This is a genomic window from Paenibacillus sp. sgz302190, from assembly GCF_059820445.1.
In genome coordinates this window covers 1-57,671 of record NZ_JBZYAO010000021.1, presented here as the reverse complement: position 1 = coordinate 57,671, position 57,671 = coordinate 1, and the positions used below count along the sequence as shown (strand labels likewise).

Annotated in this window: 54 protein-coding genes and 2 CRISPR repeat arrays; of the genes, 44 read left to right on the top strand and 10 right to left on the bottom strand. The window is 53.6% G+C overall.

Translation table 11 applies throughout. The features are described 5' to 3' along the window. Positions 1 to 502: 502 nt before the first annotated feature. A complete protein-coding gene (locus tag AC6RNO_RS22100; RefSeq protein WP_497106777.1) occupies positions 503 to 682 on the bottom strand; it encodes a putative holin-like toxin in 180 nt (59 codons plus the stop codon). Between the two features lie 409 nt (positions 683 to 1,091). Here AC6RNO_RS22100 and AC6RNO_RS22095 point away from each other — a divergent pair, with 409 nt between their 5' ends. The 5 genes from AC6RNO_RS22095 (at position 1,092) to AC6RNO_RS22075 (ending at position 8,645) form a co-directional block, all read left to right on the top strand. After that, the gene (locus AC6RNO_RS22095) at positions 1,092 to 1,490 is read left to right on the top strand and encodes a hypothetical protein (RefSeq protein WP_497106776.1); all 399 of its coding nucleotides are present in this window, start codon (positions 1,092 to 1,094) and stop codon (positions 1,488 to 1,490) included. A gap of 468 nt (positions 1,491 to 1,958) precedes the next feature. Continuing rightward, positions 1,959 to 2,723: a CRISPR direct-repeat array (repeat unit 30 nt). Between the two features lie 409 nt (positions 2,724 to 3,132). Further along, positions 3,133 to 3,835: direct repeats of the CRISPR family, unit length 30 nt; unit sequence GTTTGTATCGTACCTATAAGGAATTGAAAC. Positions 3,836 to 4,118: 283 nt separating this feature from the next. After that, complete coding sequence (locus AC6RNO_RS22090; protein ID WP_497106775.1) at positions 4,119 to 5,780, top strand: hypothetical protein; 1,662 nt, start codon at positions 4,119 to 4,121, stop codon at positions 5,778 to 5,780. 33 nt (positions 5,781 to 5,813) lie between these two features. Beyond that, positions 5,814 to 6,773: an acetylxylan esterase gene (locus tag AC6RNO_RS22085; protein ID WP_497106774.1), complete on the top strand. Its 960-nt coding sequence runs from the start codon at positions 5,814 to 5,816 to the stop codon at positions 6,771 to 6,773. An 18-nt stretch (positions 6,774 to 6,791) separates the two neighbouring features. Next, positions 6,792 to 7,745 (top strand): acetylxylan esterase, encoded by a 954-nt coding sequence (locus AC6RNO_RS22080; protein WP_497106773.1) that lies wholly within the window; start codon positions 6,792 to 6,794, stop codon positions 7,743 to 7,745. Positions 7,746 to 7,886: 141 nt separating this feature from the next. Beyond that, a complete protein-coding gene (locus tag AC6RNO_RS22075; protein WP_497106772.1) occupies positions 7,887 to 8,645 on the top strand; it encodes a hypothetical protein in 759 nt (252 codons plus the stop codon). Between the two features lie 969 nt (positions 8,646 to 9,614). Here the strand turns inward: AC6RNO_RS22075 and AC6RNO_RS22070 are convergent. After that, positions 9,615 to 10,292 (bottom strand): DUF1232 domain-containing protein, encoded by a 678-nt coding sequence (locus tag AC6RNO_RS22070; RefSeq protein ID WP_474683324.1) that lies wholly within the window; start codon positions 10,290 to 10,292, stop codon positions 9,615 to 9,617. Positions 10,293 to 10,415: 123 nt separating this feature from the next. Between AC6RNO_RS22070 and ytaF the strand changes: the two genes are divergently transcribed. From ytaF to AC6RNO_RS22040, 6 genes are all read left to right on the top strand, one after another. After that, entirely contained in the window at positions 10,416 to 11,057 is a 642-nt protein-coding gene (gene ytaF, locus AC6RNO_RS22065) for a sporulation membrane protein YtaF (protein ID WP_474683325.1), read from the top strand. A gap of 232 nt (positions 11,058 to 11,289) precedes the next feature. Beyond that, positions 11,290 to 11,997, top strand: a complete 708-nt coding sequence (locus AC6RNO_RS22060) for a response regulator transcription factor (RefSeq protein ID WP_474683326.1) — start codon at positions 11,290 to 11,292, stop codon at positions 11,995 to 11,997. Between the two features lie 4 nt (positions 11,998 to 12,001). After that, positions 12,002 to 13,384 (top strand): ATP-binding protein, encoded by a 1,383-nt coding sequence (locus tag AC6RNO_RS22055; protein ID WP_497106771.1) that lies wholly within the window; start codon positions 12,002 to 12,004, stop codon positions 13,382 to 13,384. A 90-nt stretch (positions 13,385 to 13,474) separates the two neighbouring features. Further along, positions 13,475 to 14,029: a hypothetical protein gene (locus AC6RNO_RS22050; RefSeq protein WP_474683328.1), complete on the top strand. Its 555-nt coding sequence runs from the start codon at positions 13,475 to 13,477 to the stop codon at positions 14,027 to 14,029. Positions 14,030 to 14,060: 31 nt separating this feature from the next. Further along, positions 14,061 to 15,200 (top strand): putative lipid II flippase FtsW, encoded by a 1,140-nt coding sequence (gene ftsW / locus AC6RNO_RS22045; RefSeq protein WP_497106770.1) that lies wholly within the window; start codon positions 14,061 to 14,063, stop codon positions 15,198 to 15,200. Between the two features lie 23 nt (positions 15,201 to 15,223). After that, positions 15,224 to 16,045 (top strand): undecaprenyl-diphosphate phosphatase, encoded by an 822-nt coding sequence (locus AC6RNO_RS22040; RefSeq protein WP_474683330.1) that lies wholly within the window; start codon positions 15,224 to 15,226, stop codon positions 16,043 to 16,045. A 92-nt stretch (positions 16,046 to 16,137) separates the two neighbouring features. On the opposite strand, the gene AC6RNO_RS22035 is transcribed toward AC6RNO_RS22040, so the two are convergent. After that, positions 16,138 to 17,148, bottom strand: a complete 1,011-nt coding sequence (locus AC6RNO_RS22035) for a substrate-binding domain-containing protein (RefSeq protein WP_497106769.1) — start codon at positions 17,146 to 17,148, stop codon at positions 16,138 to 16,140. A gap of 123 nt (positions 17,149 to 17,271) precedes the next feature. Here AC6RNO_RS22035 and fucU point away from each other — a divergent pair, with 123 nt between their 5' ends. The 5 genes from fucU to AC6RNO_RS22010 all read left to right on the top strand — a co-directional run bounded on the left by fucU (position 17,272) and on the right by AC6RNO_RS22010 (position 22,878). Next, positions 17,272 to 17,697 (top strand): L-fucose mutarotase, encoded by a 426-nt coding sequence (gene fucU / locus AC6RNO_RS22030; RefSeq protein WP_497106768.1) that lies wholly within the window; start codon positions 17,272 to 17,274, stop codon positions 17,695 to 17,697. Between the two features lie 36 nt (positions 17,698 to 17,733). Beyond that, entirely contained in the window at positions 17,734 to 19,530 is a 1,797-nt protein-coding gene (locus tag AC6RNO_RS22025) for an L-fucose isomerase (RefSeq protein WP_497106767.1), read from the top strand. A gap of 14 nt (positions 19,531 to 19,544) precedes the next feature. Next, positions 19,545 to 21,047, top strand: coding sequence for an FGGY-family carbohydrate kinase (locus AC6RNO_RS22020; protein WP_497106766.1), 1,503 nt, complete (start codon positions 19,545 to 19,547; stop codon positions 21,045 to 21,047). Between the two features lie 6 nt (positions 21,048 to 21,053). Continuing rightward, the gene (locus AC6RNO_RS22015) at positions 21,054 to 21,713 is read left to right on the top strand and encodes a class II aldolase/adducin family protein (protein WP_474683335.1); all 660 of its coding nucleotides are present in this window, start codon (positions 21,054 to 21,056) and stop codon (positions 21,711 to 21,713) included. Between the two features lie 310 nt (positions 21,714 to 22,023). After that, complete coding sequence (locus AC6RNO_RS22010; protein WP_497106765.1) at positions 22,024 to 22,878, top strand: stalk domain-containing protein; 855 nt, start codon at positions 22,024 to 22,026, stop codon at positions 22,876 to 22,878. A gap of 309 nt (positions 22,879 to 23,187) precedes the next feature. Here AC6RNO_RS22010 and AC6RNO_RS22005 read toward each other — a convergent pair whose 3' ends face one another. Next, complete coding sequence (locus AC6RNO_RS22005; RefSeq protein WP_497106764.1) at positions 23,188 to 24,075, bottom strand: helix-turn-helix domain-containing protein; 888 nt, start codon at positions 24,073 to 24,075, stop codon at positions 23,188 to 23,190. A gap of 134 nt (positions 24,076 to 24,209) precedes the next feature. On the opposite strand from AC6RNO_RS22005, the gene AC6RNO_RS22000 reads away from it, so the two are divergent. Next, on the top strand, positions 24,210 to 24,797 hold the full coding sequence (locus AC6RNO_RS22000) for an ABC transporter permease subunit (protein WP_497106763.1): 588 nt from the start codon (positions 24,210 to 24,212) through the stop codon (positions 24,795 to 24,797). Positions 24,798 to 25,015: 218 nt separating this feature from the next. On the opposite strand, the gene AC6RNO_RS21995 is transcribed toward AC6RNO_RS22000, so the two are convergent. Next, on the bottom strand, positions 25,016 to 25,498 hold the full coding sequence (locus tag AC6RNO_RS21995; RefSeq protein ID WP_497106762.1) for a hypothetical protein: 483 nt from the start codon (positions 25,496 to 25,498) through the stop codon (positions 25,016 to 25,018). Between the two features lie 813 nt (positions 25,499 to 26,311). Here AC6RNO_RS21995 and AC6RNO_RS21990 point away from each other — a divergent pair. The 21 genes from AC6RNO_RS21990 to AC6RNO_RS21890 all read left to right on the top strand — a co-directional run bounded on the left by AC6RNO_RS21990 (position 26,312) and on the right by AC6RNO_RS21890 (position 46,819). Next, a complete protein-coding gene (locus tag AC6RNO_RS21990) occupies positions 26,312 to 27,640 on the top strand; it encodes a DRTGG domain-containing protein (protein WP_488437223.1) in 1,329 nt (442 codons plus the stop codon). Positions 27,641 to 27,904: 264 nt separating this feature from the next. Then, complete coding sequence (locus AC6RNO_RS21985) at positions 27,905 to 28,198, top strand: HPr family phosphocarrier protein (RefSeq protein WP_488437224.1); 294 nt, start codon at positions 27,905 to 27,907, stop codon at positions 28,196 to 28,198. Between the two features lie 31 nt (positions 28,199 to 28,229). Continuing rightward, entirely contained in the window at positions 28,230 to 29,123 is an 894-nt protein-coding gene (locus AC6RNO_RS21980) for a LysR family transcriptional regulator (protein ID WP_474683342.1), read from the top strand. Between the two features lie 47 nt (positions 29,124 to 29,170). Beyond that, the gene (locus tag AC6RNO_RS21975; RefSeq protein WP_488437225.1) at positions 29,171 to 30,505 is read left to right on the top strand and encodes an LLM class flavin-dependent oxidoreductase; all 1,335 of its coding nucleotides are present in this window, start codon (positions 29,171 to 29,173) and stop codon (positions 30,503 to 30,505) included. A gap of 48 nt (positions 30,506 to 30,553) precedes the next feature. After that, a complete protein-coding gene (locus AC6RNO_RS21970; RefSeq protein ID WP_497106761.1) occupies positions 30,554 to 32,209 on the top strand; it encodes an ABC transporter substrate-binding protein in 1,656 nt (551 codons plus the stop codon). A gap of 21 nt (positions 32,210 to 32,230) precedes the next feature. Further along, positions 32,231 to 33,157 (top strand): ABC transporter permease subunit, encoded by a 927-nt coding sequence (locus AC6RNO_RS21965; RefSeq protein WP_497106760.1) that lies wholly within the window; start codon positions 32,231 to 32,233, stop codon positions 33,155 to 33,157. Positions 33,158 to 33,209: 52 nt separating this feature from the next. Beyond that, positions 33,210 to 34,103 carry an ABC transporter permease subunit gene (locus tag AC6RNO_RS21960; protein WP_497106759.1) on the top strand — a complete coding sequence of 298 codons (894 nt, stop codon included), beginning with the start codon at positions 33,210 to 33,212 and terminating at the stop codon, positions 34,101 to 34,103. Positions 34,104 to 34,119: 16 nt separating this feature from the next. After that, positions 34,120 to 36,153 carry a dipeptide ABC transporter ATP-binding protein gene (locus tag AC6RNO_RS21955; protein ID WP_497106758.1) on the top strand — a complete coding sequence of 678 codons (2,034 nt, stop codon included), beginning with the start codon at positions 34,120 to 34,122 and terminating at the stop codon, positions 36,151 to 36,153. A 117-nt stretch (positions 36,154 to 36,270) separates the two neighbouring features. Beyond that, positions 36,271 to 37,140, top strand: coding sequence for a transporter substrate-binding domain-containing protein (locus tag AC6RNO_RS21950; protein ID WP_474683348.1), 870 nt, complete (start codon positions 36,271 to 36,273; stop codon positions 37,138 to 37,140). Beyond that, a complete protein-coding gene (locus AC6RNO_RS21945; RefSeq protein WP_497106757.1) occupies positions 37,141 to 37,839 on the top strand; it encodes an ABC transporter permease subunit in 699 nt (232 codons plus the stop codon). 10 nt (positions 37,840 to 37,849) lie between these two features. Further along, a complete protein-coding gene (locus AC6RNO_RS21940; protein WP_497106823.1) occupies positions 37,850 to 38,560 on the top strand; it encodes an ABC transporter permease subunit in 711 nt (236 codons plus the stop codon). Then, a complete protein-coding gene (gene solA, locus AC6RNO_RS21935) occupies positions 38,557 to 39,708 on the top strand; it encodes an N-methyl-L-tryptophan oxidase (protein ID WP_497106756.1) in 1,152 nt (383 codons plus the stop codon). The genes AC6RNO_RS21940 and solA overlap by 4 nt, the downstream gene beginning before the upstream one ends. A 7-nt stretch (positions 39,709 to 39,715) precedes the next feature. Further along, positions 39,716 to 40,501, top strand: a complete 786-nt coding sequence (locus AC6RNO_RS21930; RefSeq protein WP_497106755.1) for an ATP-binding cassette domain-containing protein — start codon at positions 39,716 to 39,718, stop codon at positions 40,499 to 40,501. Beyond that, a complete protein-coding gene (locus AC6RNO_RS21925) occupies positions 40,498 to 41,166 on the top strand; it encodes a methionine ABC transporter permease (protein ID WP_488437233.1) in 669 nt (222 codons plus the stop codon). Before AC6RNO_RS21930 ends, AC6RNO_RS21925 begins: the two co-directional genes overlap by 4 nt. Before the next feature lie 31 nt (positions 41,167 to 41,197). Further along, positions 41,198 to 42,091: a MetQ/NlpA family ABC transporter substrate-binding protein gene (locus AC6RNO_RS21920; RefSeq protein ID WP_474683353.1), complete on the top strand. Its 894-nt coding sequence runs from the start codon at positions 41,198 to 41,200 to the stop codon at positions 42,089 to 42,091. A gap of 21 nt (positions 42,092 to 42,112) precedes the next feature. After that, positions 42,113 to 43,450 (top strand): NtaA/DmoA family FMN-dependent monooxygenase, encoded by a 1,338-nt coding sequence (locus AC6RNO_RS21915; RefSeq protein ID WP_497106754.1) that lies wholly within the window; start codon positions 42,113 to 42,115, stop codon positions 43,448 to 43,450. Positions 43,451 to 43,455: 5 nt separating this feature from the next. Further along, a complete protein-coding gene (locus tag AC6RNO_RS21910; protein ID WP_474683355.1) occupies positions 43,456 to 43,674 on the top strand; it encodes a hypothetical protein in 219 nt (72 codons plus the stop codon). Positions 43,675 to 44,107: 433 nt separating this feature from the next. Next, positions 44,108 to 44,449: an ArsR/SmtB family transcription factor gene (locus AC6RNO_RS21905; protein ID WP_474683356.1), complete on the top strand. Its 342-nt coding sequence runs from the start codon at positions 44,108 to 44,110 to the stop codon at positions 44,447 to 44,449. After that, positions 44,427 to 45,065: an aquaporin gene (locus tag AC6RNO_RS21900; RefSeq protein ID WP_497106753.1), complete on the top strand. Its 639-nt coding sequence runs from the start codon at positions 44,427 to 44,429 to the stop codon at positions 45,063 to 45,065. Before AC6RNO_RS21905 ends, AC6RNO_RS21900 begins: the two co-directional genes overlap by 23 nt. A 13-nt stretch (positions 45,066 to 45,078) precedes the next feature. Beyond that, a complete protein-coding gene (gene arsC / locus AC6RNO_RS21895) occupies positions 45,079 to 45,501 on the top strand; it encodes an arsenate reductase (thioredoxin) (RefSeq protein WP_497106752.1) in 423 nt (140 codons plus the stop codon). A 157-nt stretch (positions 45,502 to 45,658) separates the two neighbouring features. Next, on the top strand, positions 45,659 to 46,819 hold the full coding sequence (locus tag AC6RNO_RS21890) for a DUF2264 domain-containing protein (RefSeq protein WP_497106751.1): 1,161 nt from the start codon (positions 45,659 to 45,661) through the stop codon (positions 46,817 to 46,819). Between the two features lie 222 nt (positions 46,820 to 47,041). On the opposite strand, the gene AC6RNO_RS21885 is transcribed toward AC6RNO_RS21890, so the two are convergent. Genes AC6RNO_RS21885 through kduI form a run of 4 tightly spaced genes read right to left on the bottom strand, consistent with a single transcriptional unit; the run spans position 47,042 to position 50,282 of the window. Further along, positions 47,042 to 47,881, bottom strand: coding sequence for a TIM barrel protein (locus AC6RNO_RS21885; RefSeq protein WP_497106750.1), 840 nt, complete (start codon positions 47,879 to 47,881; stop codon positions 47,042 to 47,044). Beyond that, positions 47,882 to 48,634, bottom strand: a complete 753-nt coding sequence (gene kduD / locus AC6RNO_RS21880; RefSeq protein ID WP_497106749.1) for a 2-dehydro-3-deoxy-D-gluconate 5-dehydrogenase KduD — start codon at positions 48,632 to 48,634, stop codon at positions 47,882 to 47,884. Positions 48,635 to 48,658: 24 nt separating this feature from the next. Beyond that, entirely contained in the window at positions 48,659 to 49,414 is a 756-nt protein-coding gene (locus AC6RNO_RS21875) for a DeoR family transcriptional regulator (RefSeq protein WP_497106748.1), read from the bottom strand. 34 nt (positions 49,415 to 49,448) lie between these two features. Continuing rightward, positions 49,449 to 50,282 (bottom strand): 5-dehydro-4-deoxy-D-glucuronate isomerase, encoded by an 834-nt coding sequence (gene kduI / locus AC6RNO_RS21870; protein ID WP_474683462.1) that lies wholly within the window; start codon positions 50,280 to 50,282, stop codon positions 49,449 to 49,451. Positions 50,283 to 50,531: 249 nt separating this feature from the next. Here kduI and AC6RNO_RS21865 point away from each other — a divergent pair, with 249 nt between their 5' ends. Beyond that, on the top strand, positions 50,532 to 50,699 hold the full coding sequence (locus AC6RNO_RS21865; RefSeq protein WP_474683363.1) for a hypothetical protein: 168 nt from the start codon (positions 50,532 to 50,534) through the stop codon (positions 50,697 to 50,699). A gap of 73 nt (positions 50,700 to 50,772) precedes the next feature. On the opposite strand, the gene AC6RNO_RS21860 is transcribed toward AC6RNO_RS21865, so the two are convergent. Then, positions 50,773 to 51,120 carry a YkgJ family cysteine cluster protein gene (locus AC6RNO_RS21860; protein WP_488437241.1) on the bottom strand — a complete coding sequence of 116 codons (348 nt, stop codon included), beginning with the start codon at positions 51,118 to 51,120 and terminating at the stop codon, positions 50,773 to 50,775. Positions 51,121 to 51,392: 272 nt separating this feature from the next. Here AC6RNO_RS21860 and AC6RNO_RS21855 point away from each other — a divergent pair, with 272 nt between their 5' ends. The 5 genes from AC6RNO_RS21855 to AC6RNO_RS21835 form a co-directional block, all read left to right on the top strand. Then, positions 51,393 to 52,601 (top strand): acetylornithine/succinylornithine family transaminase, encoded by a 1,209-nt coding sequence (locus AC6RNO_RS21855; RefSeq protein WP_497106747.1) that lies wholly within the window; start codon positions 51,393 to 51,395, stop codon positions 52,599 to 52,601. A gap of 235 nt (positions 52,602 to 52,836) precedes the next feature. Then, positions 52,837 to 53,733 (top strand): TIM barrel protein, encoded by an 897-nt coding sequence (locus tag AC6RNO_RS21850; RefSeq protein ID WP_497106746.1) that lies wholly within the window; start codon positions 52,837 to 52,839, stop codon positions 53,731 to 53,733. After that, positions 53,730 to 54,644, top strand: a complete 915-nt coding sequence (locus tag AC6RNO_RS21845) for a helix-turn-helix domain-containing protein (RefSeq protein WP_497106822.1) — start codon at positions 53,730 to 53,732, stop codon at positions 54,642 to 54,644. Before AC6RNO_RS21850 ends, AC6RNO_RS21845 begins: the two co-directional genes overlap by 4 nt. 108 nt (positions 54,645 to 54,752) lie before the next feature. Then, on the top strand, positions 54,753 to 56,258 hold the full coding sequence (locus AC6RNO_RS21840; RefSeq protein ID WP_497106745.1) for an alpha-galactosidase: 1,506 nt from the start codon (positions 54,753 to 54,755) through the stop codon (positions 56,256 to 56,258). A gap of 812 nt (positions 56,259 to 57,070) precedes the next feature. After that, positions 57,071 to 57,671 (top strand): transposase (locus tag AC6RNO_RS21835; RefSeq protein ID WP_497106744.1); only part of this gene is annotated, 601 nt, incomplete at its 3' end.

Sequence of the window (57,671 nt, the reverse complement as noted above, 5' to 3'; positions counted from 1 at the left end):
CCCAATAACATTTTACAGTAATTGTAAATGGAAGTGAATGAATAAATTTAAATGGAATTTGGCTCAAAACTGAATCAGCGCTTATCTAAAGTTTCCCTGGTGGATTTTTCCTGTAATTTGGGGACAAAATGGGGACACAATTCACTCGGGTTACGAACAGGAAAAACCTTGAAATTCAAGGGTTGGTGATTCATTCGGATTGTATAGGGACATGTTTCAATTTATGAGAAGTTGAAACCTTTCAATGCTACTTTCATACGTCACAAAATGTATTTCGTTTGTATCGTACCTATAAGGAATTGAAATTCCGGAACTTTAAAGGGAAGACCACCCGCCGCGATCCAATTTGTATTTATATCGGATATTCTGTTCGGGAAAATTTCCGAGCTTTTTAAAGTAAATTACGTACACGTAAACAATCACGTATGTATTTTGAACACCAAACAATGAATTGCGCGTATAAACTAATCATGTTATTATAAAAATAAATAAGGACGGTCCGCTAAACCGTCCTCGTGTACAAACTTGGGTGGATTCCCTCCTGAGTAAATAACCTACAGGCAGTAACCCACTTAGGCGCCAACCTTAAAAGTGGGTTACTTTCGTTTATCGATGTAGTCAGTAGCGCCAGAATGAAGCTTCCGAACGCAAACATGATCATGATCGCTTGGAAAGTTTCCATGGCATCCCCTCCTTCCTGGAGGAAAGCCGCACCCAAGGTTGAGTTGTACACTAATAATAGTTTAACTGGATTGGAATTTTCTTTCAATTGCTAAATTGTGAAAGCAGTAGCGGGGCTTGTAATATGATAGAGATAACCTACACCTTTTTTGTCGTCGACCTGCAATAGCGCAAAAAAGCCGGGGGATCGACGACAAACATGTTTTGTGGGTTAATATCGTACCTATGAGGAATTGAAATTTAAACTGTTTCCCGCTGCCGAAGCCAACCTGCTCCGGTTTGTATCTTACCTGAATTGAAACACACCTGTAGGCTACGATCATCTTTGCCTGGGAATCACGGTTTATATTGTACCTATAAGGAATTAATCGATATTGTTTGGTGTTCTTGGCAATAATGGAGGAATAAACGTGAACAGAAAAAAATGGGTCGTTGTATCTGCTAGTGCAGCATTGGGATTGGCGTTATTTGCTATTGTAAATAATACGTTTGCTTCGTCAGAAGTGTCCGCTAATAAGTATGAACTAATGTCAACATCAACTCACGATAGTGAAAAAATAAAAGAGGTTGGAATAACTTTCAAAGAGGCAACAGTCAAGCCTAAGCAAGATGCCAGTCAAGCGGTTAGTTCCGCAAAAGAGTATGCACCAGGATATGTAAAAGAAGCAAAGAAAATTGAAGTTGAATACCATTTAATTACTAATCCTGATTTCAAACTTTTTACTCAAGGAGCTACTGAAAGCAACCCCAAGTTAGAGAAAGACAGTTATTTATTGGATACACCTTGTTATGTTGTGACTTTTAAATGAATCAGTAAGCCAGCCAAATCTTACAAAAAAGATCAAACTCCCAAAACTTTCAATGAGTATAGCGTTGTAGTCGATGCAAATACAAATCAGGTATTGTATGGTTTTTCTTATAGGTAATTAGTTTGTAGTGGGCGTAACAGTGAAGTTGGAAGTGTTCGTCAAAGACTTGCTAGAACTGGCCAAGTTGAAATCTGAAAATGGTATCACCGTGCTTGCTCAAAAGCATCGATGAATAAGGGCACCTTATGGGCTTGGAAAAAACCGGGGTTAGTAATATGATAGAGGTAGCCAAAGTATTTTTGTGTCGTCGACCTGCAATAGCGCAAAAAAGCCGGGGGATCGACGACAAATATGTCTTATGGAAATCCAATGTTTATAAGGGTTTTAGGTCTTAGGGTAATGAGGCCAGCCGAATTAACTTTGTAGTGAGGCATTGCAAAAAGTGGCTGTATTGCTGGATTTTTGTGGGTTTATATCGTACCTATGAGGAATTGAAATAATGAGTTGATACCCAAATGACCATATGTTTGTTGGGTTTATATCGTACCTATGAGGAATTGAAATCTCCCAGGTGGTGTTGCCCGTTTACTAGGATCATTTGTGTTTATATCGTACCTATGAGGAATTGAAATTTATTTAAGCAGCACAGGATTTCGACCAATCGAAAACTGTTTATATCGTACCTATGAGGAATTGAAATTTGGTGGCGTTCATGAACTTCGGCAAATCGATCGCCAGGTTTATATCGTGCCTATGAGGAATTGAAATTCATACTGCACGCGGTACTCGCTGGCGTCGGTCTCGGTTTATATCGTACCTATGAGGAATTGAAATTATCGAGTCATAATTGACTCAGACTCTTTCAATTGGGTTTATATCGTACCTATGAGGAATTGAAATATTGCACGACAGATGGCTGCAGGGGCGAACATCGCGAGTTTATATCGTACCTATGAGGAATTGAAATTTTGCAATCCGTTTCCGTTGACGGCTATGGAGCCGGTTTATATCGTACCTATGAGGAATTGAAATTAGAGAATACGAAATGCATCATGTGCCATTGCTTTCAGTTTATATCGTACCTATGAGGAATTGAAATCCGGTTTGACGAGCAGTTTTCCTTCTGCATTGTTGCTGTTTATATCGTACCTATGAGGAATTGAAATTTCTGCATCTGTCCAGCAGCTGCGGCTATAAGGAGTGGTCTGTATTGTACTTACGAGGAATTAAAACACACTTTGTACAATCTTGTTGTGCAGGCTATTTTTACAAATGGGAGAGTATTCGACTTTCCATCGTCAAGTGAAACATGGATCTTCACGAAAGCCAAATAGCTAGGAAACACGGGGTGGTGCGAAGTTTTATTGCTATTAGTAAATTTTGCTGCCAGACGGTAGCAAAGCTTCATTGAAAGGTTCCGCACATGGTATTGGAAAAAAAGTGGGACTAGTAATATGATAGTGGTAACTAGAGTATTTTTTGTCGTCGACCTGCAATAGCGTAATAAAGCCGGGGGATCGACGACAAACATGTTTTGTGGAGATCCAGTATTTATAAGGGATTTGCGGCTTGGGTCGTGAAACCATGGGAATTAATTTTGTGATATGGTTTTGTAAAAATGGCTGTATTGCTGGGTTTTTTGGGTTTGTATCGTACCTATAAGGAATTGAAACTACGGATCAATATCGAATGCAGAGTATGAACGAACCAGGTTTGTATCGTACCTATAAGGAATTGAAACGTTATTCTTCCGTTTTTGCTTTCGTTTGCTTGGAACACGTTTGTATCGTACCTATAAGGAATTGAAACTGGGATGAGCTGGACGAAAACGGAAAAGGGCTTTTGGTTTGTATCGTACCTATAAGGAATTGAAACTTGCTCAAAACGTTCAATTGCTGTTCATTTTGATTGGGTTTGTATCGTACCTATAAGGAATTGAAACTCTCAACGTAAAGTTAGGGACCAACTATAAGCATAAGTTTGTATCGTACCTATAAGGAATTGAAACGAAGCTTTGGAAGCAGCGCAGGAGGCTCTTGATGCTTCGTTTGTATCGTACCTATAAGGAATTGAAACAGCGGAGGGGCTATGTGGTGGAGCCTACACCGAAAACAGTTTGTATCGTACCTATAAGGAATTGAAACTCTTGAATCAGGACTAGGCGGCCATAGCGACGTTGCCAGTTTGTATCGTACCTATAAGGAATTGAAACAATCCTTCTTAATGACGTACTCAGCAGCTTTTGTTCTGTTTGTATCGTACCTATAAGGAATTGAAACTGGGCACTGAAACGCCGGATCGAGCAAGCATACCGTGTTTATATCGTACCTATGAGGAATTGAAACTACGGATTGATCCTTTCAGCAAAATCCTTGGTGTGTTTTATGTCATACCTATAAGGAATTTGAAACATTACGTCTTTCTCGTGTGAGTATTCTCGTTTCTATCTTACCTATAAGGAAACAATCCCCAAAAAACAGCCCTGCGGCCCGCCACGTATTTTGCTCATTGACGCTCGTTTTATTTCCGGATAAGATGAATTTAAACGTTTCAACGAGGCTCAAGGCGAATAGTGGGGCCTTTTTATTTTGGTTGTTTGACCTTTTTTTATGGAACGAAGGAGTGACGATGATGTCGTATTATGAGCAGCGAAGAAAAGAGTTTATAAGCCGAGTGGCGAAAAAAGCATACGAGCTCCCTGTTTTGGACAGCGGGTTGTGGTTTCATCGTGACGTCCGCGACAATTTTTATTATGCTTCGTATTTGTTTGCGGCGGCTGTGGATGCGGGAGTTCCGGCTGTTTTTGAGCGGGATGCCGCGAAGGCGAAGGCGGGCCGCGTTTTGTTGGAGGTTCTGCAGCTGCAGGACCGGGATCCGCTCAGCGAGACTTACGGGCACTGGCCGCTCAATCTCGATCCCGTTCCCCGGGAAGCGGGAATGAATTCTCTTCCGGTCGAGCTGATGGGCAGTTTGCTCGTTTATTTTTACAAACGGTACGGCCCGGAGCTGCCGCAAGCTTTGCGGACCCAATTGGAGCAGACTTTGGAGCATGTTTACCGCAGTCATTTTTACCGGAAGCCGCTTGAGCATTATCATCATCATGAGGCGAAGTATACGGCGGCGAAGCTTATTTTTGGCCAGTTGTACGGGGATCGGGAGCTGCTTGAGGATGGTTTCCGCAGTTTGCAGGCGACTTTGGAGCGCATTACGGGCATGGGGATGTCTGAGTACGGCTGTCTTCCCTGGTTTTGGCATTGGGTGCAGGCGTTTACATGTGCGTGGGAGCTAGCCGAAGACGCTGAGATCAAAAAGCAGCTGGCAGCTATGCTCGATTATTTATGGCATGTCCGGTCGCTCTATTACTTGCGGGGGGCCTGGGTCGGGCCGCATTCCCGGGGGCTCGCTCACGATATTCCGCAGGACCGGAACGTGCTGATGGATTATGTGCAGTTTGGGGATTTTGAGCTTCCGGAGGATATGCCGCGGACGGAGTATGCGGGATTTCTTTTTTACGAGGCGCCTTCGCAGGCCCGCAGTACAGCTTTGCAGCGCGGCAATCCGGTTGAAGTGAAGCAAATCGTTCCCCGTCCGGCGGCAGTTGGCGGAAATCCGCTGCACAGTTACGTGTACATAACGGAATATTACGCGGTGGGCGGCATGTGGGAACGGGCCGAGGAGTTCGATAATGAACAGCACCGCTGGGATGCCGCGTTTCCTTTGCAGGCTGTGGAAGGTGTCAACCGCGCCTATTTTTTCCTTGCGGGCGACGCCGATTCTGAGGAAAGCTTGCGGCACCAAAGCGGGCATACGGAAGTGCTGTTTCATCAAAATACAGCGGCCGTCCTGTACACCATCCCCGATGGCCAAACCGGTCAAGTTATTGGCTGTTTGCCAAAAGGAGAATGGCTCCAGGCGGCGAATTCGTTATATGGATTGTGCGGAAATGTATACCTGGCCGTGCATATCCGGCAGTCCTTCGACAGAATCGAGTTGGCGGACCGCTGGACGGTCACAAGTTCGGCCGGAGCGAACGGGGTCGTGCTGGAGTGTGTGGACGCAGTCGAAGCCAAAAGCCTGGGCATTATGGATGTGACTCATTTTGCTGAAGCGGCGGGCAGGAACAAGCCGGATTTTGCTCATGCCGGGCTGGATGGTGCGTTTGCCGGCAATTCGGTCACGTACGTGACGATGAGGGGAGACCGTCTGGAGCTTGCGGTCGGCGCCGATTCGCAAATAACGAGACGGGTCAACGGGGTATTTGTAAATTTTACGGATTATACGGTTATGTGAAGTTGAACAACGATCCAGGAAAAGGGGAAGAATATGCCAGTTTTCGATCTACCTGTAGAAAAACTTTTCACCTATGAAGGACGCAATCCGCGGCCTGACGATTTCGATGCTTACTGGGACAGGGCGATTGCCGAAATGAAAGCGGTTGATCCGCAGGTTGAATTGCGCCCCAGCGAGTTTCAAACTCCTTTTGCAGATTGTTTCGAATTGTACTTCACGGGTGTAAGAGGGGCGCGGGTTCATGCCAAATATATTCGGCCCAAGTTTGCGGAGTCCCCGCATCCGGCTATTTTGCAATTCCACGGATATTGGGGCTCTTCAGGCGATTGGACGGAAAAGCTGGCGTACGCTGCGCTCGGGTTCTCCGTATTCGCTTTGGACTGCCGCGGACAGGGCGGTATTTCGGAGGATGCGGGCGGCGTGAAGGGCACGACGATCAGCGGGCATATTATCCGTGGAATTGACGATTCGCCTGACGATATGCTGTTCCGTCATATTTTTCTTGATACGGCGCAGCTCGCCGGAATCGCGATGGGGATGCCGGAGGTCGATCCGGATCGCGTAGGCGCCAGAGGCGGTTCGCAGGGCGGCGCGCTTACGATCGCTTGTGCGGCGCTGGAGCCCCGCATTAAGCGGCTGACGCCGGTGTACCCTTTTCTCAGCGATTACCAGCGGGTGTGGGAAATGGATCTGGCCAAGGATGCGTATGCCGAGCTGAAGGATTACTTCCGCAGGCATGATCCGCAGCATAAGCGCGAGAATGAGATTTTTGCCAAGCTCGGCTATATCGATATTCAGCATCTCGCGAGCCGCATTCAGGGAGAGGTGCTTATGGGCGTCGGTCTCAGCGACACGGTCTGCCCGCCTTCCACGCAGTTTGCGGCTTACAACAAAATAAAAGCGCCGAAGCAAATTGAGCTGTTCCCGGATTTTGGGCATGAGCATTTGCCGGGTTTTAACGATTTGGCGTTTGAATTTATGCAAAAGCTGTAAGCCGGAGGCACATTCGCCATGAATGCGATTCAAAAAAGAATAGACGAACTCTATAGTTACGTGCCCGATAGGCAGCTCGCTCCTGCGGATTTGGCCGATTTTTGGGAGCGAACGTTGTCCGGCGAAACGGCTCGGGTGCCGTATACGCGAACGGTTGTCCGAACCCCGATGCAGGACGTGGAGGCGTATAAGGTCATTTATGAGGGCGATGCGCATACGCCGATTCATGCCTGGCATCTTGTTCCGTCGAAGGCGCTCGCCGAGCCGGCCCCCTGCCTGGTCGTGTTCCACGGATACGGCGGATCGAAAGGCGAGCCCGAGGACTATGCGGCCTGGCTGCTGATGGGCTTCGCGGTGTTTGCCGTCGATGTGCGCGGGCAGAGCGGGGAAACCGGGAATGCACTGGCCAATACATACGGCATGGCAAAAGGGTGGATCACGCAGGGGATTATGGACCCGCATACCTGCTATTACAAAGCGCTGGCTATCGACGGAATCCGCGCAGTGCGCTGCGCCCGGGAGCAGCCCGGCGTCGATCCGGCCAGGATCATCGCGATGGGCGCCAGCCAGGGCGGCGGTCTGGCTTTGCTGACGGCTGCGCTGGAGCCGGGCGTCCATATGGCGGTTGCCGACATACCGAACATGTGCCGCTTCGATTTCGGGCTGCTCAACTCCACAGGATCGCTTACGGAAGCCGCCCAATTCGTCAGCCATAACCCGGAGCGGCTCGCGCCGGTGCTGGTGACCCTCAGCTATTTCGACATCGTTCATCTTGCCGACCGGATCACCGTTCCCGTATGGATGTCCGTCGGATTAAAAGATACCGTCTGCATGCCGGAAACGGTATTCGCCGCCTACAACGCGCTGGCCTCGGCCCACAAGCATTTGCATATCAATCCGTTTCTCGGGCATGAGCTGCCACGCGGCCATACTCGCCTTGTATATGATTTTATCCAAAGATCCCGCTGCTGAAGCGGGTTCTTTTTTTTCAGTAACCTTTCAGGGAACATTCAAGGGAGATTAAGCTGCAGTTTCTTTATTGTTCATAAAAGAGGATTATTATTGCAGTTGTAACAGAAAATGAAACAGTGGATTAGAAAGGCGGAGAGTATCATGAAAGCAACAAACAACCATAACGGACTGACTAAGGACGCGAAAAAGAAACGGAAGCAAATCATCGGCTCACTGTTGCTTATAACGGCTTTGCTGAGCGGCTGCTCGACGGCGCAAACGGCGAACTCCGGCTCGGCCCAAGAGGCGGGCGGCAATCAATCGCAGGCTCAATCGACGCAAGCCCCATCGTCTACGCAGACGCCGGATCAGACAGCGCAAAATCAGGTATCGCAAGGCCAGACGCAGAATGCGGCGAAATCGGGCGCGAATCAAAAAGATTTTCAAATGATGAGGACGTTCCGTTCCCTGATCATGATGGATAAGGCGGATGGATTGACCATCACCAAAGATCAGGCGGTGCAAATGATCCCCGTCGTGCAGGAGAGTATTTCGAGCGGCGAATTAACGTCGGATAACAAAACGAAACTGCTCAGCGGGCTTACCGATGCCCAGAAAAAATATTTGGATGATGCCGCTGCAAAAGAGCCTATGAGACAGGGCGGCAATGGAGGGGGAGGCGGAAACGACGGCAAGGGCGGCTCCGGTTCGCGTCCTTCATCGGCTCCGGACGCTGCAGGTTCTGCTGCAGGTTCACCTCCTGCTTCGCCTCCGGCAGCGCCATCCGGAGATCAAAAGCCAATGGACGGCGGCGGTCAAATGCCTCAAGGCCAAGGCGGACCGGGAGGAGCAGGCGGCGGCCAAGGCATGCAGCAATCCGGTCAGCAATTACTCGAACTGCTGCAATCGAAAACAAAGTAACCGACGCGATTCCAGCAAAACGAATCGCATTCCCGAGGAGACCAAACGGTCTCCTTTTTAGGCGCGCCCGGTTAATGAGGTGCAGCCGGTCGACCGCCGCCATGCAGCTTGCGGTGCGCGTATGTATGCGGTGCGACGCTGCATGACGGCCGACTGCATGGCTCGCGCGAGCCCGTCCTCCGACTGGCCGTCTGCCCTTACATGCGAAAGCCTCCCATGCCGCTGGGCGGCACCCATGAAGCCGAAATTAGTACATCGCTAGTTATTTTAAGGTTGGTGCAGGCTGTCGAGAAAAACGTACATGATTGGAGAGGCACATCCTTATTAACGTGTAGAAAACTTGTAACTATCAGATGGTTGATAGAGTGACGGGATAGAGGAACCGGAGGGGGACACCTCTCCTGTACGGGATGAGTAGCAGAAGTAGGTGACACCTCTCCTGTTAGGGATGAGTAGCTGAAGTAAGAGACACCTCTCCTGTTAGGGATGAGTAGCTGAAGTGGGGGGACAAAGCGGCTTGGTAGGGAAAAACCTGCGAAAGTGCAGGCTTTTTCTGTAATAATGGTTCATTTTGGCGAAAAGCCTGCGATTGTGCAGGAATTTTCGAAGAAATTGAGCCAGAGCCCATGTTCGCGGCGAAAAGCCTGCACAATTGCAGGAATATTGCGCAGCCGGCGTATCAACCGAGGAAAACCTGCACTTTTGCAGGTTTTCTTCGCGCAATCAGGCAAATTGTACGCCAGGTTCCGGCAAGTGGGTTTCTGCGCAGCCTGCAAAAGTGCAGCATTTTTGGCGGCAGCGGCCGGTTCAGAGTGAAAGCCTGCACAAGTACAGGAATGCCTCGCACGCGGGCATCCGGGAGCAGGCTTTCTGCACGGGGCCCGTGCCGCACCGCGCGCAGCTCCCGGCGCGCGGTGTTTTCGCTGCATGACGGCGGTCGGTCGCAAGCAAGCGACCGCGCCGTTCGGCTCATTCGTCGGAGTGGCGCTCACTTTTGGAGTCGTTGAGCCGGTCGAGCACTAATTGCACCGCGATGGCGTCGTCCAAATAGCCCAGAGGGAAGACGTAGTCCGGGATAATGTCGGCCGACAAAACGAAATAAAGCAAGGCGCTGCCGACGATAGCGCGCTTTTCCGGCAAAGTCTCTTCCTCGCAAAAGAGGCGGTACATCTGCTTCAGCTCGTCGATGAATGGGCCGGCGCCGTTGACGCTTGCAACCTTTTCGGGGAAATCTTCGACGATGATTTGTTTTCCTTCCTCCGTCAGGGCATATTTCTCATATTTGCTCAGCTCTTTGCGGACGAGCTCTTCAGTAAACTGGGTGTCGATTAAGTTGGACGACTGCAAAATTTTTTGAATATTGCTTACGGATGCAAAAATATCCGAATGCCGTTCGACCTGCGGGATGCCGATATCGAACCCGGCGGCTTGAAAAAGCTCTGCAGTCGGCACGCCGAGATGGAAAGCGAACGTTTCCAGATGGTCGAGCTTCGCCTTTTGCTTTCCGTTAATAATCCGCGAAATGGTGGCCGTATCGATCCCGGTCAGCGCGCTCAGCTTGCGCATGGAATAGGAACGCGCCTTCAGCAAAGAGGTGAGTGTGCTGCCCAGAGACGGCTCCGGTCGTTCCAAATGGTTATCAGTCATCCGATATCCTCACTCCTTTTGAGCGATGTTGAAATAATCTCAACACATTTTGATTTGGAAAAGCACTTTTTTGCAGGTTGATCAATACGCTAACAGTAAACAGTGTTGAGGAGTGGAACGACTATGACAGCAGGGCTTTTGATCTTGGGTTTTGCGATTTCATCGAGTCTGGACAATTTGGGCGTCGGCATTTCTTACGGGGTTCGCGGTATCCGCATCCGGCATATGGCGAACACCGTTATAGCCGTCATTTGTTTTTTGTTCAGTATGACCGGAATTTTGGCCGGCCACTGGCTTTCCCGAATTCTTCCCGGGCTGTTGCCGGTTCTGGTTGGCGCATTTCTTATGATTATTATCGGAATTCGCATCATTTTGCTGGCGGTACCGCGTAAAGGGCAGCGCCTGTCCGAGGATTCCGATGAGGAAGTTTCCGGCGCAAGCTCGATACAAACGATTTTGAAAAATCCCGAAAAGGCGGACATCGATCGATCCGGCGAAATCGGCATCGGCGAGGCAGTGATTCTGGGGGTGGCGCTCTCCGCGAATGCCGTTACGAACGGATTGGGAGCAGGGCTGCTGGGCCTATCTCCGCTGGCTATTTCCATAACGGCCGCAATCGGCAGCTTCGTTACGGTCTGGTTCGGCGTCGCGCTTGGCCGAAAAGTGGCCGGGATTCGCATCGGCAAGTTCACCGTCGGCCAGTTCGGCACGATTTTGAGCGGATTCTTGCTGCTGCTGATTGCTTTCGGCTCCTTTTTTGGCTGATGCGCATAAGAGTGCCCGTATTTATTTATTGTACGTGAGCCCATGCCGGATATGACAGAAGCGCCGCCGAATCTCCGGATTTTCCAAGTGAATATTGACAACGCCAAGTATCGATAGTAATATCCAAGTGTGGTGCATAATGCTCTAATGATAGCTGCCCGGAGCTCTCTCTTTTCAGGGAGAGCTTTTTTGTGTTTGTATAGTCCATTTATCGGGTTTGGAGGAGACAGTGATGGAAGCCGTATACCGAAACGAAGTGCTTATCGTTGAAGACGATGACCATATCCGGCGTTTTGTGGCGATTCATTTGGACAGATCCGGGTTTCAGGTCGCCGAAGCCGCATCGGGAGAAATGGCTATGAGAAGCCTTGCCGCAAGCCGGCCCGACGTCGTCGTGCTGGACATCATGCTGCCGGATACGGACGGTTTTGAGTTTTGCAAAAAACTAAGAGAAATCGACCCGGACATCGCCATCGTTTTTTTGACTGCCAGGACGCAGGATTTGGACAAGATCAAAGGTCTTGAACTGGGGGCCGACGATTACGTCGTCAAACCTTTTAATCCGCTGGAGCTTGCAGCAAGAATCAAAACCGTATTGCGCCGCACCCGAAAATCGGCGGGACCGCCGCATAGAAAAATACTCCAATCAGGCTCGATCCGGCTTGATCTGGATGCCAACAAGTTATTCAAAGACGGCTGTCCCATTGAAGCGACACCGAAGGAATTTCAAATGCTCAAAGCGTTTTTGCAAAATCCTGATAAAGCATTGTCCAGAAATGAGCTGTTGAACCTGATTTGGGGAGAAGATTTTGTGGGCGATACGAAAACTGTTGATGTCCACGTCCGAAAGCTCAGGGAAAAAATTGAAGACGATTGCTCCAGCCCCCGGCTGATCGAAACGGTGTGGGGGCTCGGGTACAGGTGGCGAAAGGAGGTTTGAACGGTTGGGCATCCAAAAAAGGCTTGTAGGCAGTTACCTCGCCGTCATTTTGATTACAGTTGCAATTCTGGAATTTTTTCTGATTGCTTTGGTCAATTATTACTATTATCACAATGTGGAACGCATCCTGTCGAAGCAAGCGGAACTGTCCGCTTCTTTTTTTCATCAATATTTTGCAGGCGAGGATTTAGCGCAGCAATCGGAAAGGCTGCTCAGCGGATTTGCCCACCATTCATCCGCTCAAGTCCAGATTATCGGTTCGTCCGGTCAACTGCTGCAAGACTCAACGGGACAACATATAGGCGAAAATATAATCGGGTACCCGGATGTGAAAGAAGCGTGCAGCGGAAAGGAAGGAACCTGGAGGGGATATGAGCCGTCCACGCATGAAGCGATACTAGCCGTATCGTACCCTTTGCAGACGAAGGATGCTACCGTAGGGGCGGTCAGGTTCGTGACCTCTTTAACCGAAACGGCGGAAGCGGTCAAGCAAATTTCCGCCGTCTTTATTTCCGTCGGTTTTATCGTCGTAGCCATTGTCGCCTTTCTGGGCATCCCCCTGTCGAGAACCATTACCGGCTCCATAACCGAGCTGAAGCTGGCGGCCGAACAAATGGCCGAAGGCGATTTTACCGTCCGGGCCCGCAAACGGTACCGGGACGAGCTGGGGACGCTGGCGGACACATTCAATTCGATGGCGGCAAAAATAGGGCAAAACGAGCAGCTCAAAAACGACTTCATTTCATCGGTATCGCATGAGCTTCGAACGCCGCTGACGTCCATCAAAGGCTGGGTCGTCATCTTGAATTCGACGCCAGGTGAAGACAGGAACATGCTTCAAGAAGGGCTCGAAATTATCGAGACGGAGACGGACAGGTTAACTCGGCTTGTCGACGAATTGCTTGATTTTTCCAAATTGGATAACGGACGAATTTTGCTGCACTGTACCCCGCTCCATATCCCGGAACTGCTGCGGCATTTAGGAAAACAGCTCGCCCCAAGAGCCGCCAGGCAGAGCATCTCGCTGGAAGTGCATGCCAACGATACGCTTCCGCTCATTCAAGCCGACGAAAATCGGTTGAAGCAAGTGCTGATCAACTTGTTGGACAACTCGCTGAAATTTACGGAGCCCGGCGGCGTCATTACAATGCGAGCTTCCTCAGCCCAGGAACAGATCGTCATTACTGTGGAAGATACGGGGGTGGGTATTGCGGAGCACGATTTGGCGAATGTTTTCCAAAAGTTTTACAAAGGAAACCGGCATGCTGCCGGAAGCGGTCTGGGATTATCGATTGCCGATCAGATCGTCCGATTGCATCGTGGGGAAATGAAAATAAACAGCAGGCCGGGAATGGGAACGAAAGTCGACATTTATCTCCCAAAGTGAAAAGGAAAAATTTTAACTTTTTCATAACCTTTTATGTTCCGCAAAAATATAAAATAAAGTCGTACAATGACAGGCAGGGAGCCAAATAAGATGATGTTTAGCAGACGGATTTGTACATTGCTTGCTGCAGCTTCACTGTTGTGGATCAGCGGATGCGGGATGCCTGCCGCTCCCGTGGATGTCATTCAATCCCCGGTCTCGGAAGCGAATGCCGCAAAAGACAGTTTCAGTGCGATGCTTCGAACCTTGCTGCCTGACGGAGCCCGGCTGTTAGCCTCGGAACACCCGAATGACCGCGAACGCGTTACATTCGGAGATGTGGACGGAGACGGGATCGATGAAGCTGTGGTCGTATACGAAGAGAACGTCGTTAACGACAAAATACTAAAGGCGGCGCTGTTGAAACAGCGCAATAATGAGTGGCGCATCGTCTGGGATACGAAAGGGTTCGGTTACGGCCTGGATTATGTCGGGTTTTCGGACGTTACGAAAGACGGACGACCCGAGATTATGCTCGGATGGTCCATGGGCGCAGGCGAGAATGGGCTTGATATTTATGAATGGAAAAACAATACATTGGAATTGTGGAGCAAGCAGCGGTATCAGGGAAAGTTGCAATTGGATAAAATCCCCGGAAACATGTGACATATGCCCGGTGAATTAGGGGGTTTGCGAATTGAAAGGCACATTGCGGGGGCGTCCGGATTTTCTGCTTCTATTTTCAACCGTCGTGCTGGTCGGCTTCGGTCTTGTTATGATATTCAGCGCCAGTTCGCCCAAAGCTGCCTTGATGCAAGAGAGCGCCTGGTACTACGCTTCGAAACAAGGTATTTTCGCCGCCGCAGGATTATTCATCATGCTTGTTTGTATGAGCCTTCCTTTTTCAATATGGAAAAAAGCCGGACCTTATATGCTGCTTGTTTCGTTGATCCTGCTTGTGCTCGTATTAATCGGGGGAACGAACATTAACGGCGCGAAAAGATGGTTCGTTATGGGAGGTCTTAATTTTCAACCGACTGAATTTACCAAATTGGCCGTCTGCGTGTACGTATCGGCTTTAATCAGCAGAAAGGGAGAGAAGGTCAAGTCGTTCATAAAAGGGCTGCTCCCCATACTCATTATGGTTAGTCTGGTTCTGATTCTTGTCATGAAGCAGCCTGATTTCGGCACCGCGCTAATTTTGGCTTCTATTGCAGGTACGATTATTGTGGTCGGCGGCATCGCATTGCGCCATCTTTTTGTGCTTGCTCTGGGGCTTGTGCCGGTCTTTGTATACCTGGCCGGCAGCAAAAGCTATCGGCTGAAGCGGCTCAACTCTTTCTTAAATCCGTTCGATAACCAGTCCGATTCCGGGTATCAGCTCATTCAGTCGCTTTACGCTTTAGGTCACGGCGGGCTTACGGGAACGGGACTCGGGCTAAGCATCCAGAAGCAGTTCTATTTGCCGGAAGCGCACACGGATTTTATTTTTGCCGTTATCGGCGAGGAATTGGGGCTTGTCGGCACGACGCTGCTTTTGATCGTATTTTTTATTTTTTTCTGGCGCTGTTTTATTACCGCAGTTCAAAGCGACGATCCGTTTGGAATTTTGCTGGGTATAGGATTGGTAGCGATGATATTTATTCAATTTTGTCTCAATCTTGGGGCCGTTACAGGCAGTCTGCCGGTTACGGGCGTTCCGCTTCCTTTTATCAGCTATGGCGGCTCGTCCCTGATTTTGTGCATGGCAAGCGTCGGCATTTTGCTAAGCATATCCCGGGATAACAATCGAAGGCGAAGAGAAGCCGGCATGCATTCGCAGGTGACCGCAAGTTAAATACGGGTAAGAGGAGAGGAAGCATGGATTTTTTTCAAACCGTCATTTTTGCTATTATTCAAGGAATTACCGAACTGTTTCCGGTCAGCAGCGTAGCGCATGGAGTCTTGACCCCGTATGTGTTTCGCTGGAATCTGGATCCCGAATTTCTGAAGGAGCATTTTTTGCCTTATGTCGTTATGCTGCATTTGGGAACGGCTGTGGCGCTGCTTCTCTTTTTCAGCCGTGACTGGATTCACATGCTGAAATCGTTATTTTCGGGAGGACCTTCCCGGTTCAAAAAGACTCTTTTGCTCGTCATCGTTGGAACGGTGCCTGCAGCCGTAATCGGCCTGCTGCTTGAAAAAACGTTGAGACACCTTTTCAGCAGCGTCACCAGTGCGGCGATTTTTCTTATCGTCAACGGCGTCCTGCTTTATCTCGGAGAGAAAATGTCGGGGAAGGGAAGCAAAGAGATCGAAGATTTGAGCGCAGGACAAGCCTTTGTGATCGGATTGTTCCAGTCGTTAGCGCTTGTCCCCGGTTTTTCGAGATCCGGGTCCAGTATGATTGCCGGCTTTTGGATGGGGCTCAAGCACGAGGCTTCCGCGCGTTTTTCGATGCTTTTGGCGACTCCGGTTATCGTTGGCGCAAGCATATTGGAAGTGCCGAAACTGAAGTCGGGCATGCACGGTTTGCTCGGAATGTCGATCATAGGAGGCATCCTGTCGGGGGTGTTTGCTCTGCTGGCCGTCTGGGCTCTAATGAAATGGGTTAAAAAACATGAAATTCAGGCGATGAGGCCTTTTGCTTATTATTGCTGGATCGTGGGAGCAGTCATACTTGTAACGATCTATGCGTTTTGAATTGACTATACGAAGTTCGTCCAAATAAATGAAGCCGCCGGGTGATTGAACATGATCCGGCGGTTTTTTCATGCGTGCTGCCGGCCATTCGCTCAAGCCTTCGGGGGGCGGGTCGACGCGCGGATGAGCATTTCGGACGGAAGCATAATTTTTCGGTTCGCGAGGCCGGATTCGTTCTCGATGCGCTCGATCAGCAGCTGCATGCCCATGGAGCCGAACTGATACGCCGGCTGCGATGCGACCGTCAGGAACGGATTGATCGCGTCCGCCCGGCCGAAGTCGTCGAAGCAGCAGACGGAGATGTCGTCCGGCACCCGGAAGCCGCGTTCCCGCAGCGACTTGATCGCGCCGACGGCGAGCAAATTGTTCGCCGCAAATATGGCGGTCGGCGGCGACGGCTGCCCGAGCAGGAAATCGAGCGCGCTTTCGTCCTGAAAATCGCGGTAATTGACATGGACGACGAGCGTCTCGTCCAGCGGAATACCGTTCAAGGCGTGCGCCTCCTTATAACCGGCGTACCGCAGCCGGGCCGTGGACACGTCCGGCGAGCCGTTAATCAGGGCGATGCGGCGATGCCCCAGCGCGAGCAGGTGCTCGACCAGCTTTCTGGCGCCTTCCTTGCTGTCGCCGAGAACGATGTCCGCTTCGATGCCGGGCACCTCCCGGTCGAGAATGACGAAGGGGATGCGATGTTTTTGCAGCTGCCGCAAATGTTCAAGCGAGCGGTCTCCTGTGGGCGCAAACAGCACGCCGTCGACCCTTGTGGACAAAATCATGTCCACGTAATCTTTTTCTTTGGCGTAATCCTCGTCGCTGTTGCCGAACAGCAGCTTGTAGCCCGACCGTTTGGCGGCATCCTCGGCCCCGCGGGCGATCGTCGTATAGAAGGGATTGGTAATATCCGTAATGAGCAGCGATAAAATTTTGGTCTTTTGCAAAACGAGGCTGCGCGCCATCGAATTCGGAATGTAGTTCAGCTCATCCATGACTTTGCGCACCCGTTTTCTCGTCGCTTCGCTAATTCTCCCGGAGTTATTGATAACTCTCGAAACCGTCATGGCGGATACGCCTGCTTTTTCCGCGATATCATAGATTGTAATCAAGTACAGTCACCTTTCCGTCGCATACTATTTGTCTATTGTATAAAAGAAAACCATTGACAGCAAGCCGTATCGCTGTTAATTTTGAGTTATCGGTAACATGAATGAATCGAGGAGGCGTCGAATATGTTAAAAGGTATACCTTCCATCCTTTCTCCCGAACTGCTCAAAGTGCTGATGGAGATGGGGCATGGAGACGAAATTGTGATCGCGGACGGGAATTTTCCCGCGGCCAGCCATGCGAAGCGGCTGCTGCGCTGCGACGGCCACGGAGTTCCCGAGCTGCTGGAGGCGATTCTCGCCTTGTTCCCGCTCGATACGTACAGCGAGTACCCGATAGCGCTCATGCAGGTTGTTCTGGGCGACCCCGTGGAGACACCGATCTGGGACGCGTACCGGGAGATCATCGGCAGGCACGCGCCGCCGGCTGTGGAGCAGGTGGAGCGTTTCGCGTTCTATGAGCGGGCGAAGCAGGCGTATGCGATTGCGGCTACAAGTGAAAGCGCTTTATATGCGAACATTATTTTGAGAAAAGGCGTTATTTCCGATTGATTAGGATTATCGATAACCCTAAAGGAGGCTGCAAGTATGGCACATGCAAACCCGGATTACAGATGGAGGCAAGGTTTTCCGAAAATCGGCATCAGGCCGACGATTGACGGCAGAAGAAAAGGGGTGCGCGAATCGCTGGAGGCCCAGACGATGAATATGGCGAAAGCGGTTGCAGCGCTGCTCGGCGAGACGCTGAAATATCCGAACGGCGAGCCTGTGGAATGCGTTATCGCCGATACGTGCATCGGCGGCGTCGCCGAAGCTGCTGCGGCAGCGGAGAAGTTCGCCAGGAGCGGAGTCGGCGTGTCCATCACCGTAACCCCCTGCTGGTGCTACGGCACGGAGACGATGGACATGGACCCGTCGACGCCGAAAGCGATCTGGGGCTTCAACGGCACCGAGCGCCCGGGCGCGGTTTATTTGGCCGCGGTGCTGTCCGGCCATGCGCAGAAAGGCATTCCCGCGTTCGGCATCTATGGCGAGGACGTGCAGGACGCCGGAACGACGGATATTCCGCAGGACGTGCGGGAGAAGCTGATCCGATTTGCCAGGGCGGGCCTTGCGGCCGCGTACATGAAGGGCAAATCGTATTTGTCCGTCGGCTCCGTATCGATGGGCATCGCCGGCTCCATCGTGAACGAGGAGCTGTTCCAGAACTATCTCGGCATGCGCAACGAATATGTCGATATGTCGGAGCTCGTGCGCCGCATCGATGAAGAGATTTTCGACCCGCAGGAGTATGAGCTCGCGCTGAATTGGGTCAAGGAAAACTGCAAGGAAGGCCCGGACAACAACCCGCCCGAAATTCGCACGACCCGCGAGAAAAAAGACCGCGACTGGGAAACCGTCGTGAAAATGACGCTGATCGTCCGCGATCTGATGGCCGGCAATCCGAAGCTGGCGGGGCTTGGGTTCGGCGAAGAGGCGCTCGGACATAACGCGATTTTGTCCGGCTTCCAGGGCCAGCGCCAGTGGACAGACCACTTCCCGAACGGCGACTTCCTCGAAGCGGTGCTGAACACGTCGTTTGACTGGAACGGCAAGCGCGCGCCTTATTTGGTCGCGACGGAAAATGACAGCCTGAACGGCGTGGCGATGCTGTTCGGCCATTTGCTGACGAATACGGCGCAAATTTTCGCCGACGTCAGAACGTACTGGAGTCCCGACGCGGTGAAGCGCGTGACCGGGCATACGCTGACGGGCGCCGCAAAGGACGGCATCCTGCATTTGATCAACTCCGGCCCTGCCGCGCTGGACGGAACGGGTGAGCAGTCGCGGGACGGCAAGCCGGCGATGAAGCCTTACTGGGAAATTACCGACGAGGAAACGGAGCGCTGCCTGCAAGCTACGTCCTGGCGGCCTGCGGCCGTCGAATATTTCCGCGGCGGCGGCTACTCGACGGATTTCCTGACCCGCGGCGGCATGCCTGTGACGATGTCCCGGATCAATCTGGTCAAGGGACTCGGGCCGGTGCTTCAACTGGCGGAAGGCTATACGGTCGAACTGCCGGAGGACGTGCACGACACGCTCGACCTGCGTACCGATTCGACGTGGCCAACGACGTGGTTTGCGCCGATTTTGACCGGCAGAGGCTCGTTCACGGATGTGTACTCGGTGATGGATAACTGGGGCTCGAACCACGGAGCGATCAGCTTCGGGCATATCGGCGCCGATCTGAACACGCTGGCCGCCATTTTGCGCATTCCCGTCTCGATGCACAATGTGGCCGAGAAGCGCATTTTCCGCCCGCGCGTATGGAGCAGCTTCGGCACGCTTGACAAGGAAAGCGCCGATTTCCGGGCTTGCAGCACATTCGGGCCGCTGTACAAATAACGAGGTGAGCTTCGATGGGGAACCAAAGCTTGAATATGCTGGCCGTCGATTTCGGCGCCGGCAGCGGCAGGACGATTTTGGGGCGGTGGGACGGCGCGAAGCTGAGCGTCGAAGACATTCACCGCTTCGCCAATGAACCGGTACAGCTCGGGGGCAGCCTGTACTGGGATTTTCTCCGGCTTTTTCACGAATGCAAAAAAGGGATTCACGCTTTCAAGCAGTACGCCTCCGGCAGTCCGGCGTCGATCGCCGTAGATACGTGGGGCGTCGATTACGGGTTCGTGGACGGCAAGGGCAGGTTGTTTGGGAACCCTTACCATTACAGGGATGCGCGCAATCAACGGGCGATGGAGGAGCTGCTGCCCGTCCTGCCCGCTGCGGAGCTTTACCGGCGAACAGGCATTCAGCCGTTATCATTTAATACGATTTTTCAGCTGTACGCCTGGTCGAAGGAGCGCTCGCCCGCTGCCCGGGAGGATGGCGTCAAGCTGCTGCTCATGCCGGATTTGTTCCGCTTTTTCTTATCCGGCGAGCGTTCTGCGGAGTACACGATCGCCAGCACGACCGGGCTGCTGGACCCCGTGCGCAGACAATGGGATGAAGAATTGCTGGGGCGGTTGGGGATTCCCGTCTCCCTGCTGGCGCACATCGTGATGCCGGGCACGCCCGAAGGAGCTTTGCGCAAGGAGATCGCCGAAGAATTGCAGCTGACGCCGTTCCCCGTCGTTGCGACCGCTTCCCACGATACGGCGTCGGCCGTCGTGTCGATTCCGTCGCTGCAGGACAGCTACGCTTTTATAAGCTGCGGCACCTGGTCGCTCATGGGCGTGGAAATCGACGAGCCGATTTTAACCGCGGACAGTTTGCGCCTCGGCTTCACCAACGAGGGCGGAGCGGAAGGGAAAATCCGCCTGCTCAAAAACATCATGGGCCTCTGGCTGCTGCAGGAATGCAGAAGGCAGTGGGAGCAGGAGGGCGAGCCGCTCACCTACGCCGAGATGCAGGAAATGGCGAAGCGGGAGCGCGGGCGGCAAAGCTACGTAGACCCCGAGGACCCGGTATTTCTCGCCCCGGGCGGCATGTCGGACCGCATCCGCAGCTTTTGCGCGCAAACCGCGCAGACCGTGCCGCAAACGAAGCCCGAGCTGATCCGCTGCGTCGTCGAAAGCTTGGCCATGAAGTTCAGGCAGACGCTGGATGAACTCGAGCTGCTCACCGGCAGGAAGCCGACCTGCATTCATATCGTCGGCGGAGGCATTCAGAACCGCCTGCTTTGCCGGCTAACCGCCGATATTACCGGGAAAACGGTCATCGCGGGTCCGGTTGAAGCTACGGCCGTCGGCAACGTCATGATGCAGGCCAAAGCGCACGGCGAGGTGCGCAGCCTGGAGGACATCCGGCAGGTCGTGCTGGATTCGTTTCCTCCGGAGACGTTTGTTCCGCAGCATCAGGATGAGTGGCAGGACGCTTACGAGACTTACAGGCGGGTTATCGAACAGAAAGCGCGAAGGGGCTGAGGCGACATGTCAGAGAGGAAGACGAGAGAAGAACTAACGAAATATGCGCGCAAAAGCGTGGCCAAAGGGCTGGTCGTCGGGCCGGGCGGCAACATCAGCGCGAGGTACGAGGATGTGATGTACCTCTCGCCCAGCGGCTTCGCGCTCGAAGATATCGAACCGGAGCAGTGGGTGCCGGTCAACATTGCGACAGGGGACATTTTGGACGCTTCGTTCCGCCCTTCTTCCGAGGTGCTGCTGCACCTGTTTTGCTACCGGGCGAACCCGGACATCCGGGCGATCGTGCACACGCATCCGGCTTACTGCATTGCCCTGACGCTCGTCGACAACGAGCTGCCGATGCTGTTTCCCGACCAGGCGGCGCTTGTAGGGGATGTCGCTTTTGTCCCCTACGTCGTGCCGACGACGGATAAGCTGGCGAATCTGGTGGCGGCCAAAGCCGACGCCTACTGCGCGATTTTGCTCAACAACCACGGGCTCGTGACAACGGGCAAAAACTTGCGCGAAGCGTACTACCGCACCGAGGTGATGGAAGAGAGCGCGAAGGTGTACCTGATCGCCAAATCGGTAGGTCAGCCGAGACGGTTGACGGAGGAAGAGTACAAGGAAATCCAGGGGCTGGAAAGCGAGGCGTACCGCGTTCAGCTTTTGCAAAATATGAAATAGCTGCGCTTGCAGGCATTGCAGGCAGCTTTCGGGCAGCGGTCCTATTAGGGTCGCTGCCATTTTTTGTGGGGGGTACGGCGTTCTTGGATGCTACTAAACGCCTAGTTATTTTCGAGCTGTTCATAGTGATTTAATAGTCCGTTTATCCTATTTTATTTCGAAATATAAGGAAAATTTTGTAAAAAAACAAGAGATAATCAAAATAAAATGCGTAATTTGTAATTTTTTGTCTTGACTGTAAGCCTTATTAGCGTTACCATAAAATGGTTCATTGGTCATAAATACATACTAGTTTGGAGGGTTTCATCTGATGAGAGGAAAGAAAAAGCTCTTACTTATTTCTGCATTTTCGCTAACACTGACAGTAGGTTTTTCGTTCGGGGCGTTAGCCGATGGTGTCGTAACAAAGATCACGGCCTACCAGAATGCGGGAATCAACATTAACGTGAACGGCAGCAAAATCAACCTCAATGATGGAGCGGACGTGATGGTTCCGATTATTTATGACGGACACTCCTATGTGCCTGCCAAGCCTCTTGCGGAAGCGCTCGGCGCTTCGGTCAAGTGGGACGATTCAACATCGACTGTGGTTGTAACTAAAGGCGGCAACAGCAGTGCTATTCCTGCGAAGGATAATACTTCCAGTTCGGGTGCGCAACCATCCGCCACGCCGGCGCCAGCGAAACCGGCCGCATCAAGTACAAGCTGGAAAAAAGAATACCCGGCTGGGACAAAAGCAAAGGAAATATTTGATGACGCGAAGCCGCTTGCCAAAGAAGTACTCACCCAATATCTATATGCTATTAAAACAGGCGACAAATCTAAAGTCAATGGGTTAATTAATGATAATGTATTGCAGGTATACTCGATATTCAAATCCGATGCAGAACGTAATATTGAAAATGCTGGGGCAATGGTAGATTCTCTCCGTAAAAACAACAAACAAAAAGATTTGGACGGCGTATACGATGAAGCAATTAAATTAATAAATGCAGAAAGCTTCGCGGATGACTACACGAGTTATACCGATAATGGCGATAATCTTCGACATATTAAGTATGGCATCTGGGTCAAAGACTACTTGACATCCTTTAGTGTAAGTATTGACTACACATATTCCAGCGATAGCAAGACTATTAGATTAGAAAGCATTGGTTTATACTAAGATTCTTTTTTAATCAACATTGATAGCTATATAAATGATTCTCCACGCTTCGATGTTGCCTGCAGCAGACAGAGGCATACACAGCCATAACAGGGTGTTTTTGTGTCAGTGTGGACACAAGAACACCCTTCTTAATTTGGGGATTTTTGACTGATCTCTGCAGCCCCGTGCCAAGAAAGAGGTATTCGTGCAATCTTTGCCACCCAATAACGGGGGAACGACCTTGGCGAAGCGGCTCGGCAGGCAAGATCGGGAAAAAAACTGCGAAAGTACAGGGATTTTTAACAAATATGGCGATGATGGACATGCTCATGTCTTGGCGTTCATAGAATTTGTCAAGCGATGCTGCCGGTAAAGCTTGGGCGATACGCCGGTGAACTTTTTGAACGCTTTCGAGAACGAGAACAGGTCGGGGTAGCCTACGGACTGCGCGATTTCCGTCAGCGTATAGGCGGTTTGCGCCAGCAGCAGCTTGGCTTCTTCCATTTTCAGCTGCTGGATGTAGCGGATCGGCGTGATGCCGAACGTTTTGGTGAACTGTTTGGTAAAATGCGTGCGCTCCACGCCGACGTACTCGGAGACGCGCTCGACCGTGATGCCTTCCGCGTAATGGATCTGCATGTACTCGAGCCCTTTTTGCACCCAGGACACCGGACGGCTGTCGCCGGCAGCGGCAGGGGAGGCGCGTCCGGCAAGTTCATCGAATACGCGCAGAAACTGAATAAGTCTGGCCATGTCCGAATGGCTGTGTTCCGGGCCGCTGACCAGACGGATAAATTCCCGCATCAGCTCGATCGCTTTCCCGGTGGACATGCCGGAAATGTGCGGCGATCGCGGTCTGAGCCCGGCGCGTTCCAGCAGATGAAGCGCTTGTTGGCCGTCGAAGGCGACAAAAATTTTGCGCAGCGGGTCGTCGGCATCGGTGAAATATTCGTGGGTCACTTGCGGGAACAAGCAAAACACATCGTTTTTGCCGAGCCGGTACGCTTGGTTGTTTTGAATGAACGTGCCCTGGCCGTCCAAGACGAAGATCAGATAATAGTAGGGAGTCGTCCTGGGCCCGATATGATAGTTCGGCTTGGCGATGTTGTGCCCGAGGCGGATCGGCCAAGCGGAGCCGGATTTTTCGAATTCGGAAGGCGTAAAAAAGTAGATTTCCAAATATTCATGATGATCCTCGCGCATTGGGACTCTCATGCGGCACACCTCTTTTTACCATGTTTTCTTTTTCGAATGAGAAACGATTATTTTGATTATACACGATGAAACCCACAAAATGACAAATAAAGAAGAACGCGAAATGACATTGACCTGTGAGGAATATCACTGCTATGATACAAATACGAATAAATCCCACTAAGTTTGTGGGGTATCGACCAGACAGCTGGAGAACCGGCACTGCGATTTTCGCCCTGTTCGTGGCCGGACTGATCGTGCCGTCGCAGGTCAACATGCTGCCGATCTACGCGCTGGCCCATAAAATGGGCTGGTCGGACACCTTAGTCGGACTGATCCTCGTTTCCACCGCGATGCTGATGCCTTTATCCGTATTTATGCTGCGCGGATTCATGCAGCTTCTCGGCAAAGAAATAATGGAGGCGGGGAGCATCGACGGGGCTGGCGAATGGACGCTTTACCGGCGCATTGCGCTGCCGCTGTCCGCGCCGTCGCTGGCGGCTACGGCGACATTTCTTTTTGTCATGGTGTGGAACGACCTGCTCATTCCGATGCTGCTGCTGAACGGCAAGTCGAAGCTGACGCTTCCGCTGGCGATGCTGCAGTTCCGGGGCGAGTACGTCACGAACTATCCGATGCTGCTGACGGGAGTCGTCATTACGGCCGCGCCGATGGTCGTTATGTTTTTGCTGCTGCAGCGGCATTTCGTCGCCGGGGTCATGGCCGGGTCGTTAAAAGGATAAAAGCAGGAGATACACTGCCTCGGGGAGGCGGGGGCGTCTCCTGTTTTTTTGTGTTGTACTGTGCCTGCTTGTTGTCGTGAACACTGTTACGTGTTTTATTTGAGCAGCATTGCGCCTATTTTTTGTCGTGAGCACTGCGCGCGTTTTATTTGAGCAGCTTTATGCCCATTTTTATTAATATAAAATAATGTTTTTTAAATAAATGTTGTATAATAATTTTATTTAGTTATATAATATAAACAAATATTTATTAATGTATTATTATAATTGTGAGTGGCGATTGAAGGGAGAGGCAGTTTATGAAAAGTTTGGCGGCGTCGACGGATGCTCGATTTGGGAAATTGGCAGGCAAGCGAATGTTTGACTACTACGGGGAACGGCAGCAAAAGAACACTGACCGCACGGAGCACGACGAATGCGGGGAAACGGCGTTTTATCCACTTTCTCCGGTCTGTTTGGCTTTGTATGCCGCATTTGAAAGCGGTGCCATAATAATTGGCGGCGCTAAACAGCGGTACTTTTAACCGAAAGCTAACAAGCAAATCCAACCGTGCACGAAAAACCTGCAAAAGTGCATCTTTTTGCTCCCGGAAGGCCTGATTTCGGAAAATACCTGCAAATGTGCAGGCATTTCGGGACAAATTGCGGCTCTGGGCCATCATGGCGGGGAATTCCTGCACATTCGCAGGCTTTTCCGCCAAACGAGCCGCTCTCGTCGAAAAAGCCTGCACTTTTGCAGGCTTTCGTGCCGGAGGCTGCTCTAAGTGAGCCGCCGCGTAGCCAGTTGCCGTTTAACGTGAAGCCGAGCCGCTCAGCGGCCGCTTCGCCAACGCCCGTACCACCCATGGTCGTGCGAGTACGCAAAAAACCTGCAAAAACCCCCATGACGTCGTGGACGTCACTCCACAGAATGAAAATAATCAGGCACACTGCGTTCTATTTTCGTATAAAGTACATCTTTTTGCTCCCGGAAGGTCTGATTTCGGAAAATTCCTGCAAATGTGCAGGTATTTCGGGAGAAATTGCGGCTCTGGGCCATCATGGCGGGGAATTCCTGCACATTCGCAGGCTTTTCCGCAAAACGAGTTGCGATCCTGCTTCAGTGAGCGACAAGGTTTGGCGCAAGTGTAGCGTATAACATTTTACTGGAGGGATAATGATGGAGTGCCCGGCTTGTCAAGGTCAAAGTCAAGGTCAAGGTTATGGATATTTGGAGGAGAAAGATGGTTCGGCGGATACACGGCAGCAGCAAGCGGAAATCAGGCCCATTGCATGCGGCAAAGATTTGCTGCTATGGCCGAATATGTGTCCGGCCTGCGGGGGTAGCGGATTTGCGGATGTTTCGTTTTAAAGCGGCGGCAGCGCCTCGGAGTGTGGGGACGGAGTTGCTTTTTGCATATATAACTTCTATTTGTTTCAGCGGACAGACTCCTCGATGACGGGGCGTCTGTCTTTTTTTTATTTCGTGTAATATAATGTTCTCAATGTTATATAACAACCAGCGAGGTGCGGCAATGAGTACGGGGCATTCGGAGCTTCACACAAAGCACGAGCAAATTACCAAATACATTGAGTCGCTGCCTGTCGGCGCGAAAATATCGGTGCGGCAAATTGCGCAGGACCTTGACGTCAGCGAAGGAACCGCTTACAGGGCGATCAAGGATGCGGAAAACGGCGGGCTTGTCAGCACCAAAAGGCGCATCGGCACGATCCGCATGGAAAAGAAAGAGGAGCCGCAGATCGATAAGCTGACGTTCGCGGAGATCGTACGCGTCGTCGAAGGCGTCGTGCTCGGCGGCTCGGCGGGCATCCACAAATCGCTGAACAAGTTCGTGATCGGCGCGATGCAGCTTGAAGCGATGCTGAAATATATCGAAGCAGGCAATTTGCTGATCGTCGGCAATCGCGTGCAGGCGCACATGTGCGCCTTGAGCCAGGGCGCCGGCGTGCTGATTACCGGCGGGTTCGATACGACCCCGGAGGTGAAGCAGCTGGCCGACGAACTGGAACTGCCGATTATCGGGAGTTCTTTCGATACGTTTACGGTTGCGACCATGATCAACCGCGCCATGGAAGACCGGCTGATCAAGAAAAAGATTTTGAGCGTGGAGGACATTGTGCACGTCGACGAACCGGTGTATTCGCTCAGGCCGGAAAACACGGTCAAAGATATGCAAAAGCTGGTGGAGGAAACGACGCACACCCGCTATCCGGTGCTGGACGAAAACCGGGTGCCGATCGGGATGATCACGACCAAGGACATTATGGGAGCGGAGCCGGGCCAGACGGTCGAATCGCTGATGACGCCGAATCCGCTCATGATCAGCCTGAAAACTTCGGTGGCGTCCGCCGGACATATGATGGTGTGGGAGGGCATCGAGCTGCTGCCGGTGATCGATGCGGAGCGCAAAATGATCGGGATCATTTCCCGCAAAGACGTGATGAAGGCAATGCAGTACATGCAGCGCCAGCCGCAGAACGCGGAGACGTTCGAGGTGCAAATATACGCGGGCATCGACGAGCTGCGGGACGAGGAGGGCAAGCTTTATTTTCAAGGCACCGTAACGCCGCAAATGACGAACTACGAAGGCATGGTGTCCGAAGGGATATTGACGACGCTGATGATCAGGGCGGCCTATCGGACGGTGCAGGAGCAGAAAAAGGGCGATCTGATTTTGGACAGCTCATCGAGCTATTTTTTGATCCCGCTGCAAATCGATGACGAAATACGGATCGTGCCGTCGATCATCGAGATGAGCCGTCGCTTTTGCAAGATCGACATGGAGATTGTGGCCAAAGGCGCCCGCGTGGCCAGATCGATGTTCACGGCGCGCATTTTGTAGTTTGAAAAACCATTGACAAAACCACCGGTAACGGCCTATAATTTAAACACTAGTAAAAACATCGGAATTATAGGGATCGACCAGAGGAACTGGAGATACTTCACCCGCGAGCGGGTTGAATGTGTCTCTTTTTTTGTTTGCAGCGCTCCAGCGCGCAGAACAGCATCCGGATTGGCGAATTAACCTGCCCATGAGCCCGTTCACGCGGTCGCTTATTTTCGAAGAGGGTTATCTCATACGATCTCATCACTAGGAGGTACGAATATGAAAATCAAATGGACATTTACGATGTCCCGCGTATGGACGATCGATCGCGTACTGGATTTTGTCTCGATGGCGAACCGGTATGTTTGCAATATTTATTTGGGCAGAAGCGGAAAAATGCTAAACGCAAAAGGATTACTGGGCGTCGTAACACTCAGCCTGTCGCTAGGCGAGAACGAAGCCGTTCATCTTCACCTGGAGGGCTCCGACGCAGAGGAAGCTTTTGAGCAGCTGGCCGTTTATTTGCAAAATCCCGACCGCTCCCTTTGCGAATTATACCCGCAGAGCTCTTGAACAAGCGCAGGCCGGAAAGGAAGGTGCCGTCATGAATATAGAAAACATCGAGGCTTTCGTTTATGTCATTCATTTTAACAGTTTTAACAAGGCGGCGGACGCTTTGTTTTTATCCCAGCCATCGGTAACGGCGCGCATTCAGTCGCTCGAACGCGAGCTCAACACGCTGCTTTTTGAAAGGGAAGGCAGGAATTTTTCGCTGACGGATAAGGGAAAGCAATTCCTCCCCTACGCGCAGCAAATTCTCCAGACGTACAAAAAGGGCAGGCAGCAGCTGCAAAATTTGCAGGCGGCCCAGAGCGAGCTGCGTATCGGCTGTACCGTCTCCGTCGCCAATTATGTCATACCCGAGATCGTGCCGCTGATCAAGAAAAAGCACCGCCATCTTCAGATCAAGCTGACAACGGCTCCTACGGAAACGATTCTTGAGAAGGTGCTGAACAAGGAAGTCGACATCGGGCTGATCCGCAACGTCACGCATCCGCATTTGGACTGTGCGGCCTATTATGAGGATCCGATTCGCCTGTTTGTCCATCGCGGTCATCCGTTTGCGCAGCGAAAACATGTTTCCGTCGAGGATATCAGCCGCGAGCCGCTTGTACTTTTTGAGTGCGGGTCGCTGGATTGGATGAAAATTCACCGCCTGTTCGCAACGCTCGACCATCCGCCGCTCATCGAATACCAGATCGACAACCTGGAGACCGCCAAAAAGCTCGTGGTCAAAGGGATGGGGATCAGCTTTCTTCCCTTCCTTTGCGTCCGCAAAGAGGTGCAGGAAGGGCTGCTCGTCCCGATCGATCTTCCCGCGCTGTCGGGCGTATCGCTGCGCACGAATCTCATTTCTCTGAAGGAGGCGGAATCCGGCTTTCACTACGCGCTGCTGGAAATCGCCAAGGAGCTTGACTTGAAAGTCAGCGCCTCATAGAACAATTCTATTTTTCGATAGAGGCGAAAAAAGAGGAGGAATATCCCATGTCCAAACAAAGAAAAATCAAATTCGGCGCCATTATTCACGGTGTCGGCGGCAATATGTCCTCATGGAGGCACCCCGATGCCGTCGTTGACGCCAGCGTCAATTTTGCCCATTACAAACAGCAGGCGCAAAAAGCGGAAGCGGGCAAGTTCGATTTGGCGTTCATCGCAGACGGGCTGTACATTAACGAAAAATCGATCCCGCACTTTTTGAACCGCTTCGAGCCGATTACGATTTTGTCCGCGCTCGCCGCCGTCACTTCGCGGATCGGGCTCGTCGGAACGCTTTCGACTTCCTACAGCGAACCGTTTACGGTGGCGCGGCAGTTCGCCTCGCTCGATCACATCAGCAGCGGCCGGGCAGGCTGGAACGTAGTGACGTCGCCGCTCGAAGGCTCGGCGCTGAACTACGGCAAGACGCTGGAGGAGCATCCGGCCCACGAGAAACGCTACCGCATTGCGGCGGAATATTTGCAGGTGACCAAAGGGCTGTGGGATTCCTGGGAAGACGACGCATTCGTGCGGGATAAGGAGTCGGGCGTGTTCTTCGATCCCGGCAAGCTGCACCGCTTGAATCATAAAGGCGAATTTTTCTCCGTTCAGGGGCCGCTCAATATCGCGCGTTCCAAGCAGGGACAGCCGGTTATTTTCCAGGCGGGATCTTCGGAACCGGGTAAAAATCTCGCCGCCAAAGAAGCGGACGCGGTCTTTACCGGGCACCCGACGCTGGAAGACGCGCAGCGCTTTTATCAGGACGTAAAAAGCAAAGCAGCCGCTTACGGCCGTTCCGAGGACGATATCGTCATTATGCCGGGAATCAGCCCGATCATCGGACAGACGGAGGAAGAGGCGGAGCGCAAATATCAGGAAGTGGCGAATTTGGTTACGATCAAAGACGCGCTCGACTATTTGGGACGCTTTTTCGATCATCACGATTTTACCCAATATTCGCTGGACGAACCGTTTCCGGAGCTGGGCGATATCGGCAAGAACAGTTTCCGCAGCACGACGGACCGCATTAAGGACAACGCCAAAAAGAACGGCTTGACGCTGCGTCAGGCTGCGCTGCAAGCGGCGACTCCGCGCCCGCTGTTCATCGGTACGCCGGCCAAAGTGGCGGATTTGATCCAGGAATGGTTTGAGGGGCGCGGAGCGGACGGGTTTATCGTCGGCGCCGGCTTCCCGAACGGGCTGAACGATTTTGTCGATGACGTCGTGCCGATTTTGCAGGAGCGTGGCCTTTACCGCACCGAGTACGAAGCCGATACGCTGCGCGGAAATCTCGGTCTGCGCATTCCGGAAAACCGCTACGCCAAAGTGAAGGTTAACCGGTAATCGTCGCCGGCGATTTGCTGAATGAAATAAAAAAAAGGGGCGTTGAACATGAAAGCAGCAAGGTTAAACAAATGGATACGATTCGGCGCGCTGACGACGGCGCTTGTGTTGGCATTATCGGGATGCGGCTCGGCGAAGAACGGCAGCGGGGCCGCTCCGTCTTCGGGCGGCAAGCAGGACGAGAAGCAGGCGGCCCAGCCCGGAGGCGAGCTGACCTACGCGCTGGCGACTTCGCCGGATACCCTTGACCCGCATCGAAGCGGTCTGGCCGTAGCGGTCCGGGTCATCCGGACGATCTATGACAGTCTGGTCGTGCAGCTGCCCGACAACAGCATCAAGCCTTGGCTTGCGACGGAGTGGACCGTTTCGCCGGACGGCAAAAGCTATACGTTCAAGCTGCGCAAGGACGTGAAATTTCAGGATGGGACGCCGTTCAACGCGGAAGCCGTCAAATTCAGTTTCGACCGGATTCTCGATCCGGCGACGAAAGCGGCGAATGCGGCTGCGCTGCTTAAGCCGTACAAGTCTTCCGAGGTCATCGACGAATACACCGTGAAGTTGAATCTGGAGACGCCGTCCAGAGCGTTTCTGGGCAATTTGAGCCAGGCTTTGCTCGGCATCGTATCGCCGACGGCAGCCCAAAAATACGGCGACCAATTCGGCAAAAATCCGGTAGGGACCGGTCCCTTCAGCTTTGTGAAATGGGATGAGAACGCAGCGATACAGGTGAAGCGCAACCCTGATTACAAGTGGGCTCCGGAAATTGTCGACAACAAAGGTGCGGCATATCTGGAGCAGATTACATTCAAAATCGTGCCGGAAGAGGCAACCCGCATCGGCAGCGTGCAGAGCAAGCAGGTGCTGGCCGCAGAAACCGTGCCTCCGCAAAATATCGTATCGCTGAAATCCGATCCGAACGTGCAGGTGCTGCAAGTAAATACGGTAGGTCTGCCTTATACGCTTTTCTTTAACCAAAGACGCCCGCCCTGGAACGAGGTGAAGGCGCGGCAAGCCGTCCAGGCTGCGATCGACGTTGACGCCATCGTCAAGACGCTGTATCTCGGCACGTATCCGCGAGCGTGGTCGCCGCTGACGCCAGGTACCTTCGGCTATGACGCTTCTTTGGAAAACTCCGTGAAGCCGGACACGGCCAAGGCGGGCAAGCTGCTCGATGAGCTCGGTTGGGTCAAAGGCGCCGACGGCATCCGCGAAAAAGACGGGAAAAAGCTGACGCTCCATTACGTGGACGGCTCCCCGAACCGCGAGAAACGCAACGATATCGCGGCCATGATCCAGCAGCAGCTGAAACAAGTCGGCATTTCCGTAGAAGTGGAAATTACGAAAGATGTCGCTAACGTTGTCTATACGAAGGGGAACTACGATTTTTACGGCAACAGCCAGGTCAATTCCGATCCGAACGCACTGTACGCTTTTTATCATACGAGCGATCCGAAAGGCCGGGGAACGCTTCCGGGGCTTTCCGATCCGACCGTAGACCAATTGCTTGAGCAGGGCGCGATCGAAACGGATGACAAGAAGAGGGCCGACATTTACAAGCAGGTTCAGCATTACATCATCGATAACGCGGTTATCATTCCGGTGTACGTATTCCCTTATACGGTAGCCGCAGCGAAGTCGGTAAAAGGCTTGAAATTCGATGCTCTCGGCTATCCGCTGTTCAACGATGTCAATCTTCAAAAATAACCGGGCAAGGAGCTGGCGGCTATGACGAGAGCGATTGCGGAACGTTTCCTGGTTTCCTTGTTCGTTATTGCGGGTTCTATGGTGCTCGTGTTCTGTATCCTTTACGTGCTTCCCGGGGACCCGGTTCTGTCGATGATCGATCCCGCTTCCATGACCCCGGAGGCGATTGCCAATCTGCGCCGCCAGTTGGGACTCGACCAGCCTTTTTACGTACAATTCGGCCAATATTTTGCCGCGATCGTCCATGGGGATTTCGGCAAATCGGTCTTGAACAGCGAACCGGTTTTGCCCAAAATTTTGCAGCATTTTCCGGCTACGCTGGCGTTGACTTTAGCGAGTTCGCTCATCTCGGTCATCGTCGGGGTACTGCTGGGCGTGCTGTCGGCAATACACCGCAACAAGGCTGTTGACGTGGCGGCCCGCATCGTCGGCTTGTTCGGCATCTCGATGCCGACGTTCTGGTCGGGCATTTTGCTCATATTGATCTTCTCGGTGTACTTGGGATGGTTTCCGGCGATGGGCTCGGACGGCATCGAAACGCTCGTGCTGCCGGCTCTCGCGCTCGGCTTCGTCGGCGCGGGGTTCATCGTCCGGATGGTGCGCAACAGCATGCTCGAAGTGATTTACGAACATTTCATCGTGACGCTGCGCGCCAAAGGGCTGTCGGAGAACATCGTGATGTACCGGCATGCGCTGCGCAATGCGCTGATCCCGGCCATTACGATTATCGGGATTCATATCGGCGATCTGATGGCCGGGACGGTCGTCATCGAAACGGTGTTCTCCAGGCAGGGCATCGGCCGAATTCTCGCGGATGCCATTATGGCCAAAGATTTGCCGGTCGTCCAGGGCGTCGTCTTCTTTTCGGCAATTGTTTATGTCATTGTAAATTTGCTCGTTGACGTTTCCTATGCCGTTATCGATCCCCGGGTAAGGCGCAAAGCTTGAAGCGGATTCGGGCATAACGTCGGGCACAACGAATAGAAAGGAGAGCGGACTGATGAAAGAAGTGATTTCCGCAAAAGCAGTCTGGCGGGAAAAGAGGCCGCAGGCTTCCCCACCCCGAATCGTTAGCAAATGGACCGCAGCCGAGGTGTTCGTCTGTCTGGCGGCGCTGGTGTCGCTGTTCATCGTCGGCTGTGCCATAGCTCCGCAGTGGATCGCGCCGTACAAGGCGACCGAGATGTTCGCGGATCATATTCTCAGCCCGCCGAGCGCGTCGCATTTGTTCGGAACCGACTATTTCGGCCGGGACGTATTCAGCGTCGTCGTCTACGGCAGCCGCGATTCGCTGTTTATCGGGTTCGCTTCCGTGCTGGTCGGCGGTTTGACGGGAGGTGCGATCGGCGCGCTTTCGGGCTACGTCGGCGGCATCGTCGATACTGTGCTTATGCGGTTTATCGACGTGCTGATGACGATTCCGGGCATACTGCTGGCGCTGGCGATTGCCGCAGCGCTCGGCCCTCATTTGTTCAATATCGTTTTGGCGGTTGCGGTCTCGGCGATTCCCGGATACGCAAGGGTGATGCGCGGTCAAATGATAAGCGTTAAAAACCGCGCCTTCGTGACCGCCTCGCGCTCCATCGGAACTTCCAAAGCGCACATATTTTTGCGCCATGTGCTGCCGAACGCCTGGTCGCCGATGCTGGTGATGGCGACCATCGGACTCGGGTCCTCCATTTTGGTCGGATCGGGGCTCAGCTTTCTCGGATTAGGCGTGCTGAAGGAAATTCCCGATTGGGGAACGCTGCTTTCGCAAGGAAGAGGCTATTTGACGGTCGCCTGGTGGATGTCGACTTTCCCCGGTCTGACGATTACGTTATTCGTGCTTTCCGTCAACTTGATCGGAGACTGGCTGCGCGATTCCATGGATCCGAAGCAAAGCAGGGCATAGGAAGGGAGACACAGCGATGAAGCAGCTGCTTGATATTCAAGATCTCACGGTCGAGTTCGCCACTAAAAAAGGTTTGCTTACGGCCGTTTCCGACGTATCCCTGCATATCGGAGCCGGTGAAACCGTCTGCCTTGTAGGCGAGTCGGGGAGCGGTAAATCCGTCACCTCGAAATCGGTGATGAGGTTGATCGATTATGAGAACGGCGTCATCTCCGGAGGCAGCATCGTGCTTGACGGCGTCGATCTGACCCGGCTGTCGCAGAACGAGCTTCGCGCCTGGCGCGGGAAAAAGATGGCGATGGTGTTTCAGGAGCCAATGGCCGCGTTTGACCCGGTTTTTACGATTGGCAGCCAAATAGCGGAGGTCATCGTCCGGCATAAGCAGGGCAATCGGGAACAGGCATGGGACCGCGCCGTTCATTTGCTGCGCCGGGTCGGCATTCCCGAACCGGAACTCCGGATGAAACAGTATCCAGGCGAGCTGTCGGGCGGAATGCTGCAGCGGGCGATGATCGCGATGGCGCTGGCTTGCGGCCCGGAGCTGCTGATTGCGGATGAGCCTACGACCGCTCTGGATGTGACGATCCAGGCGCAAATTCTTCACCTGCTGCAGGAGCTGAAAGCGGAATTCAACATGTCGATTCTGCTCATTACGCACGACATGGGCATTGCGGCCGAGATGGCCGACCGGGTTATCGTGATGTATGCGGGGCAAATTGTCGAGCAGGCGACGGTCAGCCAGCTGTTCGATGCGCCTCACCATCCCTACACGCGGGGGCTGCTCCGGTCGATTGCGACGATGGACAGCGACCGTGCGGCAAAGCTGTACTCGATCGAAGGATCGATTCCGAGCTTAAGCGATCTGCCTGCAGGCTGCCGGTTTCATCCGCGCTGTCCTTTTGCGGCCGACCGCTGCCACAGAGACCGTCCTCCGCTGCAGGAAGTGAACGGCCGTCTGACCGCATGCTGGTACGCCGAAGAGCTGGTGCAGACGGACGGCTGGAAGCAAAGTCCGGCCTTGGCCGTCACCGGCGAAGAGCGTTGCAGCGAGGAAGCTTCCGTTGAGCCGGTCAAGGAGAAGGACGACGAGAACCTGTTCGAGGTTGTCGGGCTGAGCAAATTTTATCCGGTCGGCAAAAGCTTGCTCGGCCGGGCGCGGGCTCATATCCGCGCGGTCGACGATGTGTCCTTCACGATTCGCAAGGGGGAGACGTTCGGGCTCGTAGGCGAGTCCGGCAGCGGCAAGTCGACGCTCGGCCGGGTGCTGCTGCAGCTGGAAAAAGCGACAGGAGGCCGGGTGCTTTTCCAAGGGCAAGATTTGGCGAAGCTTCAGGCCAAGGAACTGCGGGACGCTCGCAAACATATGCAGATCATTTTTCAGGACCCGTACGGCTCGGTGAATCCGCGCTGGAAAGTCGGGGACATTATCGGCGAACCGCTTACGGTGCACGAAATGCTGAGCGCCGGCGAGCAGCGGAGCCGTGTGGAGGAGCTTTTGGAACTGGTCGGTTTGAGCCGCTCTTTGTACGACCGCTATCCGCACGAATTTTCCGGGGGACAGAGACAAAGAATCGGCATCGCCAGAGCGATCGCGCTGAAGCCGCAATTTATTTTGGCGGATGAAGCCGTGTCGGCGCTGGACGTATCGGTGCAGGCGCAGATTGTGAACCTGATGCAGGAATTGCAGCAAAAATTGGGTCTGACGTATGTATTCATCGCCCACGGACTGAACATCGTACGGCACTTGTCCGACCGGATCGGCGTCATGTACCTTGGAAAGCTGGTCGAAATCGCCCCCAGCGAGGAGCTGTTTGCACATCCGGCCCATCCTTACACCAAGGGGCTGCTTTCCTCGATCCCTTTGCCCGACCCGGCCCGCAAACGGGAATATATCGCGATCGAAGGCGAAATTCCGTCCCCCGCCAATCCGCCTTCCGGCTGTCGGTTCCATACCCGCTGCCCGGCGGCGACAGCCAAATGCAAACAAGAGCAGCCCGCGCTCCTGCAAGTGCGGCAAGGCCACTGGGCTGCCTGCCATTATCCTTTGTAAGGCGGTCCCCGGTCCTGCACCGGATTGAAAGCCGGAAACAGTGGGAGCGGTCGTCGCCTTAAAACCAAGTTAGCCAATTGAAATAATTAAATTTAATTTACCGGAGGCAATTGAACAATGAAAAAATTAACCGTACTTGCGTCACTTATCCTTACCGCAGCTTTTGCCGCAGGCTGCGCATCCCAAACGAATACCGCAGGCGGCTCGTCCGGCGCATCTTCTTCATCGCCTGCGGCGCAGGCTGCCGGCAGTCCCGCTTCCACGCAGGCGGCTTCCAAAGGCGTCAAGAAAATCGTGATCGGCACGGGCACCCAGTTTCCGAACATTTGCTTTATCGACGACAAAGGCAACCTGACCGGCTATGATGTGGAGCTCGTCAAAGAGATCGACAAACGTTTGCCGGATTACGAATTCGAGTTCAAGACGATGGAATTTAAAAACTTGCTGCTCAGCCTGGAAACGAACAAAATCGATCTGATCGCCCACCAGATGGAAGTCAACGAGGAGAGAAAGCAAAAATTTCTTTTCAATGACGAAGCCTACAACATATTCCCGAACAAAATTGTCGTACATAAAGATAACGACGCCGTAAAATCGATCGACGACCTGAAAGGCAAAAAACTGCTCGTCGGCGCTACCAGCAACGCCGCCGTACTTGCCGAAAAATACAACAAAGAGCACAACACGGGCATCAATATCGTCTACACCGGGGCCGGCGAAGACGCCAAGACGCAAATTAAAGCGGGCCGCGCGGATGCGACGATCAGCACCCAGTTCGCGATCGACTATCAAAACAAAGTGGCCGACGCCCAACTGAAAACGGTCGGAGAGCCGCTTTCCAACTCCAAGGTATACTTCATTCTCCGCAAAGACGAAACCGATTTGAAAGCCAAAGTGGACGAGGCGCTGAAGTCGATCAAAGCGGACGGCACTCTGGCCAAGCTTAGCACGCAGTGGCTGGGCGCTAACTATACAGTGGAGAACTAGATGGGAAAAACGTTCGATATAACGCTTATTTTTGATTTTTTGCCCAAACTGCTCTATTATTTGCCGGTTACCCTGCTCATTCTCGTCGCCTCTCTCGTCGTCGGCGTGCTGATCGGGCTGCTGATCGCGCTGATCCGGTTGTACCGGATTCCCGTGCTCAGCCAGCTTGCGGTCGTATACGTTTCTTTTATCCGGGGGACGCCGATTCTCATTCAGCTGTTCCTGGTGTTCTACGGCTTGCCGGCGCTGCTGCAAATCGTAGGCCTCGATATCGCGCGAATGGACCCGATCTATTTCGTCATCATCACCTACGGACTCAGCATCGGCGCTTCCAAATCCGAAACGATCCGTGCCGCGGTGCAGTCCGTTGACCGCGGCCAGACGGAGGCGGCCTACGCCATCGGCATGACCGCGCCCCAGTCGTTCGCGCGCATCGTCGTGCCCCAGGCGCTGGTGAACGCCTTCCCGAATTTCGCCAACTCCGTAATCGGGTTTTTGAAAGATACGTCGCTTGCCTTTTCGATCGGCGTCATGGATATGGTAGGCAGGGGGGAAACCCTCGTTTCGGCTACATCCCATACGCTGGAAGTGTATATCAGCCTGACGATCATTTACTATGTGACCGTGCTGATTCTTGAAAAAGTATTTTTCACAGCGGAGTTCAAGCTGCAAAAGCATGAACGGCCGCTCGCCGGATGAGGTGAGGACTATTCACATCGATCTTCTTTTTATTTACACTTCGTTTTTTGAAATTTTAAAAGCTTTGCCGCTTACGCTTGTGCTGACGATCGTGCCGCTCATTATCGGCTTTTTCATCGGTATCGGCACTGCGTTCATCCGGATTTACAAAGTTCCCGTCATCTGCCGGATCGCCGATTTTTACGTCTCGTTTCTCCGCGGCACACCGGTATTGCTGCATATTCTGGTCATTTTCTGGGGGCTGCCGATGGTCATCGACAAGCTGGCCGCCTCGTTCGGATGGGGCTTCAAATCGGCCTCTATTCCGTCGGTTCTGATCGTGCTGGCGGCGTTTTCCCTGACGGCGGGAGCCTACATGTCGGAAATTATCCGCTCCGGCATTTTGGCGGTGAGCCGCGGTCAAATCGAAGCCGCCTACTCCGTCGGGATGACCACCCGGCAGGCGCTTCGCCGCATCGTGCTGCCGCAGGCGGTCGGCGTCATTTTGCCGAATCTGTGCAACATTTTCGTCGGATTTTTGCATACGTCGTCGCTCGCTTTTACGGTATCGCAAATGGAGCTGCTCGGCAAAGCGAACGTCGTCGCGTCGGTGAGCCTGAAATTTTTGGAAGCTTACATAGCGGCGGCGCTCATTTATTGGGGATTGACACTCATTGTCGAATGGCTGACAGCTTTTTTGGAGAAAAAAGTAACCGCCTACCATCGGGGAGGGGTCGTATGAGCAGCTACGATGTCATTATTGTCGGCGCCGGTTCGATGGGGATGAGCGCCGGTTACCATTTGGCGAAACGGCAGGTCAAGACGCTGCTGATCGATAAATTCGATCCGCCGCACGTTGCGGGCAGCCATCATGGCGAGACCCGGCTCATCCGCCACGCCTACACCGGCAGCCGGACTTACACGGCGATGGCGCTGCGGTCCGACCGGCTGTGGCAGGAGCTGGAGGCGGAGAGCGGGCGGACGCTGCTGGTCCGCTCCGGCGTGCTGAACATGGGCCCGCTTGAGCACGGCGGCTTAAGCCAAAAAGTCCGGTCAGCGGAGGAGCATAAGCTGAACGTCGAGCTGCTTCAGCCGGGCGAGATTCGCAAGCGCTGGCCGGGGGTGAACCCTCCCGAGCATTACGCCGGGCTCTACGAGCCGCAGGCTGGGTACTTGCTGAGCGAGGAAGCCGTGCGCGCATACCGCGAGCAGGCTTTGCGGCACGGCGCCGATTTGCTCGTCCATACATCGGTGACCGCCATCGATGTAAGCGGCAGCGGCGTCACCGTGCATACGAACGGCGGCGTGTATTATGCGGATCGCCTGATTCTAAGCCTGGGTGCCTGGTTCGGCGAGCTCGCTTCGCTGCTCGCCCTGCCGATCCGCCCCGTCCGCAAAGCCGTGGCCTGGTTCGAAGCCGACGAATCGCTGTACGGCGCGCAACGTTTCCCCGGCTTTACGTTCGGCGATCCGCGCGGCGGCGGCTTCTACGGCTTTCCGAGCATCGGCGGCTCCGGCGTCAAAATCGGCCGTCATGACGCCGGCCAGCCGTGGCAGCCCGGGGCCCCGTTCGAGCCGTTCGGCCATTACGCCGACGACGAGCGGGATTTGCGCCGGGCGCTGGAAAGCTTCCTGCCGCAGGCGGCAGGCCGCGTCCTGCGCGGCGCGGTGTGCAAATACGAGCTCACGCCCGACGAGCATTTTATCGTGGACCGGCACCCGGAACACCGGCACGTCGTCGTGGCCGGCGGTTTTTCCGGTCACGGGTTTAAATTTTCCAGCGCGGTCGGGGAAATATTGTCCGATCTGGCGACGCAGGGGAAGACGGAAACGGACATTTCGCCGTTTGCCTTATCCCGATTTAGCGCGCTTTCCGCAGATTCGAGGTGAGCCGCAGATGATCACGATCAGCGGTTTGAGCAAGACGTACCGCACGGCAAATACGCAGACGAAAGCTTTGGACGACATTCATTTGCACATCGACAAAGGCGATATTTTCGGCATTATCGGCTTCAGCGGCGCGGGCAAATCGACGCTGATTCGCTGCCTGAACCGTCTGGAGGAGCCCGACGCCGGAATCATCCGCATCGGCGGCAAAACGATTACCGATTTGAACAAAAAGGAGCTTCGCGAGGCGCGAAGGAAAATCGGCATGATTTTTCAACAGTTCAACCTGCTGGATGCCAGAACCGTGTTCCAAAACGTAGCATTCCCGCTGGAAGCGGCCGGCGTTCCGCGAAACCGGATTAGACCGCGGGTGGAAGAAATGCTCGAGCTCGTCCGGCTCGGCGATAAAGCGGATGCGTATCCGGAGCAGCTCAGCGGAGGGCAAAAGCAGCGGGTCGGCATCGCCCGGGCGCTTGCCAATGAACCGGATGTGCTGCTCTGCGACGAGGCGACTTCAGCGCTCGATCCGCTGACGACTCATGCGATTCTGGAGCTGCTGCGTGAAATCAACCGCAAGCTGAATCTGACGATCGTCCTGATCACCCATGAGCTGGACGTCCTGCGCCACATTTGCCGGCATATGGCCGTCATCGAGCAAGGCCGGATCGTCGAAACTGGCACCGTCGATACAATTTTTTTCCAGCCGGAGAGCGAGACATCGCGCAGCTTTATCCGCATCATCGACAGCTATCAGGTAAGAAGAGACGCGGCGCCGAAAGCGGGTGCAGCCCGATGAGCGACGATTTGGCCGGTTTGCTGCTTCAGGGACTCGGCGAGACGGTGTACATGGTCGCTTTGTCGACGTTGTTTGCGCTGCTGCTCGGGCTTCCGCTCGGTATTATTTTGGTCGTCACGGAAAAAGGGAACCTGATCCCGTACCCCCGATTTCACAAAGTGCTGAGCACGGTCGTGAATATCGTCCGTTCGTTTCCTTCCATTATTTTGATCGTCGTGCTGCTGCCCTTATCCCGGTTTATTATCGGCACTTCCCTTGGAGCGACGGCGGCGGTCGTGCCTTTGTCCATCGGTTCGGCGCCGTTTTTGGCAAGGATTATCGAAAATGCGATCAAGGAAGTCGGGTTCGGCAAAATAGAGGCGGCGCAAGCCGTCGGCGCGACTCCTTATTTTATCGTTACCCGGGTGCTGATCCCCGAATCGCTGCCTGCGCTTGTGCGCGGGGTGACGCTGGCGGTCATTACGATCACGGGCTTTACCGCAGTGGCCGGCGCCATAGGCTCGGGAGGACTGGGCAGTCTTGCGATCCGCTTCGGCTATATGCGGTTTCGCGAGGATATATTGTTTTTGACCGTTTTGCTGCTCGTCGTTTTGGTGCAGGCGATCCAATGGATAGGGGATTACATAGCGAAATCGATCAACCGCAAAAGATACAAATTCGAGTAATTTTATTAAATTTGGAGCAGGAGTGAGCGAAATGAAGCATCGGAAACTAGTATCCGCAGCGTTGATATCTATGATTATGGGGGTCGCTGCCGGCTGCGGCGCGGCGAATCCAGGCGCGGCTCCGGCGAGCCCTCAAGCTGCGGCGGCGACAACGGCGGCGACTGCTGCGACCGCTGCCCCGGCGGCAACGGCTCAGCCGAAGGCCGAAGTCAAGTTGACGATCGGTGCGGCCGCTGTGCCTCATGCGGAAATTTTGAATTTCGTCAAACCGAAGCTGAAGGAGCAGGGCGTCGATCTGGTCGTCAAAGTGCTTGACGATGAAGGGCAGCTCAACCCGTCGCTGGCGGAAAAGCAAATCGATGCCAACTATTTTCAGCATGTTCCTTACCTGGAGTCGATCTCCAAAGAGAAGGGCTACAAATTCACCGTTACGACGAAAGTGCACGTCGAACCGATCGGCTTTTACTCGAACAAGCTGAAATCGCTCGATGAGCTGAAAGAGGGCGCTACGGTTGCGATTCCGAACAATCCTTCCAACGAGTACCGCGCGCTGGTGCTGCTGCAGGTCAAAGGCTTGATCAAGCTGAAAGACGGCCTCACGACTTATTCCGCCACGCCGAAAGATATCGCCGACAATCCGAAAAAGCTGAAATTTTCCGAGGTCGATTCCGCGCAGCTGCCCCGCATTTTGCCTGATGTGGACGGTGCTATCATCAACACAAACCTCGTGCTGGAAGCAAAAATCGACCCGAACTCGGCGCTGTTCCGGGAAGACGCGAACTCGCCTTACGCCAACGTCATCGTAGTCCGTCAAGGCGACGAGAACCGTCCGGAGATCAAAAAGCTGGGCGAAGCGCTGACGGCGCCGGACGTAAAAAAATTCATTCAAGACAAGTACGGAGTCGCCGTCGTACCTGCATTTTAGCCGGGGAGGCGGGTGACGGGCATGGCGGGTACGAGACAAATCAAGTTGTCGGCCTATCTGGTTGGCACAGGCATGCATGTGGCTTCATGGAGGCATCCCTCCGCGCAGCCCGGCGCAAGCATCGACATCGACTATTACAAGCGATTGGCCCGGACTGCGGAGCGGGGCAAGTTTGATATTGCTTTTATCGCTGACAGTTTGGCCATTAACGAACAATCGCATCCGAACATTTTGAACCGGTTCGAACCGATTACCCTCATTACCGCGTTGGCGTCGGCCACTTCCCATATCGGCGTCGTCGCCACGGCTTCGACATCCTACGTGGAGCCGTTTAATCTGGCCCGCATGTTCATGTCGGTCGATCATATCAGCAAGGGCAGAGCGGGGTGGAACATCGTTACCACGAGGGATTTGTCGGGGAATACGGCGCGCAATTTCAGCAGGGAAGAGCATTATGAGCACGACTTCCGTTACAAGCGGGCGGAGGAATTTATCGAGGTGGTGAGAGGGCTCTGGGATTCGTGGGAAGACGACGCTTTTGTGCGGGACCAGGCGGAAGGGACGTTTTTCGCTGCGGAGAAGCTGCACCGGATCGATCATCGCGGCGAGTTTTTTTCGGTGCAGGGGCCGCTTAACATCGCCCGTTCGCGGCAGGGGCATCCTGTGCTCGTGCAGGCGGGATCTTCGGAAGCGGGCCAGCAGTTTGCCGCCCGGGCAGCCGAAGTCGTGTTTTCGCACAAAAACAATTTCGAAGACTCGCAAGCTTTTTATCGGTCTTTTAAAAAGAAAGCGGCCGATCTCGGGCGCAATCCGGACGATATTTACATTTTGCAGGGCATCTCTCCGGTAATCGGGGAGACGGAACAGATCGCCAAGGAAAAATTCGCGTACCTCGATTCCTTGATTTCGGAAGAGGCGGGCATCCGCTTTTTGACGGATTATTTGGGCGATTTCGATTTGTCCGGGTACAACCTGGACACCCGCTCCAGGGACATCGGTTTGCACAAGCTGGAACGGGTGCGCTTTGAGTTCAGACGGTTTCAGGACATTATTGCCAAGGAGAACCCGACATTGCGGCAGCTGTACTCCTTGCTTACGGGCTCGTACAGCGACGACCATTTTATCGGGACTCCGGAGAAAATTGCCGACCGGCTGGAAACATGGTTTAACGAGCGGGCTGCGGACGGCTTCATGCTGATGACCCCTCTGCTGCCGGACGGGCTGGACGATTTTGTCGATCATGTCGTTCCGATTTTGCAGGAAAGAGGGCTGTTTCGCACGGAGTACGAGGGAACCACGCTGCGGGATCATTTTCAGCTGCCGAAGCCGGTTAACCGATTTTCGAAAAAAGGAAGGTGACAGCAGTGAGCGATACGTATCGGCTTGCTGGCATTGAGGATGCGGAAGAGGTGCTCGCAGTCATTCGAGACGCCTATGAGTCCATCCGCGAGCTCGGCGTCCAGTTCACCGCAGTAAATGCGGATCTTGGGATGATCACGGACAACATTGCGAACCATTCGTGCCAAATCGCCGTCCTTGGGCGAATAACCTTGACAAATCAGCCTTCCAGTATACCTTTTTAGCAAAACAAACTTCGAGTTCCCACACCAATCGCCGGCATTGCGCAAAAAACCTGTAAAAGTACATCTTTTCGCTCCCCAATGACCTGGCTTTGGAAAATTCCTGCAAATGTGCAGGCATTTTTGCTGAATTAGGCGCTCAGCCTCATCTTAGCCGAAAATTCCTGCACAATCGCAGGCTTTTCGTCCAAACGGGCTGTTTCCACCGGAAAAGCCTGCACTTTCGCAGTTTTTTGCGTGCAGCGGTTGTTTCACCAGCTGCTCTCTGATAATAAAGTTATTTAAAATACGGATAGCGTCGCTAAGCTAACTGGCAGTTTAACGTAATAATCAACTTTTTTTGATTTAATGATTGACTGGGTAAGAAAGTGGTGTTACATTCAGTCTGTAGAATAAATCAAAAAAAGTTGATTTAGTTCAAAGAGGTGGTGACTCCATGAAAGAAGTTTCGTTCAAAGACTACGAAGCCAAATTCAAAGCGCTTGCCGATGAAAAGCGACTTCACATCATGTACGAGCTGACGCAGCGCGGAAACACCTGCGTTTGCGATCTCACGGATATTTTCGACATGTCCCAATCCAAGCTATCGTATCACTTGAAGATTCTGCTGGATGCCGGCTTTATTACGCGTGAGACGCGTGGTACGTGGAGCTATTACGAAATTAATCAACAGGAAGTAAGCCATATCCTCTCGGAGGAGCTGTGCTGCATGTTCAAACCAGCTCGAGAAGGCAATAACTGCTGCGGAGTGACCCATGAAAAAGAAACTAATTGCTGAGTTTATCGGCACTTATTTTTTGGTCTTTGCCGGTCCCGGAGCCATGGTGATTGACGAGATCACCAATAGTATCACTCATGTCGGAGTTGCCCTCACCTTCGGACTTGTGGTCACGGCTCTGATCTATACGTTTGGTCATATCTCAGGAGCCCATTTTAATCCTGCGGTCACCATCGGGTTTTGGGCGCGAGGGGATATTTCCGCCAGGGATGGCTTGTACTATGTCGTCACTCAACTCCTTGCAGCGGTCGCGGCGAGTTATACCCTGTTCCTCTTGTTTGGGAATGTTGCTCATTTAGGGGCTACCCTCCCCATTTCAAGCGAGACACAGTCTTTTGTTTTAGAGTTTATTTTGACGTTTGTGCTGATGATCGTCATCTTGGGGTCTGCCGTACACGGTAAAGCGGTAAAAAGCTTTGCCGGCATATCGATTGGCGCTACGGTCGGGCTGATGGCAATGTTTGCAGGTCCGATCAGCGGAGCCTCGATGAACCCTGCACGGTCACTGGGACCGGCTTTTGTGTCCGGCGCAACCGAACATCTATGGTTGTATGTGGCAGCTCCCGTTCTTGGGGCAATAGCCGCTTCCATGATCTATAAAACATTACATGAATAAGGGGATGGATGAATTGGATAAAAAGCTCGTGTATTTTCTTTGTACAGGGAATTCGTGCAGAAGCCAAATCGCTGACGGTTTTTTGAAGTCGATCGGCAGCGACCAATATGAAGTCAAAAGTGCGGGACTGGAGGCGCATGGGCTAAACCCCCGAGCAGTTCAAGTGATGAAGGAAGCAGGTATTGATATTTCGGGGCATACGTCTGACGTGATTGACCCCGAGATCCTCAGGGAAGCGTACTACATTATCACGCTCTGTGGTCACGCGAACGATAATTGCCCGGTAATCCATAACGATAAAGCGGAAAGATGGCACTGGGGCTTTGATGACCCGGCGAAAGCGACCGGAACTGAAGAAGAAATCATATCCCAATTCCGCGAAGTTCGTGATTCCATAAAAGATCGAATTGAGCGCTTTGTGAAAGAAGGTAAATGAGCCATGATTAAGCGGATGCACGTAGCGGTGAACTGCATTATCAGAGAACGCCAGCCACTGCGTTTGCAGTTTTTATTTTCCCATTGAAACGTTTCAACCAAGCGTAATATACTTGTTTAGTAGGATATGCACATAGTTGAACATGGGATGGGTGAGTATGGGACAGACGTCATACGGATACAATGAGGAACGCAAATATTGGCTGGACACGCTGCGCATGATCGCGGACCCGGTTTTGAAGGCGCTGAGCAAGCAGCAGTTGAAGGAGCTGATGCCGGTTCAGGCGCAAACGGGCGACCGCTCGCGCTACACGTATTTGGAAGCGTTGGGGCGGACGCTTAGCGGTTTGGCGCCTTGGCTTGAAGGCACGGAAGCGGGCGGTGAGGAAGCTGGGCTTCGCGATGCGTATGCAGCGGAGGCGAGGCAGGCCATCGATGCGGGAACCGACCCCGGCTCGGCGGATTACATGAATTTTGCGCATGGGGACCAGCCTTTGGTGGATGCCGCTTTTTTGGCGCACGCTTTGCTCCGCGCGCCTCGCGAGCTGGCGGATAAGCTCGATTCGCGGGTGCGGGGCAACGTGATTGAGGCGCTTAAGCAGACGCTCCGCATTCAACCGTATATTTGCAACTGGCTGCTGTTCAGCGCCATGATCGAGGCCGCTTTGTTCCGGCTGGGTGCGGACTGGGATGCGATGCGGATCGATTATGCGCTCAGGCAGCATGAACAGTGGTACAAAGGGGATGGCGCTTATGGAGACGGCCCCGATTTTCATTTTGACTATTACAACAGCTTTGTTATTCAGCCTATGATGATGGATATTCTCGACGTGTGTGCGGACCAAGGCCGGGATTGGCCTGCCATCAAGCAATTGCACGAGCAAAGATGCATCCGGTACGCGGACGTGCAGGAGAGGCTGATTGCGCCGGACGGCACGTATCCGCCGATCGGGCGGTCCTTGGCGTACCGGTTCGGCGCTTTTCAGCATTTGGCGCAAATGGCGCTTCAGCACCGCTTGCCGGCCCATTTGAAGCCGGGGCAAGTGCGCAGCGCGTTGACGGCTGTCATTCGGCGGACGCTGGAGGTGCCCGGCAACTTTGACACGAACGGCTGGCTGACGATCGGCTTTTGCGGAAATCAGCCGGAAATCGGGGAGCCGTATATTTCTACGGGCAGCCTGTATTTGTGCACGACCGTGTTTGTGCCGCTGGGCCTGCCGGCGGCTGATCCGTTCTGGAGCGCGCCTTCCGAGGCGTGGACGTCGCGCAAAGCGTGGAGCGGCCAGCCGTTCGGCATCGACCAAGCGCTGAAAGGTTGACCGCCGCCATGCGATTTCCGCACCGCGCGCTTGGAGCTGCCTGCGGTGCGAAAAGAGCGGCCCCCAAACCGGGATGCCACCGACAAAAAAGAACCACCCCGAAAGCGGGCAACCGCCGCAGGGATGGTTCTTTTTTCAGTAGATAAGAAAGTATATGTTTTATACTTTTGCTTCGCATCTACCTTGATAAACGCGTTCGTCCCAGAAGGACGACGGAGTCGTTTATCCTTGTTTCATCAAGCCCCGTACATATTGAACCGTTTCATCCACCGTTTCATCCGTCAGCTGTTCCAGCGAAATGTCGATAAACGGCTTGTGCCGGTGCAGTTTTTCAAGAAACGAGGCTGTTCGGAAAATACCGGCTCCCGAGCGCACCTGGCGGAGCTTGCCGTCCTCCTGAACAAGGACGTCTTTCAAATGCGCCAGCACGATGCGGCTGCCAAAACGCTCAAAAGCATAGTCCAAAAAAGTGTCCTGCGAATCGATGGCATCCGGAGGGAGCAGGTTGACCGGGTCAAAGACGACGCCGATGTTGCCCGAAGGCACTTCCTCAAGGATGCGGTTCATTTTGTCCACGCTGGAAAGCGTATGCGTGAACACAGGCTCAAGGCCGATGAACACGCCGCGTTTTTCCGCTTCTTCCGCCAGTTCCTCGACCGTTTGCCGCAAAACCGACCACCCGATCTCCTCGAATCTCTCGGGGTCCTGATCCGCATAAGTGCGCAGGTCGCCGGTTTCCGTCGCGATAATCGATGTGCCGAAATCGCGGGCGTAGCGGATGTGCTCTTTGAATCTTTCGATTTCAAGACGGCGCTGGGCGGCGTCCGGGTGGACCGGATTGATGTAGCAGCCGAGCACACCGATGCGGATCCCCGCGCGTTCGAAATGCTCGCCCACGTAGTTCGCCAGCGCCGGGCTCAGCTTGCCGAGGCTTGTATCGATATCGCCGATTGCTTTGGAAAGTGCGAGCTGTACGAAGTCAATCCCGCGTCCCTGAAGCTTGGCCGTCAGTTGCTGCAGCGGCAAATTCCCGACCGTATGCGCAAGAGTTCCGATGCCCATCTATCTCGCCATCCATCCGCCGTCCACGCACAAGACGTGGCCGTTCATATAGTCGGAAGCCGAAGAAGACAAAAATACGACCGGACCTTTCAAATCGTCCGGCGCGCCCCAGTGTCCGGCCGGAATCCGCTCGGTGATCGATTGCGTGCGCTTCTCATCCTGCAAAATCGGCGCCGTATTGTTGGTCGTCATGTAACCTGGCGCGATGGCGTTGATTTGAATGCCCTTGCCGGCCCATTCGTTGGCCAGCGCTTTGGTAATTCCGGCAATCGCATGCTTGCTCGCGGTGTAACCCGGCACGTTAATGCCGCCCTGATACGTAAGCATCGAGGCGATGTTGATGATTTTGCCGCTTCCGCGCTCCAGCATATGACGGCCTGCCAGCTGGCAGAGGAAAAACGCTGAATTCAAGTTCAGGTCGATAACGTCGTGCCAATCCTGACGGCTGTGCTCGGCAGCCGGCTTGCGGCGGATAATGCCGGCGTTGTTGACGAGGATGTCGATGCCGCCCCAAAAGCCGACTGCGCGGTTCACGACATCTTCCAGCACTTCTTCGTTGCTCAAATCCGCTGCGATCAGCTCGGCCTGGCCGCCTAATGCGCGAATGGCCGCTACCGTCTGCGCGCTTTCGGACGAGGAGACAGCTACGATGCGCGCTCCTGCCTCGGCCAGACCGATCGCCATCGCTTGCCCGAGACCCCCCGAGGCGCCTGTAACAACCGCAGTTTTGCCCGTTAAATCAAAAAGCTTCATATCCGATTTCCCCCAAGCTTCTGCTTATTGATATTCCAATTTCATTCCGGCGCTGCGGAATTGTTCCGCCGTATCGGCAGGGAGCTTGCTGTCCGTCAAAATCATCGAGACGTCCGACAGCTCCGCGAACGTACGCAGCGCGCACTGCCCGAATTTGAAATGGTCGACGACGCTGTAGACCGTATGGCTGGAGTTGATCAGCGCCTTTTTGTAATCGACCAGTTCGCTCGTATAAATGGTAAAACCGTATTGCAAATGAACGCCGGTAGCGGATATAAACGATTTCTGAATGTTCAGCTTGCTGACGTATTCAGCCGCTTCGGAGCCGGCCAGCACGTTGCGGATGCGGGTTCCGCCGGGAATGACAAGCCTGATTTCGTCCTTGCGCACGAGCTCGGAAATAATGTACAGGTCGTTCGTCACGACGGTCAGAGGCTGGTTGTCCAGCCGCCTGGCGATTTCCAGCGTCGTGCTGCCGCCGTCCAGGGCGATGATGTCGCCGGGCTGAATGTGCCTGACGGCGATTTCGGCGATTTCCGCCTTCTCATCGGCATGCTTGACGAGCGGTTCCTTGGCGGAAAGAATGCCGTGCTGATCGCTTTGCGCCAGCGTCGCTCCGCCGTGAATGCGGATCAGCAGCCCTTTTTCCTCAAGCTTCGCCAAATCTTCACGGATTGTTTTGCCTGTGACCTCAAGGCGCTCGCTCAGTTGGCTGACGGTCACTTCCTTTTGCGCCAGCAGCATTTCCATGATGATTTCATATCTGCGTAAAGGGTTCATCGGTGTTCATCCGTTCTGAAAGAGAGTGTACCGATTATTTTAAATCTTTCATGGCTACGGCGTCCATGTCTTCAAAAATTTGATTTTCGCCGGCCATGCCCCAAATAAACGTATAATTGCTCGTGCCTACGCCGCTGTGAATCGACCAGCTCGGCGAAATGACGGCCTGCTCGTTGCGCATCACGACATGGCGCGTTTCCTGCGGCTCGCCCATCAGATGGAATACGACGCCGTCTTCCGGCATATCGAAGTAAAAATACACTTCGGAGCGGCGGTTGTGCGTGTGGCTCGGCATAGTATTCCACATGTTGCCCGGCTTGAGCAGCGTCATGCCCATAACAAGTTGACAGCTTTGCACGCCGCCTGTATGGATGTAACGGTAGATCGTCCGCTCATTGGAGTTGGTGATGCTGCCGAGATGGTTCGGCGAAGCTTCGTTGATGGCGATTTTCACGGTCGGATGGGTCGTATGCGCCGGAGTGGAGTTGAAGTAAAACTTCGCAGGCTCCGCGCCGTTCTCGCTTTCGAAAAAGATCTCCTTCGCTCCTTTACCGATGTAAAGGCCGTCTTTGGAGTCCATTGCATACGCAGTGCCGTCGACGCGAACGGTTCCACGACCGCCTACGTTAATAATTCCGATTTCGCGGCGCTCCAGGAAGTAGTCTGCGGCCATATCCTTTTTGTTGGCTTCCAGCTGAACCGAACGCTCAACAGGCACGACCCCGCCTACGATAAAACGATCCACGTGCGAATAAACCGTCTTCACTTCATCCGGCGCAAACAAGGAATTGATGAGAAATTCTTCCCGCAGGCGGCTGGTGTCAAAAGTTTTAACTTCTCTCGGGTGCGAAGCGTAGCGAATATCCATTTCCATGAAAAAATCTCTCCCTTTAGGTTCAAATGTGTAAAAATAAGTTCATATAGGTTTAAATTACTCCAAATGAACCGATTATTCAAGCGGAAAATCGCCGATCCCGAAAAGCGGCCTTCACCGATCCCCATAAGGTGGCTTCGTCTACTCCGAAAAGCAGTCTTCCTTTTATGCATAAAATCAGGCTTGTCGGTGGGAGACTATTATGGATGACAGCAAAATTTTCCACCGAGGAGGCTTCCGAACATGAGCGAACCGAACTATTTTGAGCACGTCTGCCAGGATACGATCCCGACCAAACCCGGAGAAGAGGACGTGACCGCTACGGATATGATCAGCAGTGCGGTTGAGGAAATCGTCGACAACATCGAGCACGCTTTCACCGATGACACGGAAAAGGACGAATGGAAGTGAGAAGTCGCCGTCCCCGCGCAAAAAAAAGACGCCTCGTTCCGCTTGCCGGCGGTTTCGGAGGCGTTTTGCAGCATCATTTGAAATGCTTCCAGAGAAAATCCAGGGTCAACAGCCCGACCGGTTTTTCCTTGAAGCTTTTGTCTTCCTGAGTTGCCAGCTCGGGCTTGCGGTAGCAGATCAGGTGCCGATAATATCCGAATTTCCGGCACACTTCAGGCCTTGCGGCGTAAATTCCGCATTTGTCCCGGTCCAGATCGTAAAAGATGCACGTTCCGTACAATCTCGGTTGATTTTCAAGGTTGGAGCGGGTTTTGGCCGGCATCGATTTGATATGCTTTTTGATGCGTTTGAACTCTTGCTCGGTGACCGGAACCGGGCCGCAGCACATCCCTTTGCATCCTTGGCAGGGTAAAGTTTCCATAAGTAACCTCCTGTAACGGCGTTCTATTTCCGGAAATTTACATTGACACAAGCGGTAAAATGTGATATAATGAATTTCCGTTTTTGGTGAAAATATTTTAACATAAACTCAACAAAATGAAAAGTCAAATGAATCGGCAATCGATCTCAGGCAAGGACCTGGAATCGGCTGCCGATTTTTGCTGTCGCGGGACAGAAGATCATCCGAAAAAAAGATTTGAATAAAAATACAACAAAATGTATAATAATACGAAATTATGAAGAGGTGATAGCATGAATTCCCAAGTTCAAAGCGCAACGTCAAAACTGTTGAAAGAAGCGGAAGCTTCGCTTCTGTTCACGGCCAAACGGCCGGAGATTGTGTTCGAACGCGGTCAGGGCATGTATCTGTGGGATACGGAGGGCAGGAAGTATCTGGATTTTGTCGGCGGCTGGGCTGTGACCTGTCTGGGGCATTCGCCGGCTGTGCTGCAGGAAGCGCTGGCCCGGCAAGCCTCCGTACTGGTGAATACGAGTCCGGCGTACTTGAACAGGCCGATGGTCGAATTCGCCAGGCTACTGACGGATCACACCTGCTATGACAGGACGTTTTTTGCCAGCAGCGGGGCGGAAGCGAACGAAAGTGCGGTCAAGCTGGCGAGAAAATACGGCTCCTTGAAGCTGGGAGGGGCTTTTGAGATCGTTACGACGACGAACAGCTTCCACGGACGTACGCTGGCTATGATGTCCGCAACCGGCAAAGCTTACTGGGAGCCGCTGTTCGCGCCAAAGGTACCGGGCTTCCGGCACGTGCCTCTGAACGACATCGAGGCGTGTCTGCAGGCCGTCGGTCCGAACACTTGCGCGATTATGCTGGAGCTGGTCCAAGGTGAAGGTGGCGTACACGCCGCCCATCCCGACTATGTGCGGCAGCTGCGCCAAATTTGCGACGAACGCTCGATTTTGCTCATTTTCGACGAAGTTCAAACGGGAGTCGGACGAACCGGCACCATGTTCGCGTACGAACATTACGGGATCGAAGCCGACATCATGACGCTCGGCAAAGGGATCGGGGGCGGCTTCCCGCTTTCGGCGATGCTGACGAAGGAGGCTTACAACTTGTTCGAGCCCGGCGATCAGGGCGGGACTTACACCGGACAGCCATTGGCGATGGCTGCGGGTCTCGCCGTCTTCAGCGAGGTGATCCGCCTGAATTTGCCGCAAAAGGCGAAGGAGCAGGGAGACTATTTGCAGCAGCGGCTGGACGAAATCGCAGCGAAGCACGGCCTGCGGAATATCCGCGGCAAAGGGCTGCTGGCGGCTTTTGACCTGCCCGAGCCAAAAGGCGCCGAGCTGGTCGCAAATTGCTTGCAGGCCGGCCTGCTCGTCAATTCGCCGCAGCCTGCGACGATTCGTCTTATGCCGCCGTTAATCGTGAGCCGGGAGGACATTGACGAGATGCTGGCTGTTTTGGACCGCGAATTGGATCGTTTACGGGAGTGACAGCTCCGCAACGCGCGATTATCCTCGCGTTGTCCGCAGCCCCGCTGCGTAGTATGCTATTCATGAAGAAGCATGAATGAGATAAACTTCTATCGAGGTCTTTCGAAGATGAGCGACCGCGTTTAGAGGTAGGTTTATTCGCCAATAAGAATGTGTTCTGCGCGCTTTAGCGCTGTAAAGAACTTAAACATTCTTATGTGTTAAAAAATGGCTTCAACATGGAAAGGAGCGGCGCATGACGGGTTGGAATCGGGTCAATGACGGAACGAATGAACCGCCGAAGCTGGCCATCGAGCAATCTTGGTGGGCGATGTCCGGTTTGGGTCAAGACGGCAAGGAGTGGTCGGCGGAAGAAAAGGTGGAGCGGATCGCTGAAGCGGGCTTCACGGGCATTTCCGGTTTTGTGCCGGCGCAGGCCGAGGCGGCGAAGTGGCACCGGCTCCTCGACCGGTACAAGCTGAGCTTCAGCGGCCTGGCTTATCCGCTCAAGGCGCAGGATATGGAAGGGCCGCTTCAGGCCGCCAAAGCGTTTGGCCGGGTGCGGTACATGAACATCCAGCTGATGGATGCGTTCGTTGTCGGCGAAGAGGCGCAGCGCTTGCTGGAAGGCGTGCTGGAAGCCTGCGAGCGCGCCGGCATCCCGGGTTTTATCGAGACGCACCGCGGCACGGTTACACAGGATTTGATCCGCACGGCTCAGTATGTGGAACAACTTCCGCAGCTGCAGCTGACGATCGACCTGTCGCATTACGTCGTGGCCGGGGAATTGACCGGCGGCGGCAGCGAGCGGGCGGAGCGGCTTTTTGACCGGCTGCTGGCGCGAACGGCGGTCATTCATGCGCGCGTGTCGAACGGCGAGCAGGTGCAGGTCGATATCGGCCCGGATGGCGACCATCCTATGGCCGGACATTTTGCCCGCTGGTGGAGGAAGGGCATGGAGCAGTGGCTGAAGCGGGCGCTGCCCGGCGATGTGCTCCCTTTTGTCACGGAGCTTGGACCTCCGCGCAATTATGCGATAACCCGGATCGACGCAGAGGGGCGGGAAGTGGAAATCTCCGACCGCTGGCAGCAAGCGCTGCTCCTGAAGCGGATCGCCGAGGAGCAGTGGCGGCAGGCGCGGAGCCGGCCATGAGCGGCGGCCTTTTTCAGAGCACGATGCTGGAGCGGGATTGCCATCCGCAGGTTATGGCTTACTATTTTAAACAATGGAACGGATTCCATATGCAGTTTCACCGGCACGATGCGATTGAAATCATGTATGCGATCCACGGCGCCTGCGATGTGGAAATTCAAACGAAGCGGGAGACGCACGATAGCGTCAGGCTGAAAAAGGGCGAGTTCATCATTTTGGATGCCAATGTGCCGCACAGGCTGCTGGTGGGCGAAGGCGCGCCCTGCCGGATGCTGAACGCCGAATTCCGCTTCGCCGACCGTAAGGGCGCATTCCCGTCGGTTCGGCAAATGGCGCTTGAAGACGGCGTATTGGCTTCATTTTTGACCGTACAGTCGCCTTATCTGGTGCTCCGCGATCCCGACGACGTGTACCACGTGCTCAAAAGCCTCGTACTGGAGCTTGACAGGCCCGGGGCCAAAAGCGAAACGATGGTGCACCTGCTTATGTCGCAGCTATTGATCCGGATCGCCAGACTGTGGCGGGAAACGTACCGCAGCGGCCAGCAGCAAAGCGACGTCTATGTGAAGCAGAGCATGGAGTATCTTCATCAAAACTACGACCGGGACATTCAGGTCAAAGATATCGCTGCGGCCGTCAGCCTGCATCCCGGCTATTTGCAGCGCATTTTCAAAACCAATACCGGCGTGACGCTGATGGAATATTTGACCTCGATCCGCATGGAAAAAGCAAAGATGCTGCTGCTCGAAACCGACGTGCAGATTGCGGAGATTTGCGATTATGTCGGGGTCGGCAGCCGGCAATATTTTCATATGCTGTTCAAAGCGTACACGAATCGGACGCCTTTGGAGTTCAGGCAGTCGATGGATACGCACATCATGAATTATCCGGAACAAAGTGAGGATTTTTGACAGACGCAGGGGTAAAAAGTGAGGAATTTGATAACGCTTCCGGCGGACGCTTTGCTACAATTGGTTTTGTGTAAGAAACCGAATGTGACAAAGAGAGGATGAAGTCTGATGTCGTTTAAAGTTGCTTTTATCGGGGCGGGAAGTATCGGATTTACCCGTGGTTTGCTGCGGGATTTGCTCGCGGTGCCTGAATTTCACAATATGGAAGTCGCTTTTACGGACATCAATGCGCACAACCTGGAGATGGTGACGGAGCTCTGCCAGCGGGATATTCGCGAGAACGGTTTGGCGATTCAAATCCAGGCGACGACGGACCGCAGGGAAGCTTTGAAAGATGCGAAATATGTATTATGTACGATTCGTGTAGGCGGGCTTGAAGCTTTTGCTACGGACGTGGACATTCCGCTGAAATACGGCATCGACCAATGCGTCGGCGATACGCTGTGCGCGGGCGGCATTATGTACGGACAGCGCGGCATCGCCGAGATGCTGAACATTTGCAAAGATATTCGCGAGACGGCTGCGCCGGACGTGCTGCTGCTCAACTATGCGAACCCGATGGCGATGCTGACTTGGGCGTGCAACAAATACGGCGGCGTGCGCACGATCGGCTTGTGTCACGGCGTGCAGGGCGGGCACTGGCAGATTGCCGAGGCGTTCGGCCTGAAGCAGGAGGAAGTCGATATCATCTGCGCCGGCATTAACCATCAGACGTGGTACATCCAAATCCGCCATAACGGCGAAGATTTGACCGGAAGGCTGCTCGAAGCTTTCGAGAAGCATCCGGATTTCAGCCGCACCGAAAAAGTGCGCATCGATATGCTGCGCCGTTTCGGCTACTACAGCACGGAGTCCAACGGGCACCTGAGCGAATACGTGCCCTGGTACCGCAAGCGGCCGCAGGAAATAGCCGAATGGATCGATCTCGGCAGCTGGATCAACGGGGAAACCGGCGGCTATTTGCGCGTATGCACGGAAGGCCGCAACTGGTTCGAGACCGATTTTCCGAACTGGATGAAAGATCCGGCCCTGGAGTACAAGCCGGAAAAGCGCAGCCACGAGCACGGCTCGTACATCATTGAAGGCCTGGAGACCGGCCGTGTGTACCGCGGGCATTTCAACGTGGTGAACGACGGCGTTATCGCCAACCTGCCGGCCGATGCGGTGATCGAAGCTCCGGGCTACGCGGACCGCAACGGAATTTCGATGCCGCGCATCGGTGATCTGCCGCTGGGGCCTGCGGCCGTATGCAATGCGAGCATCTCCGTACAGCGGCTTGCCGTAGAAGCCGCCGTGCACGGCGACGACAAGCTGCTGCGCCAGGCGTTCATGATGGACCCGCTCGTCGGCGCAGTGTGCAATCCGAAGGAGATTTGGCAGCTTGTCGACGAAATGCTCGTTGCGCAGGAGCAGTGGCTGCCGCAGTACGGCAGCGCGATTGCCGAAGCGAAGCGGCGCCTCGCTTCGGGCGATCTGATCCCGACGAGAGACTACGAGGGCGCGGCGCGCCTGAAGGTGAAATCCGTCGAGGAGATGAAGCAGAACCGCGAAGCCGCCAACAAAAACGCCGGCGAATCGGACAAAGGCAAGGACCGCGCAGCGGCGGCGCACTGATCCGTTCGGCTCGGGGCGCACTCGCCTGCGGCCGATTTGAGCGGCTAGCGCGGCGTTGAGCTGCGCTGTGCTGCAGCGCGTTGCGGTAAGCTGAGTCGCGCTGCGCTGCCGCCGGAGCGCTGCTGCCCGGAGTCTGTATTTTAAAGCGGGCATCGGTTATAATGGATGAAACTGAAAAAGGACCTTGCGGTCCTTTTTTTACGCTGCCGAAAGTCGATCGAAAGCTGTCATGCTGCGAAACACTGCGCGTTGGGAGCTGCGTGCGGTGCGAAGGCCGGGCCCGGTGTTTGGGCGCGGAAACGTGCAGTTTTCAGGCTGCCTGAGAAAGCCGCGACTTTCTATTAGGGCAGCCGGAGGGCAGTCCTGGTTGGGAGCGCAGCTTCCAGGCCAGGACTGGCGAGGCTCGGCGAGGCTGGATAGGCAGCTCAAAAACCTGCAAAAGTGCAGGCTTTTTCAGCGATTAGGGGGCATTTTGAGGAAAAGTCTGCGATTGTGCAGGAATTTCCTCCGAAAATGGGCCTGAGCTCAAGTATTCGCAAAAAAACCTGCACATTTGCAGGAATATTTCACTGCTTGCCCATTAACGAGCAAAAACCTGCACATTTGCAGGAATATTTTGCTGTGTGAGCATCAACGAGCCAAAAACTGCATTTTTGCCACTAGCTTTGCATCAAACCTGACATGAAAAATTTGTTTCAAAATGTTCCTAAAACTGTATTTTATTGATGCTTTTTGTCTGGCGGATAATTAAAAAATCTCCTATTGTGAATGTAGAGGGCGTGTTACCCACTCCATTACAAAGGAGACCATACATGGGTAACCATAACTCAAATACCGTCATCAGTCAATGTCTTGAATGGTTGAAAATTCCCGAATTTGTTTGTGTTTATCTCGATTATCGCAAGCAGAAGTGTAATCTCACTGCTTCATTCCGCTTGTTCGTCGAAGCGCAGTTGTCCGATCGAAAAGACCCCGAGTGCATTGTCGAAAATCTTCGGGATAGCCCGGAACTACAGGCACTCACTGGACTCGCGTCGCTTAGCGCTTCCCAACTTTCTCGCAGAATATCTGAACTGCCAACCTGGTTGCTCCAATACCTGTTCGAAGACATCACTCGCCGTATTCACGATACCCTGCATCTGTGTGAGAACAGAGGGCTAAAAAAAGAATTAGTCCCCCTATCCATCATCGATTCCTCTTCGATCACACTCTCGAGTCATTTTGGCAAGTGGGCGTTTGTCGACCAAGAAAAGAATCAGGTAAAGCTGCACCTGAGCCTAAGCACACAATGGCCGGATCTGGCGATTCCGAGTAAAGTCGTGTTGTCGACGGGAGCCGTGGCGGATAAAGAAGTTGCGATCGAACTGGTTACCGAGCAAGGAACAACGTACGTGATGGATCGCGGATACATCA

Excerpts from the sequence above, each read along its gene's own strand:
- AC6RNO_RS21840 (WP_497106745.1), top strand. The coding sequence starts at position 54,753 with ATGTCGTTTAAAGTTGCTTTTATCGGGGCGGGAAGTATCGGATTTACC.
- AC6RNO_RS21950 (WP_474683348.1), top strand. The coding sequence starts at position 36,271 with ATGAAAAAATTAACCGTACTTGCGTCACTTATCCTTACCGCAGCTTTT.
- AC6RNO_RS21875 (WP_497106748.1), bottom strand. The coding sequence starts at position 49,414 with ATGAACCCTTTACGCAGATATGAAATCATCATGGAAATGCTGCTGGCG.
- AC6RNO_RS22015 (WP_474683335.1), top strand. The coding sequence starts at position 21,054 with ATGTCAGAGAGGAAGACGAGAGAAGAACTAACGAAATATGCGCGCAAA.
- AC6RNO_RS22080 (WP_497106773.1), top strand. The coding sequence starts at position 6,792 with ATGAATGCGATTCAAAAAAGAATAGACGAACTCTATAGTTACGTGCCC.
- AC6RNO_RS22025 (WP_497106767.1), top strand. The coding sequence starts at position 17,734 with ATGGCACATGCAAACCCGGATTACAGATGGAGGCAAGGTTTTCCGAAA.
- AC6RNO_RS22085 (WP_497106774.1), top strand. The coding sequence starts at position 5,814 with ATGCCAGTTTTCGATCTACCTGTAGAAAAACTTTTCACCTATGAAGGA.
- AC6RNO_RS21955 (WP_497106758.1), top strand. The coding sequence starts at position 34,120 with ATGAAGCAGCTGCTTGATATTCAAGATCTCACGGTCGAGTTCGCCACT.
- AC6RNO_RS21985 (WP_488437224.1), top strand. The coding sequence starts at position 27,905 with ATGAAAATCAAATGGACATTTACGATGTCCCGCGTATGGACGATCGAT.
- fucU (WP_497106768.1), top strand. The coding sequence starts at position 17,272 with ATGTTAAAAGGTATACCTTCCATCCTTTCTCCCGAACTGCTCAAAGTG.
- AC6RNO_RS22060 (WP_474683326.1), top strand. The coding sequence starts at position 11,290 with ATGGAAGCCGTATACCGAAACGAAGTGCTTATCGTTGAAGACGATGAC.
- AC6RNO_RS21865 (WP_474683363.1), top strand. The coding sequence starts at position 50,532 with ATGAGCGAACCGAACTATTTTGAGCACGTCTGCCAGGATACGATCCCG.
- AC6RNO_RS21885 (WP_497106750.1), bottom strand. The coding sequence starts at position 47,881 with ATGGGCATCGGAACTCTTGCGCATACGGTCGGGAATTTGCCGCTGCAG.
- AC6RNO_RS21975 (WP_488437225.1), top strand. The coding sequence starts at position 29,171 with ATGTCCAAACAAAGAAAAATCAAATTCGGCGCCATTATTCACGGTGTC.
- kduD (WP_497106749.1), bottom strand. The coding sequence starts at position 48,634 with ATGAAGCTTTTTGATTTAACGGGCAAAACTGCGGTTGTTACAGGCGCC.
- AC6RNO_RS21920 (WP_474683353.1), top strand. The coding sequence starts at position 41,198 with ATGAAGCATCGGAAACTAGTATCCGCAGCGTTGATATCTATGATTATG.
- AC6RNO_RS22005 (WP_497106764.1), bottom strand. The coding sequence starts at position 24,075 with ATGAGAGTCCCAATGCGCGAGGATCATCATGAATATTTGGAAATCTAC.
- AC6RNO_RS21860 (WP_488437241.1), bottom strand. The coding sequence starts at position 51,120 with ATGGAAACTTTACCCTGCCAAGGATGCAAAGGGATGTGCTGCGGCCCG.
- AC6RNO_RS21850 (WP_497106746.1), top strand. The coding sequence starts at position 52,837 with ATGACGGGTTGGAATCGGGTCAATGACGGAACGAATGAACCGCCGAAG.
- AC6RNO_RS21925 (WP_488437233.1), top strand. The coding sequence starts at position 40,498 with ATGAGCGACGATTTGGCCGGTTTGCTGCTTCAGGGACTCGGCGAGACG.
- AC6RNO_RS21965 (WP_497106760.1), top strand. The coding sequence starts at position 32,231 with ATGACGAGAGCGATTGCGGAACGTTTCCTGGTTTCCTTGTTCGTTATT.
- AC6RNO_RS21855 (WP_497106747.1), top strand. The coding sequence starts at position 51,393 with ATGAATTCCCAAGTTCAAAGCGCAACGTCAAAACTGTTGAAAGAAGCG.
- ytaF (WP_474683325.1), top strand. The coding sequence starts at position 10,416 with ATGACAGCAGGGCTTTTGATCTTGGGTTTTGCGATTTCATCGAGTCTG.
- AC6RNO_RS22040 (WP_474683330.1), top strand. The coding sequence starts at position 15,224 with ATGGATTTTTTTCAAACCGTCATTTTTGCTATTATTCAAGGAATTACC.
- AC6RNO_RS22050 (WP_474683328.1), top strand. The coding sequence starts at position 13,475 with ATGATGTTTAGCAGACGGATTTGTACATTGCTTGCTGCAGCTTCACTG.
- AC6RNO_RS22010 (WP_497106765.1), top strand. The coding sequence starts at position 22,024 with ATGAGAGGAAAGAAAAAGCTCTTACTTATTTCTGCATTTTCGCTAACA.
- AC6RNO_RS22075 (WP_497106772.1), top strand. The coding sequence starts at position 7,887 with ATGAAAGCAACAAACAACCATAACGGACTGACTAAGGACGCGAAAAAG.
- AC6RNO_RS22020 (WP_497106766.1), top strand. The coding sequence starts at position 19,545 with ATGGGGAACCAAAGCTTGAATATGCTGGCCGTCGATTTCGGCGCCGGC.
- AC6RNO_RS21970 (WP_497106761.1), top strand. The coding sequence starts at position 30,554 with ATGAAAGCAGCAAGGTTAAACAAATGGATACGATTCGGCGCGCTGACG.
- AC6RNO_RS22000 (WP_497106763.1), top strand. The coding sequence starts at position 24,210 with ATGATACAAATACGAATAAATCCCACTAAGTTTGTGGGGTATCGACCA.
- AC6RNO_RS21960 (WP_497106759.1), top strand. The coding sequence starts at position 33,210 with ATGAAAGAAGTGATTTCCGCAAAAGCAGTCTGGCGGGAAAAGAGGCCG.
- AC6RNO_RS21890 (WP_497106751.1), top strand. The coding sequence starts at position 45,659 with ATGGGACAGACGTCATACGGATACAATGAGGAACGCAAATATTGGCTG.
- AC6RNO_RS21930 (WP_497106755.1), top strand. The coding sequence starts at position 39,716 with ATGATCACGATCAGCGGTTTGAGCAAGACGTACCGCACGGCAAATACG.
- AC6RNO_RS21990 (WP_488437223.1), top strand. The coding sequence starts at position 26,312 with ATGAGTACGGGGCATTCGGAGCTTCACACAAAGCACGAGCAAATTACC.
- solA (WP_497106756.1), top strand. The coding sequence starts at position 38,557 with ATGAGCAGCTACGATGTCATTATTGTCGGCGCCGGTTCGATGGGGATG.
- AC6RNO_RS21845 (WP_497106822.1), top strand. The coding sequence starts at position 53,730 with ATGAGCGGCGGCCTTTTTCAGAGCACGATGCTGGAGCGGGATTGCCAT.
- AC6RNO_RS22090 (WP_497106775.1), top strand. The coding sequence starts at position 4,119 with ATGATGTCGTATTATGAGCAGCGAAGAAAAGAGTTTATAAGCCGAGTG.
- AC6RNO_RS22100 (WP_497106777.1), bottom strand. The coding sequence starts at position 682 with ATGGAAACTTTCCAAGCGATCATGATCATGTTTGCGTTCGGAAGCTTC.
- kduI (WP_474683462.1), bottom strand. The coding sequence starts at position 50,282 with ATGGATATTCGCTACGCTTCGCACCCGAGAGAAGTTAAAACTTTTGAC.
- AC6RNO_RS22070 (WP_474683324.1), bottom strand. The coding sequence starts at position 10,292 with ATGACTGATAACCATTTGGAACGACCGGAGCCGTCTCTGGGCAGCACA.
- AC6RNO_RS21905 (WP_474683356.1), top strand. The coding sequence starts at position 44,108 with ATGAAAGAAGTTTCGTTCAAAGACTACGAAGCCAAATTCAAAGCGCTT.
- AC6RNO_RS21945 (WP_497106757.1), top strand. The coding sequence starts at position 37,141 with ATGGGAAAAACGTTCGATATAACGCTTATTTTTGATTTTTTGCCCAAA.
- AC6RNO_RS21915 (WP_497106754.1), top strand. The coding sequence starts at position 42,113 with ATGGCGGGTACGAGACAAATCAAGTTGTCGGCCTATCTGGTTGGCACA.
- AC6RNO_RS21900 (WP_497106753.1), top strand. The coding sequence starts at position 44,427 with ATGAAAAAGAAACTAATTGCTGAGTTTATCGGCACTTATTTTTTGGTC.
- AC6RNO_RS21980 (WP_474683342.1), top strand. The coding sequence starts at position 28,230 with ATGAATATAGAAAACATCGAGGCTTTCGTTTATGTCATTCATTTTAAC.